The following is a 57,307-nucleotide window of genomic DNA, read 5'->3' as shown; positions in this document are numbered from 1 at the left end:
CCGACGGCGTCACCCTGCCGCGGGCCATGGAGCTGGCCGGGCAGGACCCCGACGCGATCGGTCCCGATCCCGAACGGCTCGCCCGCATCGGCGCGTTCGTCGAGCTCCACATCGAGCAGGGGCGCGCGCTGGCCGACCCGGCCGCGCTCAGACGGCTCGGTGCGACCGCCGGGCCCGACGGGTGCGCCGTCGGCGTCGCCTCCGCGATCTGGCCGCACGGCCGCTGGCGGTTCGACTTCCGCGGCGAGGCCAACCACGCGGGCACGACCCGGCTCGCGGACCGCCGCGACCCGATGCTCACCTACGCGGCGACCGTGCTCGCCGCCCGCGAGCAGGCCTCCCGCACCGGCGCCCTGGCCACGTTCGGCAAGGTGGCCGTCGAGCCGAACGGCGTCAACGCCATCCCCTCCCTCGTACGGGGCTGGCTCGACTCCCGCGCCGCGGACGAGGAGACCCTCGCCGCCGTCGTCGCCGGCATCGAGGACGAGGCCGCCCGGCGCGGGCGCGCCGACGGGGTCGACGTGCGCGTCACGCGCGAATCCCGTACGCCCGTCGTGGAGTTCGCGCACGACCTGCGCGACCGGATCGCGCGGCGGCTGGGCGGCGCACCCCTGCTGCCCACCGGTGCGGGACACGACGCGGGAATCCTCTCCGCGTCCGTCCCGACGGCGATGCTGTACGTGCGCAACCCCACCGGCGTCTCCCACTCGCCGGCCGAGTCCGCCGACGAGGACGACTGCGCGGCCGGGGTGAGAGCACTCGCCGACGTACTGGAAGGGCTGGCCTGCCGATGACGAACCCCTCCCACGAGGGCACCGGGGCGCCGCCCGCCGCTCCGCGACCGGAGCGCACGTACTGGTGCTCGCACGCCTGGCTCAACGGCACCGTCGAGGAGGACGTCCTCGTCGAGACCGGCGCCGACGGCCGGATCACCGCCGTACGCACGGAGACCGGTGCTCCGCCGCAGGGCGCCGAACCGCTGCGCGGGCTGACCCTGCCGGGCCTCGCGAACGCGCACTCGCACGCCTTCCACCGGGCGCTGCGCGGCACCGTCCAGGTCGGCTCGGGCACCTTCTGGACGTGGCGCGACGTGATGTACCGGGTGGCCGGGCGCCTCACGCCCGACTCGGCCTACGCGCTCGGCCGCGCCGCATACGCGGAGATGGCGCTGGCGGGCATCACCTGCGTCGGCGAGTTCCACTACGTGCACCACGCGCCCGGCGGCGAGCCGTACGACGACCCCAACACCATGGGCCACGCCCTCATCGCGGCCGCCGCGGACGCCGGTATCCGCATCACGCTGCTCGACACGGCCTACCTCGCCTCCGGCTTCGGGCCCGACGGCCGGGGCGAGCCGCCGGGACCGCAGCAGCTCCGCTTCTCGGACGGCACGGCCGCGGCGTGGGCCGAGCGGGCCTCGGCGCTGCGCGTCGAGGAGGGCGGCCACGCTCGTACGGGTGCCGCGATCCACTCCGTACGGGCCGTTCCCGCACGGGAGTTGGGCCCCGTCGTCGAGTGGGCGGAGGAGCGTTCGGCACCGCTGCACGTCCATCTGTCCGAGCAGAGGGCCGAGAACGACGCCTGCCAGGCGGCGCACGGCTGCACGCCCACGCGGCTCCTCGCCGACCACGGGGCCCTCGGGCGCCGTACGACCGCCGTGCACGCCACGCATCTGACCGACGAGGACATCAAGCTGCTCGGCGACGCCTCCGTCGGCGTGTGCATGTGCCCCACCACCGAGAGGGACCTCGCCGACGGCATCGGACCGGCGCCCCGCCTGGAACGCGCGGGCGCGACGCTGTCGCTGGGCAGCGACAGCCACGCCGTCGTCGACCTGCTTGAGGAGGCGCGGGCGCTGGAGCTCGACGAGCGCCTGCGCACCCGCACACGCGGCCACTGGACGGCGGCCCAGCTCCTGCGCGCGGCGACGGAGGACGGCCACGCGGCCCTCGGCTGGCCCGAGTCGGGACGCCTGGAGGCGGGCATGCTCGCCGACTTCACGACGGTGTCGCTGGACTCGGTACGCACGGTGGGCCCAGCACCGCGCATGGCCGCGGAGGCCGCGGTCTTCGCGGCGACGGCGGCCGACATCCGCCACACGGTCGTCGCCGGCCGCCACGTGGTGCGCGACGGCCACCACACGAACGTCCCCGACGTCCCGGCGTCCCTCTCCAAGGCGATCGATGCCCTCCACTGACCGCCTCCGGCGGGCTCGCTGTGGAGGGCGCGCGCGGGGGTTTCTGTTGCGCGCCGTGCCCTGTCAGCGGCCGACCGGCGGGGCACGGTTCGGATCGGCCCGAACGGGGCCGGAGCGCACCGGAGTCGGGCACACACGCCGTCAAGAACACAGCGTCAGCGATCACGTGAGGTAGCGACACATGACCAGCACCGTCGTCACGAACATCCGCACCCTGGTGACCAACGACCCCGCCTGCGGTGAGGGCGGCCCGCTCGGTCTCGTCGAGGACGCCGCCGTCGTCCTCGACGGCGACCGCGTCGCCTGGGTGGGCCCGGCGGCGGATGCGCCCGCGGCCGACTCCGCCTACGACGCGGACGGCCGCGCCGTCCTGCCCGGCTTCGTCGACTCCCACTCCCATCTGCTCTTCGGCGGCGACCGCACGGCCGAGTTCAACGCCCGCATGTCCGGCCGTCCTTACACCGCTGGCGGCATCCGTACGACCGTCGCCGCGACGCGCGAGGCGAGCGACGAGGAACTGGGCCGCAACCTGGCACGGTTCCTCGACGAGGCCCGCCGGCAGGGCACCACCACCATGGAGACCAAGTCCGGCTACGGCCTCACCCCGGAACAGGAGTCCCGCGCCCTGCGTGTGGCAGCTGAACACACCGACGAGGTCACGTACATGGGCGCCCACATCGTCGCCCCCGAGTACGCCGACGACCCCGCCGCATACGTCGACCTCGTCACCGGGCCGATGCTGGACGCCTGTGCGCCGCACGCCCGTTGGGTCGACGTGTTCTGCGAGAAGGGCGCCTTCGACGGGGACCAGGCCCGTGCCGTCCTCGCGGCCGGGCAGGCGAAGGGCCTCACGCCCCGCATCCACGCCAACCAGCTCTCCCACGGTCCCGGTGTGCAGCTCGCCGTCGAACTGGGCGCCGCCTCCGCGGACCACTGCACGCACCTCAGTGACACCGACGTGGACGCCCTGGCCCACGCCGACGCCACGGTCGCCACGCTGCTGCCCGGCTGCGAGTTCTCGACGAGGGCCGTCTATCCGGACGCGCGCCGCCTGCTCGACGCGGGCGCCACGGTCGCGCTGTCCACGGACTGCAACCCGGGTTCGTCGTTCACGTCGTCGATGCCGTTCTGCGTCGCGATCGCCGTACGGGAGATGGGGATGACGCCCGACGAGGCCGTCTGGTCCGCCACCGCCGGCGGGGCCCGCGCCCTGCGCCGCGACGACGTCGGCCGCCTGAGCCCCGGCGCCCGCGCCGACCTGACCCTGCTGGACGCCCCGTCCCACGTCCACCTCGCATACCGGCCGGGCGTTCCCCTGGCCGCCCGGGTCTGGCACCGCGGCGTCCCGGTGCACGGCTGAGCCTCCCGCGCGCCCGCCGCACGCCCGCCCGTACTGCCGCCCGGCCGCGCCCTGCCCACACGGCGAAGCGGGCCGTCCCGGTCTCCACCGGGGCGGCCCGCTTCGTTCGTTCCAAGGCAGGGCACGCGCAGGCGCGCGCCCGCCGCGTCACTCGTCGACCATCAGGCCCTTGCGCAGTCTGTTCAGCGTGCGGGAGAGCAGACGCGAGACGTGCATCTGGGAGATGCCGAGCTCCTCGCCGATCTCGCTCTGGGTCATGTTGGCGACGAACCGCAGCGAGAGGATCGTGCGGTCGCGCGCGGGGAGTTCGGCGATCAGCGGCTTGAGGGACTCCACGTACTCGATGCCTTCGAGGCCGTTGTCCTCGTAGCCGATGCGGTCCGCGAGGGCGCCCTCGGTGTCGTCCTCCTCGGGCTGCGCGTCCAGGGAGCTGGCGGTGTAGGCGTTGCTCGCCGCCATGCCCTCGACGACCTCCTCGACGGAGATGTCCAGCCGCTCGGCCAGCTCCTCCATCGTCGGCGCGCGGTCGAGGTTCTGGGCGAGTTCGTCGCCGGCCTTGGCCAGGTCCAGGCGGAGCTCCTGGAGGCGCCGCGGGACGCGTACGGACCACGAGGTGTCACGGAAGAAGCGCTTGATCTCTCCGACGATCGTCGGCATGGCGAACGTCGGGAACTCGACACCACGTTCCAGGTCGAACCGGTCGATCGCCTTGATCAGGCCGATCGTGCCGACCTGGACGATGTCCTCCATGGGCTCGCTGCGGGAGCGGAACCGCGAGGCGGCGAACTTGACCAGGGCCAGGTTGAGTTCGACGAGCGTGTTGCGTACGTACGCGAACTCGTGCGTGCCCTCGTCCAGCTTCTCGAGGCGCTTGAAGAGAGTCTTCGACATGGCCCGCGCGTCGACCGGGCCCACCTCGTCGTACGGTGGGATCTCCGGGAGCTGGAGCTGGTCGAAGATCTCCTCGACCGCTTCCGGGCTCGTGGGGTCGGGCACCTCGACCGCGCTGAACTGCTCGGCGCCGAGCTGTTCCGGGAGGTCCGGGCCGGTGACGGTGGCCGGTATCCCTTGATCGAGCCTGGGTGACATTGTCGTGTCCTCCATGATTCTCGGCATATGGCTGCCGAAGCCGTGACGTGCACTACGAGGGTGCGGCGCCTCCAATGCCGACGTGTTTCTGTATCCCTATACGCCTACCCGCTCGTGTACGCGCATGGCAAGTGCTAGATGTCCGAATTTGCCCCAATGTGTGGGTTGTTCGTCTACCGGTACCGCCAGTGAGGGCGTAGGGTTCGAGTCGGTTCACGGGGGCAGAAGAGAAGGCGCTTTGGCGATCAAGAGGGGTGTGCATGGACCGCGGGATGCCCGGCAGCACGAGCCGGGGTCGGCTGACGGTCGGCGTACGGCACCAGGGGGCGAGTGCCGTAGTGACCCCCGAGGGTGAACTCGATCACCACACCGCGGATCTGCTCACCGAGGCGCTGGAGCAGGCGATCGCGGACGGCCGCAGCCGCCTGGTGGTGGACTGCGCGGGCCTGGAGTTCTGCGACTCCACCGGGCTGAACGTGCTTCTCGGGGCCCGCCTGAAGGCCGAGGCCGCCGGGGGAGGCGTCCACCTCGCGGGGATGCTGCCGGTCGTCGCCCGGGTCTTCGAGATCACGGGCGCGGGCGCGGTGTTCACCGTCCACGACGACCTGGACGCGGCCCTCGCCAATGTGGCGGAGGCGTGATGCATCGCCCTGCACATGTGTACCGCGCGCAACGCGGACGTTACACGCGTCACATCAGTCGGTCTGCATCAGTGGGTGTTCTCGCGGTTCCGTAGGGCAGGAGATCCTCTGAGCCAGCCAGATGGACAGTCATCAGAGACTCGCGAGCTGCTCCGGTCCGGCACGCGGCGACGAGAGGCACTATCGGTGATCGGTGAGGTGAACCGCTGATGAGCACCACCCGGCCGTCTCCGGCGGGCGACTGCGGTCCGGAGCCCGAGGGCGCCGCGACGGCTGCGGCCGCCTCCGGTGCCGGGAGCGCCGGGGCCGGAGCCGTTGCCGGTAGGGCCGGTGCGGCCTCGTCGGGGCCGCCGGGACTGGGCGCCGCCGGCGCGGGCGCGGGGGTTTCGAGCGCATCAAGTTCCGCCGGTTCCGCTGGTTCAACGGGCGCCGCCGGCGGGCCGGAACAGTCCGGTGCGCGCGGCAACACCGCGCACGCCGAGGAGGCCGCCGACCCGAACGCCCCTCCAGCCGCGCCTGGTTCGCACTCCGCGGCGGACGGACAGGGAACGGGAGGGAGCGCGGCGTCGCAGCAGGCCGGGACGTCCGTACAGGGAGAGACCGGGAAGGGTCATTCGATGCGCCAGGTGCGCAGGCTGCGCCTGGTCGGCGTCAGCGGTGCCGTGCCCCGTGCCCGTGACTTCGTCCGCCAGGCGCTCCAGGACTGGGGCTGGCTGCCCGCTGCCACCGGTGACCAGCGCGCCGCCGCCGAGGATGTCCTGCTGGTCGTCTCGGAGTTGGTGACGAACGCGTGCCTCCACGCGGACGGGCCCGAGGAGTTGCGCGTCGGCAGCGGCGCCGAGGTGCTGCGCCTGGAGATCGTCGACCAGGGGAGCGGGTCGCCGGCACCGCGTACGCCGCACCGGGCCGGACGCCCGGGCGGGCACGGCATGTTCATCGTCCAGCGGCTCTGCCTGGACTGGGGCGTGGTCCGCAACCCGGAGGGCCTGGGCAAGACGGTCTGGGCGGAGCTGGCCGCGCCGGGCTGAGCGCGCGCCTCTTCCCGCTCTTAACGTGAGTAAGCACTGCCCCGCCCCGCCCCGCACCGCGCCGCCCGCGCCGTCGCCGCGCACACCGCCGCGGCCCGTGCCTCAGCCGTCCTCGCCGTCCAGCGCGCCGATCGTCGCGATCGACGGCCCGCGCCGCTCCCGCAGTTCACGCGAGACCGCCTCCGCGTCGCCCAGCACGCGCACCGCGTTACGCCACGTCAGCTTCGCCAGATCCTCCTCCGACCAGCGCCGCCGCAGCAGTTCGGCCACGAGGTTCGGATAGCCGGAGACGTCCTCCAGCTGCGCCGGCAGGAGCGTCGTGCCGTCGAAGTCGCCGCCGATGCCGAGGTGGTCGATGCCGGCGGCCTCCCGCATATGGTCCAGGTGGTCCGCGACGGTCGAGGCGTCGGCGTACGGGCGCGGACGCTCCTGCTCGAAGGCGGCGTTGAGGCGCTCGGCCTCCTCGCCGCCGGCCAGCGGGTGGAGGCCGTGCGCGCGCAGGTTGTCCTCGGCGGCCCGCGCCCACTCGACGGCCTCCGGCAGGACGAACTTCGTCACGAAAGTCGCCATCGCCACACCGCCGTTGGCGGGCAGCGACTCCAGCACGTCGTCGGGGATGTTGCGCGGATGGCCGCACAGGGCGCGCGACGAGGAGTGCGAGAAGATCACCGGCGCCTCGCTCACCCGCAGGGCGTCCCGCATGGTCGACGCGGCGACGTGCGAGAGGTCGACGAGCATCCCCAGCCGGTTCATCTCCCGTACGACCTCCTCGCCGAAGCGCGTGAGGCCGCCGTGGCGCGGCTCGTCCGTCGCCGAGTCCGCCCAGTCGACGTTGTCGTTGTGCGTCAGCGTCATGTAGCGCACGCCCAGCCGGTGCAGCGCGCGCAGCGTCGCGAGGGAGTTGTTGATGGAGTGGCCGCCCTCGGCGCCCATCAGTGACGCGATGCGGCCCTCCGAGCGCGCCGCCTCCATGTCCTCGGCGGTGCGCGCCAGCCGCAGTTCGCCGGGGTGGCGCTCCACGAACCGCAGTACGACGTCGATCTGTTCGAGGCACGCGCTGACCGCGTCGTCACCGGCGAAGTCGGACCGTACGAACACCGACCAGAACTGCGCCCCGACCCCGCCCGCTCGCAGCCGGGGGATGTCGGTGTGCAGCCGCCCGGACTGGTCCTGCGCGATGTCGCACCGGTCGAGGTCGTACGCGACGAGCTCGCGCAGCGCCCACGGCAGGTCGTTGTGCCCGTCGACCACCGGGTGTGCGGCGAGCAGTTCGCGTGCGCGGGTCAGCAGGGCCGGCTCCGCCCCCGCCGTCATCAGCCGCCCCCGAAGCCGAAGCCGGTCCTGCCGGCGGCGACCTTGCTGCGCAGCCGCCGGCCCTTCTCGGCGGCCTCCTCGTTCAGCTCGTCCTGGAACCGCCGCATGCGCTCCTGGAGTTCGGAGTCGTGCGCGGCGAGCATCCGTACGGCCAGCAGGCCGGCGTTGCGCGCGCCGCCGACCGAGACCGTCGCGACGGGCACGCCCGAGGGCATCTGCACGATGGAGAGCAGGGAGTCCATGCCGTCCAGGTACTTCAGCGGCACCGGCACGCCGATCACCGGCAGCGGCGTCACCGAGGCGAGCATGCCCGGCAGATGGGCCGCGCCGCCGGCGCCCGCGATGATGGCCCGCAGGCCACGGGCGGCCGCCTCCTCGCCGTACGTCACCATCTCGCGCGGCATGCGGTGCGCGGAGAGGACGTCGGCCTCGTAGGGCACCTCGAACTCGTCGAGGGCCTTGGCGGCTTCCTCCATGACGGGCCAGTCGGAGTCGGAGCCCATGACGAGGCCGACCAGCGGGGTTCCGTTCGTCATTCGGTGATCGTTCCTCGCAGATATCCGGCGGCGTGTGCGGCGCGTTCGCGTACGTCGGCCAGGTCGTCGCCGTAGGTGTTGACGTGGCCGACCTTGCGGCCGGGCTTCACGTCCTTGCCGTACATGTGGATCTTCAACTGCGGGTCGCGCGCCATGCAATGGCGGTACGCCGAGTACATGTCCGGGTAGTCGCCGCCCAGCACGTTCGCCATCACGGTCCAGCGGGCGCGGGCTCGGGGGTCGCCGAGCGGCAGATCGAGGACCGCGCGCAGGTGGTTGGCGAACTGCGAGGTGACCGCGCCGTCCTGGGTCCAGTGACCCGAGTTGTGCGGGCGCATCGCCAGCTCGTTGACCAGCACGCGCCCGTCGCGCGTCTCGAAGAGCTCCACCGCCATGTGCCCCACGACGCCGAGCTCCTGCGCGATCCGCAGCGCCATCTCCTGCGCCGCCACGGCCTCGTGGTCCGGAAGGCCCGGCGCGGGCGCGATCACCGTGTCGCAGACGCCGCCGACCTGGACCGACTCGACGACCGGATAGGCGACGGCCTGCCCGTGCGGCGAGCGCACCACGCAGGCGGCCAGTTCGCGCGCGAAGTCGACCTTTTCCTCCGCCAGTACGGGCACACCGGCGTTGAACGGGACGGCCGCCTCGCCGGGGGTGCGCGCGACCCAGACGCCCTTGCCGTCGTAGCCGCCGCGCACCGTCTTCAGCACGACGGGCACGGGGAAGCCGCCGTCCGCGGCCGTCCCGTCGCGCGTTCCGTCCGCGTCCGTACCCTCTGCGCCCGTACCGACTGCGCCCGTACCGCCCGCGTCCGTACCGGCGTCCGTTCCTGTGTCCGCCGCGAGCTCGCCCGCGAACGCCGCGACGTCCGCCGGGTCGCGCACGATCCGATGCCGCGGGCAGGGCACGCCCATGGCGTCCAGCCGGGCCCGCATGACGCCCTTGTCCTGGGCGTGCACGAGCGCGTCGGGGCCGGGGTGCACGGCGACGCCGTCCGCCTCCAGCGCGCGCAGATGCTCGGTCGGCACGTGCTCGTGGTCGAAGGTGACGACGTCGCAGCCGCGCGCGAACTCGCGCAGGGTGCCCAGGTCGCGGTGGTCTCCCACCACGACGTCGCGCACGACCAGCGCCGCGGAGTCCTGCGGGGTGTCCGAGAGAAGCCTGAATCTGATGCCGAGCGGAATGCCTGCCTCATGGGTCATGCGGGCGAGCTGGCCGCCACCGACCATGCCGACTACGGGGAACGTCACAACCTCAGCGTATCCGTACGGCGTCTACAGGGGTGCGCGGTGGGTGAACGGTACGAGAGGCCCGCGGGGCGCGGCACGGCACTCCGTACGACTCACCGGAGGTGCCGCCCGCGCCGACGCGCCGCCCGGCGGCCCGTCCTTCGGGGGCCCCGCTCGGGCGCGCTGCGCGGGCGGATGCCCGCTGGTTAGCATGTGCGGCGGGGGACGGACGACGGCGACCGAACGGGGAACGGCACAATGGGTGACTGGAGCGCAGCGCGTGCGCTGAGAGGACTCCGCGACCGGCTCGAACGCCTCTTCCGCGAGGCCGCCAAGTTCGGCGCGGTCGGCGCCGTGGGGTTCCTGGTCAACGTGGCCGTCTTCAACCTGTGCATCCACACTCTCCAGTTGGCGCCCATCCGCTCCGGCGTGATCTCCCAGGTCGTCGCGATCGGCACCAACTACCTGGGCAACCGCTACTGGACGTACCGGCACACCGACAAGCGCCGCATCCACCGCGAGACGATGCTGTTCTTCTTCTTCAGCGGCATCGCCCTCGTCATCGAGAACGCCGTGCTCGCCATCTCCCACTACGGCCTGGACTACACCTCGCCGCTCGCCGACAACATCGCGAAGAACGTCGTCGGCCTCGGCATCGGCACCGTCTTCCGCTTCTGGACGTACCGCACCTGGGTCTTCCGGTCCGGTTCAGGCCGCGTCCTCGCCGCCGCCTCGGCCTCCGCCGACGGTCTCCCGGCTGAGGAACAGCGCGAACACCGGCGGGTGGTGCTGAAGTAGCTCCAGCCGGCCGCCGTCCGCCTCGGCCAGATCGCGGGCGACGGCGAGGCCGAGGCCGGTGGAGTTGTGGCCGCTGACGGTCCGTTCGAAGACGCGCGAGCCCAGCTGCGGGTCGACCCCGGGACCCTCGTCCGTCACCTCCACGACGACCTGGTTGCCGGTGACGCGGGTGCGCAGGGCGACCCGTCCGGCTCCGTGCATCAGGGAGTTCTCGATCAGCGTCGCCAGCACCCCGGCGACCGCGCCGGGCGTGCCCACGACGCGCAGCTTCGGCTTCCCGGACCGTACGATCGCGCGCCCCGCGCCGCGGTAGGCGGGCTTCCACTCCTCGACCTGCTGCTTGAGCACCTCGTCGAGGTCGAAGCCGACGGCCGAAGCCGAGCGCGGGTCGCGGGAGTTGGTCAGCAGCCGCTGCACGACGTCGGTGAGCCGCTCGACCTGTGCGAGGGCGATCGTCGCCTCCTCCTTGACCGTCGCACGGTCCTCCGGGTCGTCGGTGTCGGCGGTGGCGATGATCTCCTCCAGCCGCATCGACAGCGCGGTCAGCGGCGTACGGAGCTGGTGCGACGCGTCCGCGGCGAGCCGGCGCTCGGCGGTCAGCATCCGCCCGATGCGGTCCGCGCTGCCGTCCAGCACGTCGGCGACGCGGTCCAGTTCGGGCACGCCGTAGCGGCGGTGCCGGGGGCGCGGGTCGCCGGAGCCGAGCCGCTCCGCGGTCTCGGCGAGGTCGGTGAGCGGAGCGGCGACGCGATGCGCCTGCCGTACGGCGAGGATGGCCGCCGCGGCGACGGCGAGCAACGCGACGGCGAGGATGATCAGCAGCGTTCGGCCCAGCTCGTCGTAGACCGAGCTGTATCCCTGCCGGACGGTGATGCGCTCGCCGTGCGCCCCGGTCTGCGACGCCTCGATGACCTTGCCCTCGGGGCTCTTTCCCAGGGTGATGGCCTTCTTGCCGGGCACGTCGATGCGTACGTGGCGGTTGTGGGGCACGGCGTTGTTCATGGTCGCCGGTGAGACCTGTTCGCCGGCGACGATGCGGCTCTCGACGACGGAGACGAGCTGCACGGCCTCCGACTTCACGCTGTCGCGGGCGCTGTTCTCGATGGAGCGGGACTCCACCAGGATCAGCGAGATGCCGAACACCGCGACGACGACGAGCACGACCGCGAGGGTGGAGAGGATCAGCCTGCGCCGCACGGCTCGCCCTCCGGGCGCGGGTGCCGGGGTCGCACGGCGCGGAGCCGGACGCCGAACCGGAGCCGAAGCCAGGGGCCGGACACGGCCCGGGCCAGGCGCTCACGCGCTCCGTGCGCCTGCTCACACGGCGGCTGCCCGTACGACTGCCCGCGCGCCCGCTCGTACGACTCGTACGGCGGCCCGCCCGGCGGACGCGGCGAGGGCACCGGCACGTTCACCCTCTCTCTCAGCTCTCTCAGCTCTTCTCGAACCGGAACCCGACGCCCCGCACGGTCGCGATGTAGCGCGGATTGGCGGCGTCGTCGCCGAGCTTCTTGCGGAGCCAGGAGATGTGCATGTCCAGCGTCTTGGTGGACGACCACCACGTGGTGTCCCAGACCTCGCGCATGAGCTGGTCGCGGGTGACGACCCGCCCGGCGTCCCGCACCAGCACCCGCAGCAGGTCGAACTCCTTGGCCGTCAGCTGGAGTTCCTCCTCGCCCATCCACACCCGGTGCGAGTCGACGTCGATGCGCACGCCGTGCGTGGCGGGCGGCGGGGCCGGCTCGGCGGCTGCCCCGCGCCGCAGCAGCGCACGCACGCGTGCGAGGAGCTCGGCGAGGCGGAAGGGCTTGGTGACGTAGTCGTCGGCGCCCGCGTCCAGCCCGACGACGGTGTCGACCTCGTCGGCGCGTGCGGTGAGGACGAGCACGGGGAAGGTGTGCCCCTCGTTGCGCAGCCGGCGGCAGACCTCCAGCCCGTCCATCCCGGGCAGACCGAGGTCGAGCACCACCAGGTCGATGCCGTCCTTGAGGCCTGCGTCGAGCGCTCCGGGACCGTCCTCGCGCACCTCGACCTCGTATCCCTCACGGCGCAGCGCACGGGCAAGGGGCTCCGAGATCGCGGAGTCGTCCTCGGCGAGCAGTACACGGGTCATGGCCCGATGGTAGTCCTCGTCGCCGAGCGTAAGGCCGGTCCCTGCCAACCAGCGCGGATCGTCGGAGATACCAACTCGTTACCTTCGAATTGGCAGGGAATTTACGCCTTGCGCCTGTGATCCTGCTCCCAATCCCTTCCGTTACGGGCACCCCCGTGACGTATGGTGAGCTGGCTTCCGGCGTGATCACCCAGGGGGCGGGGGCCCCGGCGGAGTCGGTCAGTGCGGCGGTGATCCTGTGTCGCCGGCCACGCGTGCCGTGTGCCCGTGGCCGGCCGGTCCGGCGGTTGACCTCCGCCGAGGGGGCGGGCTGGTACACGCACCGTCCGGTCCCGGAGACGTCGGCCCTCAGGACGCGCGCCCGCAAGGACCTCCCGCCGCCTTCCGGCTCCCGGGACGGTCCGGCGGAAGCGGCACCACAAGCCGAACCGATGTCCCCAGCGCCGGGCCCCGCGGTGTGAGAAGCACACGGGGCTGCAACGGACCCGGCGGCACCCCGCCTGCGTCCGTCACCGGCCCCCTTCTCACACAGCGAGGAACCCCCCACATGGCCTCCACAGCAGCGCCGAAGGACGCGCCGCAGCATCCGCCCGCGGCCGACGGCAAGACCTTCTTCGGTCACCCCCGCGGTCTCGCCACCCTCTTCATGACCGAGATGTGGGAGCGCTTCAGCTTCTACGGCATGCGCGCCCTTCTCGTCCTCTATCTGACGGCCGCCGTCGCCGAGGGCGGCATGGGCATGGCCTCGGCGACCGCCGTGGCGCTCTACTCCGTCTACAACGCCACCGTCTATCTGATGGCCATGCCGGGCGGCTGGCTCGGCGACCGCGTCTGGGGGCCGCGCAAGACGGTCGCGATATCCGCGTTCGTCATCATGATCGGCCACGCGCTGCTCGCGACGGGCGTCGATGCGCTCTTCTTCGCGGGCCTGGTCTTCATCGGCGTCGGCTCCGGCCTGCTGAAGGCCAACATCTCCACGATGGTCGGCCACCTCTACGCGGGCCCCAACGACCCCCGCAGGGACGGCGGATTCACCGTCTTCTACATGGGGATCAACATCGGCGCCTTCGCCGCGCCGCTGCTCATCGGCTGGGCCGGGCAGAAGGTCAGCTGGCACCTCGGCTTCGGCCTCGCCGCCGTCGGCATGGCCCTGGGCCTGATCCAGTTCCTGATCGGCACCCGCCACCTCGCGCCGCAGTCCAACGTCGTCCCGCAGCCGCTCGACGCGACCGACCGCAACAAGGCCATCCGCAACACCGTGATCGCCGCCGTCGTCGCCGCCGTCTTCTACGCCGCGGTGGTGCTCGCCGACGCCTTCACCATCGACTGGGTGCTGTGGCCGCTGAGCATCGCGGGCCTCGTGCTGCCCACGTACTACTTCGTACGGATGCGCCGCGACCGCGACGTCACCGAGGACGAGCGGAAGAAGCTCAGCGGCTACCTCTGGTTCTTCATCGCCGCGGCCATCTTCTGGATGATCTTCGATCAGTCCGGCTCGACGCTGAACCTCTTCGCCGAGAAGAGCACCGCGACCGACCTGTTCGGGATCGAGTTCCCCACGAGCTGGTTCCAGTCGGTCAACCCGCTGTGGGTGATGATCATCGCCCCGCTGCTGGCCGCGCTCTGGGTGAAGCTCGGCAGCCGCAACCCGGCCACCACGACCAAGTTCTCCTTCGGCCTGATCGGCATCGGCGTCTCCTTCGGCGTGATGATGCTGGCCATCGCCTCGGCCTCCGGGGGCGACAAGGTCACGCCGCTGTGGCTGATCACCGTCTATCTGCTCCAGACCGTCGCTGAGCTCTGCCTCTCGCCGGTCGGGCTGTCGGTGACGACGAAGCTCGCGCCCGCCAAGTACGCGAGCCAGCTGATGGGCGTGTGGTTCCTGGCGGTCACCGCGGGCGACTGCGTCTTCGCGATCGTCCAGCTCGTCCTCGGCGACGCGGCCAGCGGAAAGACGGGCTTCGCGGTGCAGGGCGTGCTCGCGGCGCTCGCGGGCTTCGTCTTCCTCGCGGCACGCAAGCGGATCAACCCGCTGCTGGGCTCCGTGAAGTAGCGAGTACGGCCACGAGTACGGCCCGTTCGTACGGCCGTGACGACGGCCATGGGCGCCGTCCCCGGCCCCGGCCCGGTTCCGCGAGAGCGGGCCCGGGTCCGGGGCCGGCGTGCGTCCGATCCGTGCCTCGGAGTCCGGGCCACGGAGAGTGCTGTTGCGGCCCGCGGTGGCCGCCCTGACGCTGGTGACGTGCACAGACTCGTCCTCGTACTCGTCACGTGTCTGGCGCTTGTCTTCTGTACGTCGCCGGTCGTGCGGGGCGGTCAGGAGCGCGGCGCGGCGCGGGAGGCAGGGGGCGGGCCCGGCGCAGAGCGGGACGTGCGGCCGGAGCATCGCACCTACTCCGGGGCGCCGTCCCGCACGTACTCCTACGGGCCGCTCGCGAAGCAGAGGCTGACCGCGTACGGCGACCGGAACCCGGCGCGGCCCGGCCCGCTCCGCACCGGCGTCGTCATCGTGCACGGAGGCTTCTGGTACCAGGACCGGTCCGCCGGATGGAACAAGTGGGCCCGGCGGATCGCCCACGCCGGCCCCGCTGTCTTCACCCTCGACTACCGCCCCAACACCGAGGCCCCCTGGCCCGCGCAGCGCGACGACGTGCTGCGCGCACTGCGCTGGATCCGGAGCCACTCCGAGCGCTTCGGCGTGGACCCGCACCGGATCGTGCTCCTCGGCTCCTCGGCGGGCGGGCAGGTCGCCACGAGCGCGGGGGCGTACGGGGCCGGACGGCTGCACCTCGCGGGCGTGGTCGCCCTCTCGCCCGTGGTCGACCCGTACCGCTCCTGGACGGCGTCCGACGCACCCGACGGCGACAAGGCGGGCATGCAGGTGCTGCGCGCCAACGCCGCACGGCTGGCGGGCTGCGAGCCGGGGCCGCCGCCCGGGAGCCGGCACCGGCCCGGTCCCGGTGCGGGGCAGTGGACGCCGCGGGAGGCCGGGCCGCCGGACGGCCGGACGCGCGACCCCGGGACGTGCCGTCGCGTCTGGCGGGACATGTCCGCGACCGAACACGCCTCCGGCGGCGACGATCCGCCGATGCTGCTCATCCACTCCCGGCACGACTTCGTGCCCGTCGAGCACTCCGAGGCGCTGCGCGAGACCGAGTTGCGGCACGGCATGGCGCCCGGCGACATCACCGTGGCGACGGTGCCGGGCGCGGAGCACGGCGGCGGGGTGCTCGGCAGTCCCGGCATGGAGCGGATGGTGCTGAGCTGGATCGCGGCCCGTACGCCAGGGGGCACCTTCCGGTGAAGCCAGGGCCGGTCAAGGACATACGAGGGCGCCTCGCGCGTCCGCGTGCGGGGCGCCCTCCTGCGTACGCCGCCTTCAGGCTCCGGGCTACGGCAGGTTGCGGGCCATCACGATCCGCTGCACCTGGTTGGTGCCCTCGTAGATCTGCGTGATCTTGGCGTCGCGCATCATCCGCTCGACCGGGTAGTCACGCGTGTAGCCGTAGCCGCCCAGCAGCTGGACCGCGTCCGTCGTGATCTCCATGGCCGCGTCCGACGCGTAGCACTTCGCGGCCGCACCGAAGAAGGTCAGGTCCTCGCCGGATCCACCGAGGGCGATGCGCTCGGACCTGGCGGCCGCCGCGTAGGTCAGCTGGCGGGCCGCTTCCAGCTTCATCGCCATGTCGGCCAGCATGAACTGCACGCCCTGGAAGTCGCCGACGGGCTTCCCGAACTGCTTGCGCTCGGCGACATAGCCCTTGGCGTAGTCGAGGGCGCCCTGCGCGATGCCGAGCGCCTGGGCGGCGATGGTGATCCGCGTGTGGTCCAGCGTCAGCATGGCGGTGGTGAAGCCGGTGCCCTCCTCGCCGAGCATGCGGTCGGCAGGAATGCGGACGTTGTCGAGGTACACCTCGCGCGTCGGGGAGCCCTTGATGCCCAGCTTCTTCTCCGGGGCGCCGAAGGAGACCCCTTCGTCGTCCTTCTCGACGACGAAGGCGGAGATGCCCTTCGTCCGCTTGTCCGGATCGGTCACGGCCATCACGGTGTAGTAGTCCGAGACCCCGGCGTTGGTGATCCAGCGCTTCACGCCGTTGAGCACGTAGTGGTCGCCGTCCCGCACGGCCTTGGTCTTCATGCCGCCCGCGTCCGAACCGGCGTCCGGCTCGCTCAGGCAGTACGAGAACATCGCCTCGCCCGCGGCGAGCGGCGCGAGATACCGCTTCTTCAGCTCCTCCGAGCCGGAGAGGATGACGGGCAGCGACCCGAGCTTGTTCACGGCGGGGATCAGCGAGGACGACGCGCACACACGGGCGACCTCCTCGATGACGATGACGGTCGCGAGGGCGTCGGCGCCCGCGCCGCCGTAGGCCTCGGGCACGTGCACCGCGTGCAGGTCGTTGGCCTCCAGCGCGTCCCGGGCCTCCTGCGGGAAGCGGGCCTCCTCGTCCACCTCGGTGGCGAAGGGTGCGATCTTCGCCTCGGAGAGGGCGCGCACCGAGTCCCTGAGCATGTCGTGCTCTTCTGACGGCCTGTAGAGGCCGAAGTCAGCGGCTGCGCTTTTTCCCGATGGCGCCAAGGTGTCTCACTCCTCATCAGCTCTGCGGTGCCGGCACGGCGAGCGTCAAGCATCTGCTAATTACCGTTAAGTAACCGAATTCTAGGGCCCGATGCCCGGCCCGGGATACGTGAGGTTCGCGACAGGCGGACCCCGATATGCTGCGCGGGCAGCGTTCCCGGAGCGTTCCAAGCGCCCTCCGCGTCGTCATACAGGAGCAACCCAACCATGGCCAACAGGGCCCCGCTCAAGATCACAGTGATCGGCACCGGTTACCTCGGCGCCACGCACGCAGCCGCCATGGCCGAACTCGGCTTCGAGGTGCTGGGCCTTGACATCTCGCCGGAGAAGATCGCGATGCTGGAGCGCGGCGAGACCCCGATGTACGAGCCGGGCCTCGAGGAGCTGCTGCGCAAGCACGTCGCGGATCTCCCGGATTCGAGCGGGAGGCTCCGCTTCACCACGTCCTACGAGGAGGTGGCGGAGTTCGGCGACATCCACTTCGTCTGCGTCAACACCCCGCAGAAGCACGGCGAGTACGCGTGCGACATGAGCTACGTCGACAGCGCGATCGAGGCGCTCGCTCCCCATCTGAGGCGTCCGGCCCTCGTCGTCGGCAAGTCGACGGTGCCGGTGGGCAGCGCCGCGCGGCTCGCGGACCGGCTCGCGCAGCTCGCGCCCGCGGGCGAGGAGGCGGAGCTGGCCTGGAACCCGGAGTTCCTCCGGGAGGGCCTGGCCGTCAAGGACACGCTGCACCCGGACCGCGTCGTCGTCGGCGTGCGCAGCGAGCGCGCGGAGCAGCAGCTGCGCGAGGTGTACGCGGCGCCGCTCGCCGAGGGCTCGCCCTTCATCGTCACCGACTTCCCGACCGCGGAGCTGGTGAAGACCTCGGCCAACTCCTTCCTCGCGACGAAGATCTCCTTCATCAACGCGATGGCCGAGGTGTGCGAGGCCGCGGACGGCGACGTGGTGAAGCTCGCCGAGGCCATAGGGCACGACGACCGCATCGGGCGGAAGTTCCTGCGCGCCGGCATCGGCTTCGGCGGCGGCTGCCTCCCGAAGGACATCCGCGCGTTCATGGCCCGCGCGGGCGAGCTGGGCGCGTCCGAGGCGCTGACCTTCCTGCGCGAGGTCGACTCCATCAACATGCGGCGCCGGGCGCAGATGGTCGAGCTGGCGCGGGAAGCGGTGGGCGGCACCCTGCTGGGCACGCGCATCGGCGTCCTGGGCGCCACGTTCAAGCCGGACTCCGACGACGTACGGGACTCGCCCGCGCTGAACGTCGCCGGGCAGCTGCATCTCCAGGGCGCACAGGTGACGGTCTACGACCCCAAGGGCATGGAGAACGCCCGCGCGCTCTTCCCGACCCTGCGCTACGCGCCCAGCGCGCTGGAGGCGGTGCGCGGCTCGGACGTCGTACTGCATCTGACGGAGTGGCGCGAGTTCCAGCAGCTCGACCCGGCGGCCCTCGGCGAGGTCGTCGCGGTGCGGCGCGTGCTGGACGGGCGCAACACCCTCGATCCGGCGGTGTGGCGCAAGGAGAACTGGAAGTTCCGCGCGCTGGGCCGGCCCACGGCGTAAGACCCGGCCCACCCGGCCCCATGTAGCCGCGCGGCGGCTAACTCGTGCGCTTCGCGCGGTAGGTCCGCATCTTGGCGCGGCTCCCGCACACCGCCATCGAGCACCAGCGGCCCCGGCCCGCCGGGCTGCGGTCGTAGAAGACCCACAGGCAGTCGTGCGCCTCGCACGCCTTGAGGCGCTGCCACGTCCCGTCCGCCTCCGCCGTGGCGATGCCCACGGCGATGCGGGCCGTCAGCAGCGGAAGACCCGTCAGCCCCTCCGCGGGGCGCAGGGCCGCACGCCCCGCCTCGTCCACGGCGACGACGAGCGGGGCGTCCTCGAGACGGCGGCGCAGCGCCTCGGACGCGCCGTGCGGCATGTCCGTGCCCGTGTGCGCGAGGCACGCGGAGCGCAGCGCCTCGCGCAGCTCGCACAGCACGGCGAGCTCGTGCGCCGCGGCGTCGTCGCCGCCCAGTCCCTCGATCCCGTGACGGCGTGCGAACTCGGCGACGCCGCCCGGCGCGGAGAGTGCGTCCTCACCCGTCTCGACGTCGAGTGTGTTCGTGAGCTCCTGCACCAGGACGAGGGCTTCCGGGGGCGATCGGTCGGTCACCCTTGCAACGTTACCGATGAAACGGCATCATCTGGTAACCAAGAGCGTTACCGGTAAACCACTTCAAGGGGTAACAATGGCCATCGCCTCCATGCAGACCGTGGTTCTGGACTGTCCGGACACCAAGCGCCTCGCCGAGTTCTACGCACAGGTCCTCGACTGGACCGTCGACCCGGACGGGACGGAGAAGTGGGTGGACGTCACCGGCCCCGGCGGGCAGCGGCTCTCCTTCCAGGAGTCACCCGGATTCATCCCGCCGCAGTGGCCCAGCGTGGAGCACGCCCAGCAGCTCCACCTCGATCTGGACGTGCCGAGGGAGCGCCTGGACGAGGCGGAGAAAGAGGTCATCGAACTGGGTGCCCGGCTGATCCAGGACGACGACGGCGGGAAGCGTGGCTTCCGCGTCTATCTGGACCCTGCCGGGCACCCGTTCTGTCTGTGCGCCTGCGACTGAGCCGCCGGCGTCACCGCACCGAGGTGACGGTGACGGGCTCGTCGTTCTTCAGCTGCTGAGTCAGCTGCTTGACCTTGGCCTTGTCCCAGAGCAGCGAGCCCGCGGGGCCCTGCTGGGTCGTGGAGGTCGGCATGTTCATGCGCTTGCCCTCGCCGCTGTTGACGTCCTTCATCGCGAAGAACATCGACCCCAGGTTCCACAGGCTCATGTCCTTGTCGACCACCAGGGTGTCCAGGCCCGCGCCCAGCGTGGGGTAGAGCCGGAAGGGGTTGAGGATCGTCGAGGGGGTCGCCGTCTGGTTCGCCAGGGCGGCCAGGAACTTCTGCTGGTTCTTCGTACGGCCGAGGTCGCTGTCCCCGGTCCCCGCGTGCCGGTTGCGGACGAAGGAGAGGGCCTGCTTGCCGTCGAGCGTCTGCTTGCCCTTCTTGAAGTCCGCGCCGGAGTTCTTGTCCTTGATGTCCTGCGGGATGTTCATCTCGACGCCGCCGACCGAGTCCACGATCTTGGCGAAGCCGCCGAAACCGATCTCCGCGTAGTGGTCGATCTTCAGGCCGGTGTTGTGCTCGACCGTACGCACCAGAAGCGGGGCGCCGTCCTGCGAGTAGGCGGCGTTCAGCTTGGTCTGCTGGGTGCGGTCGAAGTGCTTGCCCGACTCGGAGCCGGTGAACGGCGGGATCGTGATCCACGAGTCACGCGGCAGCGAGATCAGCGTCGGGGCGCCGTCGCCGACGTGCAGGATCATCATCGAGTCGGTGCGCTTGCCCGCGGCCGAGCCCGTGTGCAGGTCCTTCTTCTCCTGCGCGGACAGGCCCTCGCGGCTGTCGGACCCGACGATCAGGTAATTGGTGCCCGTGCCGGTCTCCGGCCGGTCCTCGACGATGCTGAGGTCGACCTCGCGGCGAAGCTTGGAGTCGGCCCAGAAGTAGGTGCCGATCGACCACGCCAGCAGGATCACGACGAGCGATATCAGCACCGTCTTGAAGCGCGGGCCGCGCCGCCTCCGCGGCACGTCGTCGTACTGGGAGTAGCCGTCGTAGTCGTCGTAACCGCGGCTGCCGCCGCCGTAGACGCGCCCGTCGCTGTAACCCGAGTCATAGCCGGGGGCCGGGTCCTCGTAGTACCCCGGCTGCCCGCCGTAGCCCGCGTCATAGCCGCCTCTCGACTGCGGCGGCGCGCCTCTGTGGGCTCGCGGGCTGCCGTACCTGTCGTGCGAGTCGTTCCATGCACCGGGCCAATCACTCATGGAGGGCAGTCTGCCTTGACCCGCCCGGAGGAACACAGCCCGGGGGCGAGATCGGACAGATGCTGTAGCTGTTCTGATGCAAAGGCACCGTTCGTCCCCTATCCGGCCACCGACCGGTCACTTCGAGGCGGGTTCTAGGGTGGAGCCCATGACCGACCAGGCATCCGCCGCGGAGGGCGGCCCGCAGGGCAAGCCCACATCCGCGTCCCGGACCACGCTCTCGCACATCATGTCGGGCAACGAGACCAACCTCCTCGGCACCGTGCACGGCGGCGTGATCATGAAGCTCGTGGACGACGCCGCGGGAGCGGTCGCGGGCCGCCACTCCGGGGGCCCCGCGGTCACGGCCTCCATGGACGAGATGGTCTTCCTGGAGCCGGTGCGCGTCGGCGACCTCGTCCACGTCAAGGCGCAGGTCAACTGGACGGGCCGCTCCTCGATGGAGGTCGGCGTGCGCGTGCTGGCCGAGCGGTGGAACGAGGCGGCTCCCGCCACCCACGTCGGCTCGGCATACCTCGTCTTCGCCGCCGTCGACGCCGACGGCAGGCCCCGCCCCGTGCCTCCGGTCCTGCCGGAGACCGAGGAGGACAAGCGCCGCCACCAGGAGGCGCAGATCCGCCGCACCCACCGGCTGGCCAGCCGCCGCGCGATCAAGGAGCTGCGGGCGCGCAAGCAGCGCGAACAGCGCGAGCAGCCCGCTCGGGAGCCCGGAGTCTGAGCTTCTTCCGTACGGCGTGGCCGCGACGGCGGCCGGCGGCCGGCGACCCGGTTCGCAGGACGCGCTCCCCGGCCCCGCCCGTCAGGCGCAGGAGGCCCGCTCGCCGCCCTTGACGGCGCCGTGGCCCGGAGCGCCGGAGTCCGACGACGGCGCCTCGGCCGAGGGCGAACCGACGCGCACCTTCCGCACGTTGTGGTGCTTCGCGCCCACGGTCACCCGCATCACGGGCCCCCGGTCGGGCTCCGCCTCCAGCCTGGCGCCCGGCAGGGCCTTGGCGAGCGTTCGCGCCGAGCGGTCCCAGCGCGGGTCGTACGCGATGGTCGTACGGGAGACGTCGTCGCGCTCCGCCGCCCCCGCCTCGCCCGTCGTGGCGAAGCCGGTGCCGCGCAGCTTCTTCTCCACGCCGCGCGCGAGCCCTTCGCGCCGCGTGCCGTTGTCCACCTGCACCTGGATGCCGGCCGGCGGAATGCCGACGACCACCGCGGGCGCCGCGTCCCCCGCGGACTTCTTCCCACCTGAGCCCCCGGCCCGCTCGGTGTCCCGGGGCTTCTGCGGCGTCAGCGGCTTGTCGTCCCGCAGGGCGGCGAAGAGCCTGTCGGCCTTCCGCTTGTCCCACTTCACGGTCGAGCCGAGCTTCGGGGCCCGGTAGTCGGCGTCCTCGACGGGGACGGAGACGAACTCCGAGGAGCCCGAGTCGAAGCGCCGCAGCGCGCGCCCGAGTTCGAGCATCTGCGCGCTGCCGAGCCCGTCGTCGGCGCGTACGGAGTCGAGCACGGTGGAGGCGACTTCCCTCAGCTTCGAGGGGTTCATCAGGACGCCGCTGTCGGTCGCCTTCTGGATGACCGCGGCGAGGAAGTGCTGCTGCCGCTGCATCCTTCCCAGGTCGGAGCCGTCGCCGAGGTGCCGTGCCCGTACGTACTGAAGCGCGCGGCCGCCGTCGAGGTTGGTGGTGCCCGCGGGCAGTTCCAGGCCCGAGTAGCGATCGCTGAGCGACTTCTCCGTGCAGACCGGCACCCCGCCCAGCACGTCGACGGTGCGCATGAAGCTGGTGAAGTCGACCTCCAGATAGTGGTCGATATGGATGCCCGTCATGCCCTCGACGGCGCTGACGGTCAGATGCGCACCGCCGCGCGCGTAGGCCGAGTTGAGCTTCGCCGGCTGTGGCGGATGGCGTCTGCCCTCCGAGTCGGTGTGCGCGGGAAGCCTCGTGTACGAGTCGCGGGGGAGGCTGACGACGCTGGCGCGGTCGTGCCCGGCCGAGAGGTGCACGAGCATCAGGGTGTCGGTGCAGTCGCACGCGGAGCCGCCGAGGCGGTACTTCTGCCGCGCCTCGTGCGAGAGTTTGTCGCGCCGGTCGGTGCCTACGACAAGGAAGTTGACACCGCCGGTGTCCCGCGGCCGGTCGGTGAGCCCCTGGAAGGGATCGACCCGGCTCACGTCCGAGTCGAGCCCGCTCACCATCAGATGACCCACGCCGCTCGCCCCCAGCACCAGCACGGAGAGCGCCGTTGCCAGGCGTACCCCCCACCGGGGCTTGCGGCCGTTTTTGTGTGCTTCCGCGCGCATTGCCATACCGTAGGGCGATACGATCGGCGGCACTTGAACCCACGCCGTCCCACGATCCCAGGGCACCCGGCTGGCGTGCGGGGGCCTCTTCCCGTCGAGGTAACGTGAACAGGTGACTGATTGGACTTCCTCGAGCGCGGAGCTGCCCGCGGTCTCGGTGATCATGCCCGTCCTCAACGAGGAACGGCACCTGCGCAGCTCCGTCAAGCACATCCTCCAGCAGGAATACGACGGTGAGCTGGAGGTCGTCATCGCTCTCGGTCCCTCCGAGGACCGTACGGACGAGATCGCGGCGGAACTGGTCGCCGAGGATCCCCGCGTGCACACGGTGCCCAATCCCAGCGGCCGCACGCCTGCGGCGCTGAACGCCGCCATCAAGGCCTCCCGGCATCCGGTGGTGGTGCGCGTGGACGGGCACGGGATGCTCTCGCCCGGGTACATCGCCACGGCCGTGCGGCTGCTGTCGGAGACCGGTGCCGCCAACGTCGGCGGCGTCATGCACGCCGAGGGGGAGAACGACTGGGAGCGGGCCGTCGCCGCCGCGATGACGTCGAAGATCGGCGTCGGCAACGCCGCGTTCCACACGGGCGGCAGCGCCGGCGAGGCCGAGACCGTGTACCTCGGGGTCTTCCGCCGTGACGTACTGGAGCAACAGGGCGGCTACAACGAGGAGTTCATCCGCGCACAGGACTGGGAGCTGAACTTCCGGATCCGCGCGGCGGGAGGTCTGGTCTGGTTCTCGCCGGAGCTGAAGGTCGAGTACCGGCCGCGGCCCGGCGTCCGCGCGCTGGCCAAGCAGTACCGGAACTACGGGCGTTGGCGCCATGTCGTCGCGCGCTACCACCCCGGGTCGATCAATCTGCGCTATCTCGCGCCGCCCGTGGCGCTGTGCGCGATCGCGCTGGGCACGGGCGCCGGGCTGGCGGGGATACCTCTGGGGTTCGTGGTGCCGGGCGGATATCTGGCGGCCGTCGTCCTCGGGTCGCTGCCCGCGGGCAAGGGGCTGGGGTTGAGGAGCCGCGCGTGGATTCCCGTCGCGCTGGCCACGATGCACATGTCGTGGGGATGGGGGTTCCTGACGAGCCCGCGGAAGCTGGCGCGCAAGGTGATCGCCTCCCGCAGGGAGCCGGTGCCCGCGACGCAGTGACCTCACCTCGCGATAGTCGCGAGAATCGCAAGACGAGAGAGAGGGAGGGGGCGGCCGCTTCGGTGGCCGCCCCCTCCCTCTCTCTCGTCACGTCCGCCGGATCACCACACGTAGGAGGGGTTGACCTCCATGCAGGCCTTGTCGTTGTCACCGCGCAGCGCGTCGGCGCTGTCCGGGGCCTTGTTCTCCTTCTTCTTGCCGGAGCCTCCTCCGGCGGCGCCCTTCGGATAGACCGTGCCCTCGCGCCAGTCGCCGCCGATCACAAGCGTCACGCCCTGCACGCCGCTGGAGTGCTTGACGGCGCTCTCCGGCAGCCCGATCGCCTTGGCGACCGCGAGCGCGTCGCCGCGCTCGCCCTCACGCTGGTAGCTGATCGTCGTGTCCGCCTGGGACTTGGGCGTCTGGTCGGCCGTGGCCTGCGCGAAGCCCCTGCGTCCGAGCTGTTCGGAGATGACGCCCGCGCGCCCGCTCACCGGCGGCTGGAGCGCGCTTCCGGTGCCGTTCATCACGCGTACGGGGATCTCGGACTTGGGTGCCGACGGCTCGCTCGGCTCGGGCTTGTCGGCCGAGGCCTTCTTCTTGTCCCTGCCGTCCAGGGCGATGTCGTTCCGGATCAGCGAGAAGGTGTCGTCGGCGTCGCCCTTCTTCGGCACGACGTAGCCGCCGGGCGCGTACTGCCAGGGCATCGTCGCCATGGTGATGCGCTTGGTCGGGACGCGCTTGAGGTCGTTTCCGAGGTCGTAGAGCTTCTTCACGCTGCCGAGGCCTTCGTCGACGGTGAGCGCCTTCGTGGCCGCCTCGGCGAGGTCGCGCATCTGTCCCGGGTCGGAGAGCTTCGTGCCGGACTTCAGCTGCCGGACCATCGAGTTCATGTACATGTGCTGGGCGCGGGCCCTGCCGATGTCGGTGCCGTCACCGAAGCCGTGGCGGGTGCGCAGCCAGTGCAGGGCCTGCTCGCCCCGTACGACGGAGTTGCCCTTCTTCAGCCGGAGCTTGGACTGCGGGTCGTACACGTTGTTGTTCACGCACACGGGCACGCCGCCGACCGCGTCCGCCATCGAGACCACGCCGGCGAAGTCGATCATCATGAAGTGGTCGATCGGGATGCCGGTCAGCTCTTCCCAGGTGGCGACCGTGCAGCCGGGACCGCCGTGCTGGAGGCTCGTGTTGATCTTGTCGGTGGTCTCCTCGTAGACCTTCTGGTCGTCGGGGTCCGTGCACTTGGGGATCGTCGCCTTGGTGTCGCGCGGGACGGAGATCACCGACATGTTGCTGCGGTCGGCCGAGACGTGCAGCAGCATCTGTACGTCGGCCAGGGGTGGCCGCTCGCGGTCGCCGCTGGCCCCGCCGAGTTGGACGTTCTTCTTGGACTGCCGGGAGTCGGAGCCCAGCAGCAGGATGTTCATGGGCGTCTGCCCGGCGGCGTTCGGATTGCTCTTGTCGAGCTTGCTGTCGCCGAGGTTGAGGACGTCTTTGCCGAGGTTGCCGTTCAGATGCTCGATGTAGAAGTAGCCCGCTCCCGCGGTGGCGAGTATCAGCAGGGACAGGCAGACGGTGAACCACCGCAGGACGCGTCTCTTCTTACGCGGAGGAGGGCTGCCTCCGCCCTCGTCTCCTCCGCCGCCGTAGTCGCCCGGATCCATACCGCCGCCGCCTGTCTGTGAGTACCGCTGTCGCTGTCGCGGCACGCGGCCCGCTTCGTACTCCGAGTCCCACCGGCGGTCGCGCACGCGCGCGCCGCCCTGCATGCCCCGGTCACCGTTGGTGCCGTTGTGATGCCGCACGGGACCTCCCCCGTTTCGTCCTCACGCGGTGTGTGCGTCGCGCCGGGGCGCCCGGTCACGGCGCCCGGAGGGCACGTACGTCACTTCGCGCACACCTTTTTGTCGTTCGCCTTGACGTTCTGGACGCCGTCCGGCGCCTTCTCGGGCGCGGAGACCGGCTCTCCCGCCTTGGTGAAGTCCTTGGCCAGCGTGAGCTTCATCGCCTTGCCGACGCTCGAACTCTGCTTCATGGCCGACTTCGGCAGCCCCATCATCTCGGCGAGCGTGGCCGCCTGCCCGGCCTGGCTGGAGGAGAACTCCAGCGTGGTCTTGGACAGTTGGGACGGCGCGTTGCCCGCGTTCGTCGACAGCCCGACACCCTTGTCGTTCTGAAGCCAGTCCACCGTCTCCTGGGCCGCGCCCACCGGGCCGCCGCCGTTGCTCACATCCACGCGCACCTGCGACGCCGGTACCTTCTCCGCCTTCGCCGGCTCCTTCCCCTTCGAGCCCTTCTTCGTCTTGGTGAGCGACTTGTCCGCCTGCACCATCTTGAAGAGGGGCTCTGCCTTCGCCTCGTCCAGTACGACGGTTGCCGGGTCGTCAGGGTTGTCCACGACCGGGACGGTGGCGAAGGTGATGTTCTTGATGTCGACCCGCTGAAGGTCCTTGGCGAGGTCGGTCAGCTTCCCGACGGTGCCGATGCCGGTGTCGACCGTCAGCGCCTTGGTCATGGCGTTGGCGAGGTCGAACAGCTTGGACGGGTCGCTGAGCGTGTCACCGGACTTCATCTTCCGGATCATCGAACTCAGGAACTGCTGCTGGAGTTTGATGCGGTCCAGGTCGCTTCCGAAGCCGATCGAGTGCCGCGTGCGTACGAACGCCAGGGCCTGCTCGCCCTTCACGACGTGCTTCCCGGCCGCGAGGTTCAGATGCGACTTGGGGTCCTTGATGGGCTTCGCGGTGCACACCTGCACGCCGCCGACGGCGCTGGAGAGCTCCTTGACGGCGTTGAAGTCGGCCATCATGAAGTGGTTGATCTTGACACCGGTCATCTTCTCGACGGTGCGCCAGGTGCAGCCGGGGTCGCGGCCGGACTGGCCGAGGCTGGTGTTGAACCGCGCCTGCTGCTGGCCCGGGATGCTCTTCGTCGAGCCGTCCTTCTGCTTCGTGGGGCAGTTCGGGATGTCGGTGATCATGTCGCGCGGGATGGACAGCGCGGTCGCGTTGGTGCGGTCCTTGGAGACGTGGAAGAGGAACGTCGTGTCGGCGTGGCCGACGCTGGCGTTGTCGCCGTAGCCGGCGTTGCCCTTGCCCTTACGGGAGTCGGTGCCGAGGACGAGTATGTTCACCGGACCGTCGGTCACCGCCGCGTTGCTCTTGCCGACGTCGACCTTGTCGATGTTCCCGTTGAAGTGGTCGTACAGGAAATAGCCCGCGACGCCCCCGGCGACCACTATCAGCCCCAGAGTCCCGGCGCCCCAGCGCAGAACCTTCTGCTTCCTCGACGGGCCCGGCCTGCGCTTGCGGCGCCCGTGGCCCGCCGGCGGCGGCGGAGGCTGCGCCCGGCTCCCGCGGCGGCGCTGCGAAGGAAGCCGGGGCTCCACTCCCTCGGCGGCCGACGCTCTGCTCTGGCGCGGCGCGTCGGGACGGCTGCTGGCCGAACGACTCCGGGAGTCTCCGGCAACAGGGTTCAGTCGCAGCTTGTAGCTGCCGGTGCTCGGATCGAACACCCACTGATCCGCGGGATCGACATCTCCCGCGTGCCCACGGCCTTGCGCGTTCACGATTGCGTAAGTCCTCCATTTGCCGCCTGGCGTCGCCCTGTCAGGGCGGACCGAAGCGGCCACACTATCCGCCAGGTTCGGCGGCGAGCGACGGCGGTGACAATTTCCACGGGCTCAGAAGTGGTCAATTCGCCCCAATCCCAGCGCGGTCACCGGTGTAGATGTCATGTACGGCAGACATCACGGGCCGCGGTCGTTCCGCGGTAGACCGGCGCCGGTTCCCCGGGCCGGCCGGTGCCTTCCGGTGCGGGGCTTTGCGGCCCCTGGCGCACCGAGGATCTGACGGCGGCTCCGCCGCCTTGGTTCCTGCCTCCCTGATCTGCGTCTCCGGAAGTCTCCTGCCCGGTCCCGGCCTTGGCGTCCTCGCTGCCTGCGGCGTCGTCGCCGCTCCGTCCGCCGACCTGTACGGGCCGGTCCTGGCGCAGTTGTGAGAAGAGCCTGTCGGCGTCCGGCTGCACCAGTTCGTCGCGATTCTTGTCGAGTCTGTACGACTTCCGCGGGACGGTGAGAAAGCGCACCTGATCCTCCGGGACATTCCGTACGCCGCGCGCGAGTTCGTACAGCTCGCTCAGGGAATCCAGCCCTTCGTCAGCGGTCACCGCGGAGGTCGCGGAGTGCAGTACGGGATAGAGCTTCGCCGGATTCAGCAGGACACCATTACTCCGTACTTTCTTCACCAGTGATCCGAGGAACTGCTGCTGCCGGCTCATGCGATCTGTGTCGCTGCCGTTTCCGAGCCCGTGCCGCGCGCGTACGTAGCCGAGGGCGTCCTCTCCGCCCAGAACCTGCCGCCCCGCGGGGAGTTCGAGCTTGGCGTCCCGGTCGCGGACCGCGCCGGGGAGGCAGACCTCGACGCCGCCGACGGTGTCGACCAGGGACTTGAAGCCGGTGAAGTCGACCACGAGGTGGTGGTCGACGCGCAGGTCCGCGAGCGTCTCGACGGTACGGATCGCGCACGCGGCGCCCCCGGTCTGGAACGCGGTGTTGAACTGCGCGAAGCGCGCGTGCGTACGCCTGCCGTCCCGGCCCGTGCACGCGGGGATCTCGGCCATCAGGTCCCGGGGGAGCGAGACGCCGGTCGCGCTGCGGCGGTCCGCGGAGATGTGCAGCAGGATCGCGGTGTCCGACCGCTGCCCGCCGCCGTCGCGCCCGTATGCGCTGTTGCCGCCGCTGCGGCTGTCGGAGCCGATGAGCAGGATGTTCTCGGCCTCGCCGGTGGAGGGCTGGGGGCGCTGAGCTTCGTAGTGCTTGAGCTCCCTCGCGGTGCCGACGTCCGTACGGATGTTGCCGTCGAGCTTGTTGTAGAGGGTCCAGCCGACGCCGGCCGCGGCGAGGACCAGCACCGAGGCGGCCAGCGAGGCCAGCCGCAGCAGGCGGCGTCGGTGGCGGCGCGGAGACGCCGGGGCAGCGGTGTGCGTACTGCCGTGCTCGGTCGCTCTGTCGTCGTCGCTCCCGGAATCGGTCACGTCTGCGTCATCCCTCGTGGTCTCGGCGGCGCATGCGGGACGCGTACAGGCGTGTGGGCGCCGGTCACGTAGGCAGACGCCCGAAACCCGTACAAGGTTGTACGCAGCGCTGATCGCTGCTGATCATCGCTGAATACTGCCGATCATCGCTGACCGTGCCGGGACGCACGGGGAGGAGGGGGCGGGTCGGAAGCCCCGCTCAGTCGATGGTGTGGGTGACGCGCTCGTCCTCGCCGCGTTTGCCGAGAGCAGCGGCGTCCAGGCCCGCGGAGTTGCGGCACAGTACGACCGATCCGCCGACGGCCAGCGGTGCCAGCAGCCCGGCGCTGAGCCCGTCCCAGCTGTCGTACGGACGGAGTGAGAGAACCCGCGAGCCGGCCGACAGGCCGAGCGACTCCGCGTCCGCCAGCGCGCGCTCTACGGCCTCGCCTCCGGTGAGCGGCGTCTGCGCGCCGGGCGGAAGGAGAAAAGGGTCGTCGGCGCCGACGGGTGCGTACGGCATGAACTGGTCGCCCTGGCCCGGCACTTCGGCCGCGTAGTCGACGAACCCGGCGGGCCGCTCCGGGAAGCGCGCCCCGAGCGGAAGCAGGCTCAGCGCGACGCGCTCGCCGCCGCACGCGCGTGCCGCCTCCAGGGAGTCCGGGCCGCTGACGACGAGCGCGGCGGCCGCCGGATCGCCCTGCACATCGGCGACGACGCCCGCCGAGGAGCAGGCCAGCAGCCACACGGCCGTCTGCCAGTGCGCGGGCAGCAGCAGGGCGAGCCTGTCGCCCGGCTCGGTGGCCAGCTCGTCCTGGAGCAGATTGGCGGTCTTCGCCGTCCAGTTGGCGAAGGTGGCGACGGAGAGCTCGACGCGTTCCCCGGTGGCGTCGTCGTAGAACGTCACAAGCGGACGCCCGGGGTCCTGGCCGAGCGCGGAACCCAGCAGGTCGGCGGGGGTGCGTGGTGGAGTGCTCACCCGGTAAGCCTACGCGGGCGGGATTCCGCGCGGCCGCCGGAGTAGCCGTGCGCGAACCGGTGCCCAGCGGTCCCCTCGCGCGCTGACGGAGCGTGACACCAGGTATCGGACGGAGCATCAGCTGTGCCATTTTGTCCGAATAGACAGATAACTGTGCCTATGTGCACGATCGCGTCATGCGAGCACTACTAGTCACCACGATCGGTGCCGCGTGTGCAGGAGCTCTGCTGTTGCCGCTCGCGCCCACCGAGTCCGCCCAATCCATGCTGTCCGGCAAGCGCTCGACATCCGCCGAGGACGCCGCACCCCCGGCAGCCCCCCGCGGGCCCGGCGGCGCGCAGAGAGGCGACCGTGCCGCCGCGGAGGACGGCGGTTCCGTCCCCGGCAGCACCCAGTCGCTCTCGCTCCGGCCCCGCGGTGAGGGAACCCGCTCGGGCGACAAGCTGCTCTCCAAGTGGGAGGACGACCCGTCGGGCGGGAGACGCGTGACCTCCCGGAAGGTGAAGCCCTTCTCGCTCGTGGGCGTGGTCTGGGACGACCCGGGCGCCGTACCGCCGGGGCGGCTCCAGGTGCAGTCGCGGGCCGGGGGCACCGGCAAGTGGTCCGCGTGGCGGACGCTGGACACTCACGGCGACGGCAGCCCGGAGCCCGGCGAGCGCGACCGCTCCGGCGCGAAGGCGCTCGGGGCCACCGCCCCCTTGTGGGTCGGCGACTCGACGGCCGTGCGCGTACGGATCATGCCCGGCTCGGACCGGACGAGCGCGAGCGGTACGGAGGCCGACGGGGCGGAGGCGAGAGGGACGTCGCGCGGGAAGCAGGCCGCGGAGGCCGGACTGCCCGCGGGCGCGCGCCTCGAACTCGTCGACCCCGGCAAGTCGCCCGGCGCCTCCTCGCGCGCCGGCGGCACCCGGCACGCCCGGGACGGCGACGACCCCGAGAAGCGCCCCGGCGGAGTGCTGCCCGAACTCAACAGGGCGGACACGCGCTCCACGTACGGCGACGAGGCCGCGGACGCGACCCCCTCGAAGCAGGACCGCGCGGAGGACAGCCGCATCGGACCGCGCCCGCAGATCGTCACCCGCAAGGGCTGGGGCGCCGACGAGACGCTGCGCGAGCGGGAGTTCACGTACAGCAGGACCGTGAAGGCGGCCTTCGTACACCACTCGGCCGAGACGAACGACTACAGCTGCGGGGACGTGCCGGCGATCATCCGCGGCATCTACCGCTACCACGTGGAGAGCAGTCACTGGCGCGACATCGGATACAACTTCCTCGTCGACAAGTGCGGCAAGATCTACGAGGGCCGCGCCGGCGGCGTGGCCAAACCGGTGATGGGCGCCCACACGCTGGGCTTCAACGCGGACACCACCGGGATCGCGGTCCTCGGCACGTACTCCACGACGGTGCCCTCGAAGGCCGTAAGGCGCGCGCTCTCCGAGCTGACGGCCTGGAAGCTCGGCGTGCACGGCGTCGACGCGAGCGGCAAGGTGACGCTGACGTCGGACGGCGGCACCAAGTACAAGAAGGGCAGCAGGGCGACGCTCAACGCCGTCTCGGGCCACCGCGACGGGTTCACCACGGAGTGCCCCGGCGAGAAGCTCTACCGCGAACTCCCCGGCGTACGGACGGAGGCGGGACGGCTCCAGGGCCGCCGCTGACGCGGACTCGGACGGGCCTCGGACGGGGCCTCGGACGTCGGCCCGGCCTCGGGCACGCACGCGGCAACGGACGCGCGCGGGCACGGCGCCGGGCCGGGGCACGGCCCGGCGCCGCTGCATAAACTGATCGCCGACCACCCGGCTCAGGCCTCCTCCGTCAGTCAGGAAGCGAAGACAAACCGGTGACAGAAGCGATCCTCCTGGTCGGGGGCAAGGGCACCCGGCTGCGTCCGCTGACCGTGCACACGCCGAAGCCGATGGTGCCGGCGGCGGGCGTGCCCTTCCTCACCCACCAGCTCGCGAGAGCGCGCGCCGCCGGTGTCGACCACGTGGTGATGGCGACCTCCTATCTGGCGGAGGTCTTCGAGCCGTACTTCGGCGACGGCTCGCAGCTGGGGCTGCACCTGGAGTACGTCACGGAGGAGGAGCCGCTCGGCACGGGCGGAGCGATCCGCAACGTCGCGCAGCGGCTGCACTCCTCGCCGTCCGACCCGGTGCTCATCTTCAACGGCGACATCCTCACCGGGCTCGACATCGGCGAGCTCGTCGCCACACACACGCGGACCGGAGCCGACGTCTCCCTCCACCTCACCCGCGTCGACGATCCGCGTGCGTACGGTCTGGTCCCCACGGACGGGGACGGGCGCGTCACCGCCTTCCTGGAGAAGCCGCAGACGCCCGAGGAGATCGTCACCGACCAGATCAACGCGGGCGCGTACGTCTTCGACCGCGCGGTCATCGACGCCATCCCCGCGGGCCGTCCGGTCTCGGTCGAGCGCGAGACCTTTCCCGGCCTGCTCACCGCCGGCGCGCATCTTCAGGGCATGGTCGACTCCACCTACTGGCTCGACCTGGGCACGCCGCAGGCGTTCGTACGCGGCTCCGCCGACCTCGTGCTCGGCAGGGCGCCCTCGCCCGCCGTGCCGGGCCGCTGCGGCGACCGGCTCGTGCTGGACTCCGCGCGCGTGGCCCCCGACGCCAAGCTCACGGGCGGGACGGTCGTGGGCGCCGGCGCGTCGGTCGGCGCCGGTGCGCGGGTCGACGGATCGGCCGTGCTCGACGGCGCCGTCATCGAACCCGGCGCCGACGTACGGGACTCGCTGATCGGCGCGGGCGCCCGCATCGGTTCGGCCGCCGTGCTCGACGGTGCCGTGGTGGGCGACGGAGCCGTGGTCGGCGAGGGCAACGAGCTGCGCGACGGCATCCGCGTGTGGTGCGGCGCGCACATTCCGCCGGGCGCGGTGCGCTTCTCGTCCGACCAGTGACCGCCCGTCCGTCCGGCCCCCGATGCCGTTGATCCTCCGCCCCCGTGAGATGTCCGCTTGCGGCCCTCCCGGGGTGCGGTGAGCGCCGCACGCATACCCTGTCGGGCGTGCCCGACACCGCCACCCGTACCTGGACCGCGCCCGCGTCGTACGACCTGCGGAGCAACCTGCGCGTGCTGCGGCGCGGGCCGTACGACCCCTGCTACCGCACCGAGGGCGGCGCCGTCTGGCGGGCGACCCGCACTCCGGCCGGTCCGGCGGCGCTGTGCATCACGGCTGACGCGGCGACAGCGGCCGTACGCGCACAGGCCTGGGGACCGGGCGGCGAGTGGTGCCTCGACCGGCTGCCCGCCCTGCTGGGCGCGGACGACGACCCGTCAGCCTTCGTGCCGCACCACCGGCTGACGAGGGAGGCCCACCGGCGCCACCCGGGGCTGCGGCTGCCGCGCACCGGGCTCGTCATGGAGGCGCTGATCCCGTCGGTGCTGGAGCAGAAGGTGACCACCCATGAGGCGTACCGCGCATGGCGGCTCCTGGTGCGCCGGTACGGGGAGCGCGCGCCCGGTCCGCACGAGAACCTGTACGTCATGCCGGACGTCCGCACCTGGTGCCGCATCCCGTCCTGGGAGTGGCACCGGGCGGGCGTCGACAGCAAGCGTTCCGCCGCCGTCATACGGGCCGCGCAGCGTGCGCCGCGCCTGGAGGAGGCCGCGTCGATGGAGCTGGCGGAGGCGATGCGGAGGTTGCAGCTCATCCCCGGCGTGGGCCCGTGGACGGCAGCCGAGACCCTCCAGCGCAGCAACGGCGACCCCGACGCGCTGACCGTCGGAGATCTCCATCTGCCGCGCATCGTCGGCTACTCGCTGACCGGTGCGCGGGACACCGACGACGCCGGAATGCTGGAGCTGCTCGCCCCGTACGAGGGACAGCGGCACCGCGCCGCGCGGCTGATCCTGCTCGCGGGGCGGGCACCGGCACGGCGTCAACCGCGGTTCCCCGTCGGCGACATCGCGCGCCTCTGACGCACCTCTGACGCACCTTTGACCCGGCGCCCAGCGCCCTCAGCGCACCTCGGTGAAGTCGCTGCCCGAGCGCGGCGGCCGGCGCCGCGGCGGTGCCGCCGGGTGCCCGACGGCCACGGCGCCCATCGGGTCCCAGTCGCCGGGCAGCCCGAGCACGCCGCGCACCACGTCCCGGCAGAACATCGTCGACGAGACCCACGCCGAGCCCAGCTGCTCGCCCGCCAGCGCCACCAGGAAGTTCTGGATGCCCGCACCGCACGCGACGACGAACATCTCGCGCTCCGCCGCGGACCGCCGTGCGTCCGGGTAGTCGTGCGAGCCGTCCGCCACGAGGCACGGGACCACGAGATAGGGAGCGTTCCGCAGTACGTCCCCGCGCCGGACCCGCTTGGCGATGCTCTCCTCGCTCTTGCCGTCCGCGCGCAGGTCCGCGATCCACTGCTCGCGCATCGCGTCGAGCAGCCGCAGCCGCGACTCCGGGGACTCCAGCAGCACGAAGCGCCACGGGGTCGTGTGGTGCGGGGCCGGCGCCGTCACCGCGGCGTCGACGGCCCGGCGCACGGAACCGCCGTCCACCGGCTCGGACGTGAACTCCCGGACGGTACGGCGCAGCGCGAGCGCTTCCCGTACGGCCTCGGAGGTGCCCAGCCGGAACATGTCCTGCGCGGCGTCCCGTACGAGCGCCCGCGCCGAGTCGGCGACGGGCTCTTCCGCGTGCGGCGGCTCCTCCGCGCCCGGCGCGGACCGCCGCTCCAGCACGTGCTGCGGCAGCCCGCGTACGACGGCGACGGGCAGGCCGGACGCCTTGCCCTTGACGAGCTCGCCCGCCGCGGCCAGTTCGTCCCCGACGGCCGTGACGGTCACCCCGAGCGGATTGCCGAACGTGTCGAGACCGCCGCGCAGATCCTCCAGGACGCGCACGCCCGAGGCGCCGATCGCCACATCCGTCTGCCCCTCGCGCCACGGCCGCCCGAACGTGTCGGTGACGACCACGCCGACGTCGACACCCAGCGCGTCCCGCACGCCCTCGCGGATCCGCACGGCAGACGCGTCGGGGTCCTCGGGCAGCAACAGCACTGTTCCCTTGGGGGTGTTGGAGGCGTCGACCCCCGCCGCCGCCATGACGAATCCGTGCCGGCTCTCCACGATCCGCGCGGGCCCGCGGCGCGCGACGATCCGCACGGTCTCCGCGTCGATGGCCGCCTCCCGGTCGTCGGCCTGGACGATGCGCCCCTCTGCCTTGCTCACGATCTTCGACGTGACGATCAGCACGTCGCCGTCGGCCAGGCCGTGGGCGTGCTCGGCGGCCGGGTCCGCCGGCGCCGTGACGGCGTCGACGATGAGCTTCACCACGTCGTCCCCGGGGCGCACTTCGGGAATGCCGGGCAGTGCCCACACCCGGAAGGCGGGTGCCCCCGCGCCGCCACCCGTCGTCACGCGCCCACCTCTTCCGCCAGCGCGAGCGCTTCCCGCGCCATGGCGGCCGTCGCCTCCGTGTCGGTCATCATCAACGGGACGGCGCGGCACCGGATTCCGGCGTCCTCGACGGCCTGCGTCGAACCGGCGTCCACCGTGTCGACGAGCCAGCCGTCCAGCAGCCCGCTGCCGTAGTGCTGTGCGACGGCCGCCGCCGTGGACTCCACGCCCACAGCCGAGAGCACCTTGTCCGCCATGCCGTGCACCGGGGCGTCGCCGACGATCGGCGACAGCCCGACCACCGGCACACCGGCGTCGGCGATGGCCTCCCTGATCCCCGGCACGGCGAGGATCGTGCCCACGCTGACCACGGGGTTCGACGGCGGGAAGAGGATGACGTCCGCATTCGCGATGGCGTCCAGCACGCCGGGCGCGGGCTTCGCGCTCTCGGCGCCCACCGGCACCACCGCGTGCGCGTCGACGGAGGCCCGCAGCCGCACCCAGTACTCCTGGAAGTGCACGGCCTTGCGGCTCTCGCCGTCGCTGCGCGGCGATTCCCCCAAGTCGGCGGTGTCGATGAGCACATGGGTCTCGACGCGGTCGTCCGTCATGGGCAGCAGCGTCACGCCGGGCTGCCAGCGCGCGCACAGCGCCTCGGTGACGGCGCTGAGCGGATATCCGGCGCCCATCATCTGCGTACGGACGATGTGGGTCGCGAAGTCGCGGTCGCCGAGTCCGAACCACTCGGGGCCCACGCCGTACGCCGTCAGCTCCTCCTTCACCGCGAAGGACTCCCCGGCACGGCCCCAGCCCTGCTCCTCGTGGATGCCTCCGCCGAGCGTGTACATCACGGTGTCGAGGTCGGGACAGACCTTCAGCCCGAACAGATGGATGTCGTCACCGGTGTTGCCGATGACGGTGACGTCCGCGTCGGGCACGGCGGACTTCAGTCCGCGCAGAAAGCGGGCACCACCGATGCCCCCGGCCAGAACCACAATCCGCTCCATGCGGACCAGTGTGTCAGCAGACGGCCCTCGCACAGCAGGGCGGTCACCCGCCTGCGGACGGGCGCCGCGGGGGAGTTCAGACGTCGAGCGACGCGGGTTCCGCGGCGCACGCCGCGACGGCGGTGGTCCCGCCCGCGTGAAGCGCCGCGCGGGGACGCATCGGCATCTCGGTCAGCCCCGGGAAATAGATGTGCAGACTGACGACGGGACGCAGACCGTCGTTGACGACCTCGTGCACGTAGCCGGGCGCGAACGAGCGCAGCGCCCCGGGCCGGAGCCCGCGGCTCAACCCCCGTGCGTGCTCGGTCAGTTCGCCCTCCAGGACGGTGAACACCCCGGAGGACGGCCCGTGGTCGTGGCGCCCGCTGCCCTGCCCCGGCAGCCAGCTCAGCAGCCAGACCTCGTGGCCGGGACCGGTACGCAGCCGGTGGTACCAGCGGGTGGTCGCGTCGTACCGCACCAGCGGCTCCCAGCCGGGCCGGTCGGCGGCGATCGTGCGGGCCAGGCCCGCGAAGTCCGCGACGGTGGCGGGGTGGCCGGGGGCCGGGGGCATGAGGTGGGGGAGGGAGAGCGGATCGCCCGCGATCTCGATGTCGCTGTTCACGTCGTCGGTGGTCTTTCGCGCTGAGGTGCGCCCGTACGGAGCCGGGCGGGGAACGGGAAACGGGGGAGCGCCGGAGAATTCAGGAAACCGGCACGAGAAGGCCTGACCAGGCGGTGAGGCCGGAGAAGACCGGAGATGCCGAAGCGGCGGTGAGGCCGGTCAGGCGCCGAAGCAGGGGAAGCCGGAGCCGGCCGCGACCCGGCCGGAGAACCGCCTCAACAGCAGCGACAGTGACAGCGACAGCGGCAGTGACCCGTGGCGACGCGAGCAGCGCGAAGAGGCCGCGCGGCGGCGGCCGTGAAGAACTCGGGCCCGGGAGTCACTGGCATGCGGTCAAGGAGACCGAGCGACCCGTGGTGCTGTCAACTCGGATGTCGTGTTCGCGGTGAATGGTTCATCACATCCGGTTGCGGTGCGCGGAGAAAGGTTTGTGCTCCACCGGTCCCGGACACCTGCCGCAACACCCGCGCACGTGAACGTCGTTGTGCATCTGTGACCGAGCCGTGATCACGGCTGTCCGGCCCGCTTCCGGCGGGCGACTCCCGGATCAGGTGCGGGCTCCGTTCGCCGAGGGTCTTGGTCGGTGATCCACGAGTCGATATGGGACGGTTCAGGGTGATATCAACACTTTCTGGGTCTGCTTGGTTCCGCAGAGTGAATAACGGACCCAATAGCAGATCTCGGCTTGACTGGCGCGGATCGGCACACTTGTAATTTCACACGTGTCGTTCAGCCGCGATCGATAACGACGGCATCACGGGGACGCAAAGACGGACGAGGGGCGCACATGACCGAGCTGTTCCAGGAAGTGCTGGTCGAAGAGGTTGACGAGGAGCTCGGCTGGCAGGAACGCGCATTGTGCGCCCAGACCGATCCCGAGTCGTTCTTCCCCGAGAAGGGCGGCTCCACCAGGGAGGCGAAGAAGGTCTGCCTCGCCTGCGAGGTCCGCTCCGAATGCCTCGAATACGCCCTGGCGAACGACGAACGCTTCGGTATCTGGGGCGGATTGTCCGAGCGTGAACGGCGGCGCCTGAAGAAGGCCGCAGTCTGAACTGCCCGCGGCCGGCGAATGCCCGGCCTGCGCGGCGGCTTTCACGGGACTGATTTCACGGACGAGAAGTCCCCCTGGTTGTGCGACAGCGCGCAGGACCGGATGGGCAGTGCTCACTGAGCCGTTAGTGTGTGGCCCGTCCTTGGTGCGCGACCCTCCGCGGGGTGGTGCGCCTATGAGTCCGTCGCAGCGTGTTGGGGGGACCAGCCCCCGCACCCCCGGGAGGGGCCCGCACCTCGATGTCCGTGCAGAGCCAAACGGCAGCCCAGTACGAGGCGGCCACACCTGAGTTCCCCCGGCACGTCGTCACCGCCGTGCTGGTGTCTCACGACGGCGCGAGGTGGTTGCCCGAGGCGCTCTCGGGCCTGCTCTCCCAGGAACGTCCCGTCCAGGACGTCATCGCCGCCGACACCGGCAGCGCCGACGAGTCGGCCCAGCTGCTCACGGAGTCGCTCGGCCCCGACCGCGTACTGCACATGGCGCGCCGCACCGGGTTCGGCGCCGCCGTCGAGGAGGCCGAACGCACGGCGCGCGTGCCGACGCCGGACGACCTTCCGTATCTGAAGCGCCCCAGCGGCTGGGACCCGGTCACGCGCACCTGGCGCGACGACGCGTACGACATGCCGGAGCTGCCGCACGGCGAACCCGTCCACTGGCTGTGGCTGCTGCACGACGACTGCGCGCCCGAACCGGACGCGCTGTCACGGCTGTTGAGGATCGTCGACGCCGACCCGTCCGCGACTGTCGTCGGGCCCAAACTGCGCAGCTGGTACGACCGGAGGCAGCTGCTGGAGGCCGGGGTCACGATCGCGAACAGCGGCCGCCGCTGGACCGGGGTCGAGCGGCGCGAGCAGGACCAGGGGCAGCACGACCAGGTGCAGACGGTGCTGTCGGTCTCGACCGCCGGGATGCTCATCCGGCGCGACGTCTTCGAGCAACTCGGCGGCTTCGACCGGCGGTTGCCGCTGATGCGGGACGATGTGGACCTGTGCTGGCGTGCGCACTCCGCCGGGCACAACGTGCTGATCGTCCCCGACGCGGTGGTGCGGCACGCCGAGGCCGCCTCCCGCGAGCGGCGGCCCGTCGACTGCGTCGGCCGGGGAGCGCGCGGCGGCGCCAGCCCGCACCGCGTCGACAAGGCCGGGGCGGTCTACACGCTGCTGGCCAACGTGCCCGCGTCGAAGCTCGTCTGGGTGATGCTGCGTCTCGTACTCGGGACACTGCTGCGCACCCTCGCCTATCTCGTGGGGAAGGTGCCGGGGCGCGCGGTCGACGAGGTGCGCGGCCTGACGGGGACGCTGCTGCGGCCCGGACGGATTCTCGGCGCGCGCCGCAGGCGCGGCAAACCCGCCGTGCCCTACAGCGAGTTGAGGCCGCTCTTCCCGCCGCCCGGTGCGACCGTACGCGCCACCGCCGAGCAGGTCGCGAGCAACTTCGGCGGGCGCGCGGAGCCGGACATGTCCTCGGGGGGCCGGCACGGCGCCGTGGAGTCCGGGCCCGGCGAGGAGGACGCGGACTTTCTGGAGGTCGAGCAGTTCGCGCGGCTGAAACAGATCGCCCGCAGGCCCGGCCCGGTGCTCTTCGTGGTGCTGCTCCTGGTCTCCCTGATCGCCTGCCGTGAGCTGGTGGGCAGCGGGGCACTGGCCGGCGGTGCGCTGCTGCCGGCGCCCGCGGACGTGTCGGACCTGTGGGGCCGTTACGTCGACGGCTGGCACCCCGTCGGCATCGGCGGCACGCAGACGGCGCCGCCCTATCTCGCGATCGTCGCCATGGTCGCGACCGTCCTCTTCGGCAGCACCGGCTTCGCGATCACGCTGCTGCTGGTCTGCTCGGTGCCGCTGGCGGGCTTCACCGCGTACTTCACCTCGCGGCCGCTCGTGGAGTCCCGGCTGCTGCGCGCCTGGGGGAGCGTCGCGTACGCCTTCCTGCCCGCGGCGACGGGCGCCCTCGCGGGCGGACGCATCGGCACGGCAGTGCTGGCGATCACGCTTCCGCTGCTGGCGCGGGCGGCGATCGCCGTGAGCGGGCTGCGCGGCAGGCCGGGGTGGCGTGCCGTGTGGGGTTACGCGCTGCTGCTGACCCTCACGACCGCGTTCACGCCGCTGGTGTGGCTGATCGCGCTGACGCTGGCCGCCGTGCTGCTCGTACTGCGCAGGCTGGACCTGGCGGGCGGCCCCGGCGTCGACCTCGACGAGCCGCTGCGCGGGACGGCCGTGCGCAACGGCATCGCCCTCGTGACGCCGATGGTGCTGCTCGCCCCGTGGTCGCTGTCGCTGCTGATGAGCCCCTCGGGCCTGTTCCGCGAGGCGGGACTGCCGTACGGGGCGGGGTCCGGCGACGCGCTCGGACTGCTGACCCTGACCCCGGGCGGGCCCGGCGCCGCCGGCGGTCTGCTGCTCGTCGGCGTCGTGCTCGCGGCGCTGGCCGCGCTGCTGCGCGGCGAACGGCAGTCGGCGATCCGCGCCGCATGGGTCGTGGCGCTCGTGGGGCTGCTGTACGCGGGGCTGGCCAACAGCGTCGCCTGGGCCGGTCCGGCCACTCTCGTCTACGGGCTCGCTCTGCTGTGTGCCGCCGTCATGGGAGCCGAGGGAGCCAAGGAGCGGGTCGCGGAGCAGAGCTTCGGCTGGAAGCAGCCGGCGGCCGCGATCGTGGCCGCGGCGGCGGTCGCGGCTCCGCTGGTCGCCGCCGTCGGCTGGATGGTCGGCGGCGCCGACGGGCCGCTCTCGCGGCGCGACCCCGTACAGGTGCCGGCGTTCGTCGCGGAGGAGGGCACCACCAGCGACCAGGCGCGCACCCTGGTGCTCTCGGGCCAGGCGGACGACGCCTCACGGGCGCCGGCGAACGTCTCGTACTCGATCGTGCGCGGCTCCGGGGCCAGGCTCGGCGACGGCGATCTGTCGGCCGCGGGCGGCGACGACGCCCGGCTGGGGAAGGTCGTCGCCAACCTCGTCGCAGGATCCGGCGCCGACCAGACGAAGCAGCTCGGCGGCTACGCGGTGCGCTACGTGCTCGTACGGGACGGCGCTCCCCGCCAGATGAGCCGCGTGCTGGACGCGACGCCCGGGCTGACACGGCTCAGTCAGGAGGACGGCAGCGCGCTGTGGCGCGTGGACCGTCAGGTCTCCCGGGTCAGCGTGGTGCCCGGCGGCGCGGGCGGCTCCGGCGGCGCGGCGGGGAACGAGGCCGACCCCGTCCCCGTACCGGCCGGCCCGCTGGAGGTTCACACGGATCTGCGTCCGGGCGAGGCGGGGCGCACCCTGCGCATCGCGGACGCGGCCGATCCCGGCTGGCAGGCGACGCTCGACGGCAAGCCGCTGGAGCCGGCCACCGTCGACGGCTGGGCACAGGGCTTCAAGCTTCCGGCGGGCGGCGGCCGGCTCGACGTCACGCACGAGACGAGCCCGGCGCACACCGGCTGGCTGTGGTTGCAGGGCTTCCTGGCCCTCGTGGTGGTCGTGCTGGCGCTTCCCGGCCGGAACCGTCACGTGGACGACGACCTTCCGGAGGCTGCCTCCGCGGCCGTGCCCGCCCAGGGCGTGCAGGGCGGCGGTCGCCGTGCGCGCAGGCTGGCCGCGGCGGAGGCCGCGCGGGCCGCGGAGCGCGGCGAGTCCGAGGGCGCCGGTGCGGGCGTGCACGTGCCCGAGCCGCCGGTGCGGGCTCCCGACGTCCCGGAGGCCCCCGGCGTGCCCGCGCAGGAGCCGTACGGAGCGGGCTTCGACGCGGCGGCGCCGTACGGCGGGCAGGGCCAGGCGTACGAACAGCCCTACGGTGAGCGGCAGTTCGAGCCCTCGTCGTACGACTCGCGGTACGGAGCCCCCGGATACGACACGTCGTACGAGCCGTCGTCCTACGACACGTCGTCGTTCGAGCCCCGGCAGCGGTCCTACGGCGACCAGCAGCCCTACGACGAGGGATACGGGCAGCAGTACGACGACCGCTACCAGGGACAGCAGTACGACGCATACGAAGGCCAGGCCGACCCGTACGGCTACGACCCGCGGTACGGCAACAGGAGCGATCAGCAGTGAACCGCACGAGCATGACCCTCATCGGCGCGGTCACGGCACTCGCGGCCGTGACCGGAGTCGCGGCGCTCGCGGCACCGGGCGCCGAGGAGTCCGGCGCCGCGGCGGGGCGCAAGCCCGTCGAGCGCTCGACGCTTGTCTGCCCGCAGCCCAGCGTCTCCGACGTGGCCGAGACCCGGTACACGGCCTTCGCTCCCAAGGGCGGCCAGGGCAAGGGCGGCGCCGAGCTGTACCCGGCGGAGAAGGCGGACACCGGCGGCTCGGAGACCGGCGGCGGCAAGGGCGGCGACAAGGGCAAGGGCGGCAAGGGCAAAGGCAAGGGCGACGAGAAGGGCAAGGGCGGCAAGGGCAAAGGCAAGGGCGACGAGAAGGACAAGGACAAGAGCAAGGACAAGGACAAGGGCGGAAGCAAGGAGAAGGCCGGGAACAAGGAGAAGCCCCGGCCCAAGCCGTTCGCCCCGCTGCGTACGCCCGGCAAGCCCGTGACGGCCAAGTCGGGTGCCACCGAGTCCTCCGCCCTCTTCGGCTCCGCGGACGGCATGCTCGCCCCCGGCTGGACGGTCCAGCAGACGACGAACGTCGCGGTCGGCGCCGGGCGCGGAATGCAGGGGACGGCGTGCGGCGTGCCCGACACCGACTTCTGGTTCCCGGGCGCGAGCACGGCCAAGGAGCGCCAGGACTACGTCCACCTCACCAACCCCGACGACTCCAGCGCGGTCGTCGACGTGAACATGTACGGCAAGGACGGCCGGGTCGACTCCGAGGCGGGCGAGGGCATCACCGTCCCGCCCCGCTCGACCGTGCCGGTGCTCCTCTCCACGCTCACACAGGAGCCGGTGACCAACGTCGGCGTCCATGTCGTGGCCCGCGCCGGGCGCGTGGGCGCGCAGGTGCAGGCGATCGACGAGAAGCTCGGCGGCGACTGGGTTTCCTCGGTGGCGGACCCGTCGCCGAGCGCGGTTCTTCCCGGAATTCCGGGCGACGCCTCGGCCGTACGGCTGGTCGTGCTCGCGGTGGGGGAGAACGACGCGGATCTGAAGGTCCGCCTGGCGAGCCCGTCGGGCCAGATCGCGCCGGCCGGTCACGAGACGATGCACGTGCGCGGCGGCATGACCTCCGCCGTCGATCTGAAGGACCTCACCAAGGGGCAGGCGGGGTCGCTCGTCCTCACGCCGTCCGAGGGCGGCGGCGACGCGACACCCGTCGTGGCGGCGCTGCGCGTGACACGGGGCAAGGGCTCGAACCAGGAGACGGCCTTCATCCCCGCGACCGCGCCGATCACCGACCGCGCCACCGCCGCGGACAACCGCGAGAAGGGTTCCGCCCTCTCGCTCACCGCGACCGGCAAGTCCGTGAAGGTGCGCGTGACGGCGTCGGCGGGCAGCGAGGGCGGCGAGCCGGTCAGCCGGACGTACTCGGTCAAGGGCAAGACGACCAAGTCCCTTGTCCCGCCTGTGCCGAAGGGCGTGAAGGGCAGCTACGCGGTGACGGTCGAACGCCTCTCGGGCGGTCAGGTGTACGCCTCGCGGATGCTGGAGGAGAAGAAGGGCAAGCTGCCCGCCTTCACCGTGCAGACGATGCCGGACGACCGGGGCAAGGTGCTGGTGCCCCGCTCGGGGCAGGACCTGTCGGTGCTGACGGGCGGGGGATGATCGGCCGCCCGGCTCAGATCTCGTCGTCGGGCACTCCCGGGACCGGGGCCCCCTTCGGCATCCCGGCGGCGACGTACTCGTCGTAGAGGGGACGCCAGGCGTCGGCCGACTCGCTGTGCGGGCCCTCGGCGGACGCACCGGAGACGTGCTTGCCCAGCTCCGCCAGGCACACCGTCCAGCCGGCGGCGTTGCGCGCGGCGGTGTTCCGCGCTTCCAGCACGTTGATCAGCGTGAGGGTGCAGCTGCCGTCGTCGACCGGGTCGATCTCGAAGCGGAGTTCGTCGCCGCCCCAGGCGAACGCGAGGCGCCGCGGGGGCTCGTATACGAGGACGGTGCCCGTCGACTCCTCCAGATTCGGGTCGCCGGCGAACTCGATCTTGCCGCCCGCGTGGGAGTCCATGCGTACGGTGCTGGGGAACCAGTGCGCCAGTTCGCCGGGTTCGGTGACGGCGGTCCAGAGCCTCTCGGCGGGGTGCGGGTAGGTGCGCTGGAATCGCACCGCCGGGCGGCCTTCGTACTCGAAGTAGGTTCCACGGTCCATGAGTTGCTCTCCTGCTCTGGTTCGGTTCTCTGGTGCTCCGGCTAGGGATCGCCGCTCCCGGCTTCGCTCCGGTCCAGGTGGCGGCCGAGCGCGTCGAGGCGCTCGTTCCACAGCTGCCGGAACGGGGCCAGCCACTCGTCGAGTTCGGCCATCTGCTCAAGGTTGATCGAATAGATGCGCCGCTGAGCGTGCGTACGGACCTTCACCAGGCCCGCCTCGCGCAGGACGCGCAGATGCTTGGACGTCGTCGGCTGCGTGAACCCGAGTTCGTCGACGAGTTCGCCCACCGCGCACGCACGCAGCCGCAGCACGTCGAGCATCGCCCGCCGATGGGGATCCGCCAGCGCCGTCCACGTGGTATCCGACACGGAACCCAATATGCCTCCTCACGTATATACGTGTCAAGGAATACAAGCGGGGCTGATTCGAGCCCGTGAAAGAAGCAGAGAGTGATCGAGTGCTGACAGTGCGCGGGCGGGCGTACGGGCCGCGTCCGCCCGCAACCGGGAGCTCGGTCCCAATCGGCCGCACGCCCCGAGTGACCGCACGCGCCCGACTGATCGCACGCGCCCGACTGTCCGTACATCCCCAACTGGCCGTGCCCCGCCCGGAGTCTGGGCCGCCCGCCTAATCCTGCCCGTACCGCGGATCCACCGACTCCGGTGACAGGCCGAGCAGTTCGGCCACCTGCTCCACGACGACCTCGTGCACGAGCAGCGCCCGTTCGTCGCGGTTGCGCGTGCGGATCTCGACGGGGCGGCGGTAGACGACGATCCGGTCGGGCCGCCCGCCCTTCGACTCCGCGACGCGTCCCAGCGGTACGGCCTCGGCCTGCTCGTCGGACTCGCCCTCGTCGCTGCGCGGTACCTCCTGCACCGCGAACTCCACCGCGGTCAGCTGCGGCCAGCGCCGCTCCAGCCTGGTGACCGAATCGCGCACCAGATCGTCGAAGGCTTCCGAACGGCTGACGGCGAGGGGCACTTGGGGCGGCGCGACCGGTCCGCGCATGCCGCGCCCGTGACGGTCGCGGCGGCGCGGCCCGTCGTCTGAGTGGCCGGAGTGGCCGGAGCCGGACCCGTCGTCCGGGTCCGGTTCACGAGGCGGTACGGGGCTGTTCATCGTGACGAGCCTAGCGGCCGGACGTGCCCTAACCGTGGTCACCGGGACATTCACAGCCGTGTCACAGGGTGACCGGTCTCGTGGCCTTTCGGGTCGCTTCCTGTGTCTATTGCGACCGTTGATCTCACGACGATCGGCCACCTTCGGAACGACTCCCGACCGGTTGACGTGTGATCCCCGACTCTCCCTGCCCGCAAGGGCGTCGGCGTCTCGGCTTTCCCGCAGATCAGGTGTTTCCGGCCAACCAGGACGACACGACGGAGTGACGTCAAGGAGAGTCGTCGCAGGCCGCTCAAGAGTGCGGTACGGTCCATCGTCGTGAGCCCTGTACGTCGCTGTTCGCGAACCGCCTGCGGCCGTCCCGCCGTCGCGACGCTGACGTACGTCTACGCGGACTCCACCGCGGTCCTCGGGCCACTCGCCACATACGCCGAACCGCACTGCTACGACCTGTGTTCGGAGCATTCCGAGCGCCTGACGGCCCCCCGCGGCTGGGAGGTCGTGCGCCTCGCCGTCGACGCCGGTCCGGCCCGCCCGAGCGGCGACGACCTCGAAGCACTCGCCAACGCCGTGCGGGAGGCGGCCCGTACGCCGCGACGCGACCCTTCCGCGGCGGCACCCTCCGACGCCGTCGGCGGCCCGGACGGGCGCGACTCCGATCCGATGGAGGTCGCGCGCCGCGGTCATCTGCGGGTGCTGAGGTCGCCGGAGCCGTAACCGGCGTGCGGTCGCCGCGTTTTCCGGCGCCGGATCCCGGCCGGATCCCCAAACCCGCGCCGTGCTCCCGGCTTTGGGCAGCTCCTCCGTCTCCTCCTTCGTGCGTCCTCCCTCCTGCTTCCCTGCTTCGACAGGACGAATCGGACGGGTCCTGCCGACGCGGAAACCGCCTTCTCGGCGGGTAGATTTGGGCACTCAGTGAGCCGTTGAGAACCGAGTAACCCGAGGACCCAGGAGAGGGCTGGCCCGTGGCTGATCTGTCGGAGATCGTGAAGGCGTACGACGTGCGGGGCGTCGTGCCGGACCAGTTGGACGAGTCGCTGGCCGAGTTGTTCGGGGCCGCCTTCGTACGAGTCACGGACGCGTCCGCGATCGTCGTCGGGCACGACATGCGGCCCTCGTCGCCGGGCCTCTCGCGGGCCTTCGGGCGCGGCGCCGCCGGACAGGGCGCGGACGTCACCGGGATCGGCCTGTGCTCGACCGACCAGCTCTACTTCGCCAGCGGCCAACTCGACGTGCCGGGCGCGATGTTCACCGCGAGCCACAACCCCGCGCGCTACAACGGGATCAAGATGTGCCGCGCCGGCGCACTGCCGGTCGGGCAGGACACCGGGCTGGCCGAGATCCGCGAACTCGTCGAGGACTGGGCCGAGTCGGGCCCGCCGCGCCAAGAGGGCGCCCGCGAGGGGACGATCGGCGAGCGCGACGTCCTCTCCGACTACGCGATGCACCTGCGCACGCTCGTCGACCTCACCGCGATCCGTCCGCTCTCGGTCGTCGTGGACGCGGGCAACGGCATGGGCGGGCACACCGTTCCGACCGTCTTCGAGGGCCTGCCGCTCCAACTGGACGCCATGTACTTCGAACTGGACGGCACCTTCCCCAACCACGAGGCCAACCCGCTGGATCCGAAGAACATCGTGGACCTCCAGCGGCGCGTGCGCGAGACGGGCGCGGACATCGGCCTGGCCTTCGACGGCGACGCCGACCGCTGCTTCGTCGTCGACGAACGGGGCGCGCCCGTCCCGCCGTCCGCGATCACCGCGCTCGTCGCGTCGCGCGAACTCGCCAAGTCGCCCGGCTCGACGGTCATCCACAACCTGATCACGTCGTGGTCGGTGCCCGAGGTCGTACGGGAGAAGGGCGGCACGCCGGTACGCACGCGGGTCGGGCACTCCTTCATCAAGGCCGAAATGGCCCGCACCGGCGCGATCTTCGGCGGTGAGCACTCCGCGCACTACTACTTCCGCGACTTCTGGAACGCCGACACCGGCATGCTCGCCGCCCTCCACGTACTCGCCGCCCTCGGCGGCCAGCAGGGCCCGCTGTCCGAACTCGTCGCGGAGTACGACCGCTACGCCGCCTCCGGTGAGATCAACAGCAGGGTCGACGACCAGACCGGCCGCGCGGCCGCGGTCAAGGCCGCCTACGCGGACCGCAAGGACGTCGAGATCGACGAGCTGGACGGGCTGACGGTCACGGCCGCCGACTGGTGGTTCAACCTGCGGGCCTCCAACACCGAACCGCTGCTGCGGCTGAACGTCGAGGCGCGGGACGAGGCGACGGCGGACGCGGTACGGGACGAGGTCCTCGCGATCGTCCGGGGATAGCACGCGGGGGAGTACCAGGTGCACGCCCCGAACGCCCGGACCGGCCACGGGCCGCCAGCCTCGGTGGCGGGGCCCCCGGCCAGGGCCCGACGGCCGGGGGCGTCCTCCGCGCCCCCGGCGGTACGCTGGCCCGCAGCCGCGCCCGCCTTCCGAAAGGGACGACCCATGCCGCTCGAAGCCGGTCTTCTGGAGATCCTCGCCTGCCCGGCGTGCCATTCGCCGCTCCGCGAGGAGGCCCGGAAGGCCGAGAAGGCCGAGGAGGCCGAGAAGGCCGAAGAGCTGGTCTGCACGGGAGGCACGGAGTGCGGTCTCGTCTACCCGGTGCGTGACGGGATTCCGGTTCTCCTCGTGGACGAGGCGCGGCGTCCCGGCTGACCGGCGGCGCGCCGGCCGCCCGTCCCCGTGATCCAGCCCTTCTCTCACACCACGCAGCCGCGGGCACCTCGTCGTACAGCAGCCGATCGGAGGCTCCGGAAGATGCTCGACGAGTCACTCCTCGACTCTCCAGAGGCCCTTGCCCGCGCGGACACCGACGCTCTGCTGCGCGGCACCGCCGAGGCGGGCGCCCACGTGCGTACGGCGGTGCGGCAGGCCGGTGAGACGGGGCTGGCCGGGCTGCGTCCCGACGGCAGGCCCCGCGCGGTGTTCGTCGCCGGACCCGGACCCGTGCCGGGATGTGTGGCGGACCTGATCCAGGCGCTCGGCAACGACACGATCCCCGTCACGCTGCTGCGGCCCTCGGGCCCGCTGGCGGCGCCCGGAGCCCTGCGCTGGGCACTGCCCGGCTGGGCCGGTTCGCTCGATCTGCTGCTGGTGACCACACCGGACGGGACCGAGGCCGGGCTCACCATGCTGATCGAGCAGGCGTACCGCCGCGGCTGCACCGTCGTGACTCTCTGCCCGGCCGACGTGCCCGTGGCGGAGCTGACGGGGGAGACGCACGGACTGGCGGTGCCGCTGGTCACGTCGGCGCTCGGGGCGTGGGGAGGCGCGGGTCCACCGGGCGGAACCGCAACCGGAATCCCGGGCCGGACCGGGAACGGGACCGGGATCGGCACGGGCAACGGCAACGGGGCCGGGACGGGAAACGGCAGCGGGAACGGCAACGGGGCCGGGACCGGAATGGACAACGGCACGGACCACGCCCGGGCACCCGAGGGCCCGCCCCCCGTACCGCATCCGCAACCCGTCGAGCCGCGCATGGCGACGGCCGCACCCGGCCTGCTCTGGCCGCTCCTGACGCCGCTCCTCGTGCTCTGCGACCGCCTCGGCCTGTTCCCCGCCGGGGAGCCGGCACTGGCGTCGCTGGCCGACCGCCTCGACAGCGTCGCGGAGCGCTGCGGCCCGGCGGTCGCCACATACAGCAGCCCGGCCAAGTCGCTCGCGACCGAACTCGCGGGCACCGTCCCGCTGTTGTGGAGCGAGGGCGCCCTCGCGCGCGCCGTCGCCCGGCACAGCGCGGCCGTGCTCGCCTCGCTCCCGGGCCTGCCCGCGCTGGCCGCCGGGCTTCCGGAGGCGATGGCGTCGCACGGCGCGCTGCTGTCCGGGACGCTCGCGGCGGCCTCCGATCCGGACGACTTCTTCCGCGACCGCGTCGACGAGCCGGAGCCGCTGCACGCACGGATCGTCCTGCTGCGGGACCAGCCGCCGGGCGCGCAGTCCGCCGTCGTCGCCGCACGCGGTCTGGCGTACGCGCACGACGTGCCCCTCAGCGAACTCGAACCCGCCGAGGGCAGCAGCCCCCTCGAAGCCGCCGCCGAACTGATCGCCACCGTGGACTTCGCCGCCGTCTACCTCGCGCTGGCCGACGGCGGCGCATCATCCCGGTGACCGCCGCAGTCCCCGCAAGCCCGCAGCCCCACAAGCCAGCAGTCCCCGCAAGCCCGCAAGAAGGAAGCGAAGCGCCACCGCATGGACCGCCTCACCAACACCGTCAGGCCCTACGCATGGGGCTCCACCTCCGCGATCCCGGAGTTCCTGGGTACGCCGCCCACGGGCGAGCCCCAGGCAGAGCTGTGGATGGGCGCGCACCCGGGGGCTCCCTCGACCGTCGCCCGTGGCGCGGACGGCGGCGAGCGGCCGCTGACGGACGTCATCGCGGCCGATCCGGAAGGGGAGTTGGGACCGGAGACCGTACGAGCCTTCGGGCCGCGCCTCCCGTTCCTGCTCAAGCTGCTCGCGGCGGCGTCGCCGCTGTCGCTCCAGGTGCACCCGGACCTCGGGCAGGCGCGCGAGGGCTTCGCGGACGAGGAGGCGCGCGGCGTCCCCTCCAACGCACCCGAGCGCAACTACAAGGACGCCAACCACAAGCCCGAACTGATCTGCGCGCTCACGGAGTTCGACGGCCTGTGCGGGTTCCGGCGGGCCAGGGACGCGGCCGATCTGCTGGCCGGGCTTGAGGTCGACGCCCTCAAGCCGTACGTCGACATCCTGCGGGCCAGCCCCGAGAGCGAGGCGCTGCGCGAGGTGCTGACCGCGGTGCTCACCGCCGACCGCGAGGAGATCGCGGGCACGGTCGCGGAGGCGGCACGGGCGGCGGCCCGGCTGTCGGGCGGCCGCGCCGGCTCAGCCGGGGATGCCGGTGCGGATACCGCCTCCGGTTCCGACGCCCGCGCGAGCGCGTACGCCGTCTGCGCCTCGCTCGCCGAGCACTACCCCGGCGACCCGGGCGTCATCGCCGCCATGCTGCTCAACCACGTACGCCTGCACCCCGGCGAGGCCCTCTACCTCGGCGCGGGCGTCCCCCACGCGTATCTCAACGGCCTCGGCGTGGAGATCATGGCCAACTCCGACAACGTGCTGCGCTGCGGGCTGACTCCGAAGCACGTCGACGTGCCGGAGCTGCTGCGCATCGTCCGCTTCGAGCCCGGAGAACCGGCCGTACTGCGCCCGGAGCCCGGCCCGGGCGGCGAGGAGCGCTACGACGTTCCCATCGACGAGTTCCGCCTCTCCCGCCATGTGATCGGCCCCGGCTCGGCGGCGGGCCCCCTCGGCGCCCGTACGCCGCAGATCCTGCTGTGCACCGCCGGTCACGTGGTGCTGCGGAGCGTAGCCGACGGGGGCGAGTCCGAACTCACCCTGGAACGCGGGCAGTCCGCGTATGCGAGGGCGGGCGAGCGGGTCGACGTGACCGGTGAAGGTACGCTCTTCCGGGCGACAGTGGCCGTCTGAGGCGGGCCCCGCCCGCGCGAGACCGGTCGCGCGAAGCACCACCGACCCGACCACCGACGACAGCGCGGGATCACGCGTATCACCGAGAGAGGGACGACCGACTCGTATGAGTGCATCAGGCGGTTCGAAGGCGATCATCGCCGCGCTGGGCGCGAACTTGGCCATCGCAGCGGGCAAGTTCGTGGCCTTCGTCTTCAGCGGCTCGTCCTCCATGCTCGCGGAGAGCGTGCACTCGGTCGCGGACTCGGGGAACCAGGCGCTCCTGCTGGTCGGCGCCAAGAAGGCCAAGAAGGACGCGAGCGACGAGCACCCCTTCGGGTACGGCCGTGAGCGCTACATCTACGGATTCCTCGTCTCCATCGTCCTGTTCACCATCGGCGGCGTCTTCGCCCTCTACGAGGGCTACGAGAAGATCAAGCACCCGCACGAGATCAAGGACTGGTACTGGCCGGTGGGCGTGCTGCTCTTCGCCATCGTCGCCGAGAGCTTCTCCTTCCGTACGGCGATAAAGGAGTCGAACGAGGTCCGCGGCTCGCTGAGTTGGGGACAGTTCGTGCGCCGCGCCAAGGCGCCCGAGCTGCCCATCGTCCTCCTTGAGGACCTCGGCGCCCTGGTCGGCCTCATCCTCGCGCTCTTCGGCGTGGGCGCCGCCCTCGCGACGGGCGACGGCGTCTGGGACGGCATCGGCACGCTGTGCATCGGGGCGCTGCTGGTGGTGATCGCGATAGTGCTGGCAGCGGAGACCAAGTCGCTGCTGCTGGGCGAGTCCGCCGACCCGGTCGAGCGGGAGAAGATCCGTACGGCTCTCGTCGACGGCGAGACCGTGACGGGAATCATCCACATGCGGACGCTGCATCTCGGCCCCGACGAGCTGCTGGTCGCCGCGAAGGTGGCCGTGCAGCACGACGACACCGCGGGGGAGGTCGCGCGCGCGATCGACGCGGCGGAGGGCCGCATCCGGGAGTCGGTGCCGAGCGCCCGCGTGATCTACCTCGAGCCCGACATCTTCCGGCCCGCGGAGTCGGCGCCGTCGGGGCCCGCCGAGTCGGCCCCGTCGAGCTGAACGCCCGGATCGCCCCGGTTCGCCCCGGACCCGCGCCGTTGAACTCCCGTATGACCAAGGGGAATGCATCGTTTCGCGCCCTTTGTCAAATTATGCGGTGAGGTGTGAGAGGGCCCAGTGTTGGGCATCGGCACAACTGCGCGCACTGTGCGGCCGAAAACCGATCAGGTCCGCCCTTGCTCGCACCGTGGGCAATCCGTTCGACTGGACGAGCGGTGTAAATTCGTAGTGCACAGACGTCGCTGCTGATGGCAGATCGGCCGGCCCGCCCCGCGGGCCACCGAGGGAGAGAGGGCCTCCGACGGACTGGGCTGCGAGCAAGGGATCAGTGTGCCCTGTGTGCTGTGGTACGTACGCAGTGCAGGCACCGCACACGGAGCCCCGCGCCGCAGCACGGACCTGTCAGCCATGACCTCGACATCGAGGAGAGCAGCTCGTATGACGACGACCTCCACCGACCGGGACTTCAAGGTCGCGGACCTTTCCCTTGCGTCCTTCGGTCGCAAGGAGATCAGCCTGGCCGAGCACGAGATGCCCGGCCTGATGGCGATCCGCAGGGAGTACGCCGCTGACAAACCTCTCTCCGGGGCCCGCGTCACCGGGTCCCTCCACATGACCGTGCAGACGGCCGTCCTGATTGAGACCCTGACCGCCTTGGGCGCAGAGGTCCGCTGGGCGTCCTGCAACATCTTCTCCACCCAGGACCACGCCGCCGCGGCCGTCGCGGTGGGCCCTGACGGCACCCCCGAAGACCCGCGGGGAATCCCGGTGTTCGCCTGGAAGGGCGAGACGCTGGAGGAGTACTGGTGGTGCACGGAGCAGGCCCTCACCTGGCCGGGCGCCGACACCGGCGGCCCGAACATGATCCTCGACGACGGCGGTGACGCCACGCTCCTCGTGCACAAGGGCGTCGAGTACGAGAAGGCCGGCGCCGCCCCGTCCGTCGACACCGCGGAGAACGACGAACACCGCGTGATCCTGGAGCTGCTGAACCGCACGCTGCGGGAGAGCCCGCAGAAGTGGACCCGGCTCGCGTCCGAGATCCGCGGCGTGACGGAAGAGACCACCACAGGTGTGCACCGCCTGTACGAGATGCAGCAGGACGGCTCGCTCCTCTTCCCCGCGATCAACGTCAACGACTCCGTCACGAAGTCGAAGTTCGACAACAAGTACGGCTGCCGGCACTCGCTGATCGACGGCATCAACCGCGCCACGGACGTCCTGATCGGCGGCAAGACCGCCGTGGTCTTCGGCTACGGCGACGTCGGCAAGGGCTGCGCGGACTCGCTGCGCGGTCAGGGCGCCCGCGTCCTGATCACCGAGATCGACCCGATCTGCGCGCTCCAGGCCGCGATGGACGGCTACCAGGTGGTGACCCTCGAAGACGTCGTCGAGACGGCGGACATCTTCATCACCACCACGGGCAACAAGGACATCATCATGGCGTCCGACATGGCCCGGATGAAGCACCAGGCGATCGTCGGCAACATCGGCCACTTCGACAACGAGATCGACATGGCCGGCCTCGCCGAGATCGAGGGCATCGTCAGGGACGAGCTCAAGCCGCAGGTGCACACCTGGACCTTCGCCGACGGCAAGGTGATCATCGTCCTGTCCGAGGGCCGTCTGCTCAACCTGGGCAACGCGACCGGACACCCGTCGTTCGTGATGTCCAACAGCTTCGCCAACCAGACGATCGCCCAGATCGAGCTGTTCACGAAGACCGACGAGTACCCGACCGGCGTCTACGTGCTGCCCAAGCACCTCGACGAGAAGGTCGCTCGGCTGCACCTGGACGCGCTCGGAGCGAAGCTCACCGTGCTCCGCAAGGACCAGGCCGACTACATCGGTGTCCCCGTCGAGGGCCCGTACAAGCCGGACCACTACCGCTACTGACAGGCGGCCGCCCGCCGCGACTCCCGCCGGGAGCCCGTGGGCACCCCTGAGCGAGACCGAGGCCCCTGCCCCCGCGGCGGGGGCTTTCGGTCTGCCCGGTCACCCCGCACGTAGAGTCCACGCATGCCACGCGGCCGGTATTCGCTTCACGATCCGCACGATCACACCCCCCTCGGAGACGAACACTTCCACTGCGCCGAAGGCCCCTCCGGCTGGCGCTACTTCTCGCAGATCACCACTCCTTCCGGGGACCATGCCGGCTCCGTCGACCTGGCCATCGACGAACTCGGCCGCCCCGTCCGGCTCGAACTCCACGCCGGCGGCTGGCAGGTGCGCGGCGCCGCCCTGGACGGAGTCACCTGGGTCCGTACCGACCCGGCAGGCGAACACGCTCAGGAGGGCAACGCCGCCGCCCATTCCTTCACCGGCGGATCCCCCGCGTTCCTCATCGCGACGGCCCGGCTGCTGCGGCCGGCTCCCGGCGAGCCGCCCACCCGCGTCCGCCTCGTCGCCCTGACACCCCCCGTGCTCGCTCCCCGTACGCTCGACCAGTCCTGGACGCTGACGGGTACTGAAACACACGCCACTGACAACGGCTCCCTGCTCGTCGGGAACTACCAGGTCGGCGAGGTCGACACCGGTGAACAGCACACCGTCCACATCGCCGGCGACGTCGTGCTCGCGGCGCCCGGCATCGAGCTGGAGGAGCTGGAGTCGCCGCCGTCCGGCTTCGGTTGAGCCGCCGCCGCATGCCGCGCGGGCACGGTCACGTCGGCGGTACGAACCCGGTGCTGCGAGGGGCCTCGCCCGCGTTCTCCGTGGCGGCCGCGCCCGCGGACGGGCCCGCGTTCTGCCCTGCGTACGGTCCCACGTGCCGCTGCCCCGCGTGCGCGCCGGAGACAGGCGCCCACGGGTGCCCGTCGGACTCCGGGGCCGCCCCCACCGCCGGAGCCGCCGCGGTCACCGGGGCCGTCGGCGGGCCGTCGAGCCCAGCCGCAAGCGGCCACGTCCCGGGAGCGGACATCGTCGGCTGAGCCCCGAAGGTCCGCTGCGCCTCCCTGGCCTGCCGTTCCACGACCACTCCCGCCAGATACGCCGCCGCGGGCACGCCGTACGGCGCCGGAACGCCCGTGCACGACACGAGATCCGCGGCGAGCTGCTCCGCCAGCGACCGGCTCACGGCCTCGTCCAGCTGCCCTGCGCGCATCAGATACTGGCGTACGGCCAGCCACAGACCCCCCGGCACCCGCGACAGATCCAGCTCCCCGAAGCTCCCGGCCAGCCACGCCGGAGGAGGAGGCGCGGGAGCCCCGCTCGCATCGGGCACGCGCTCCCGTACGACCAGAGTCCCGGCGAACACATCGCCAAGCCGTCGCCCGCGTGCCGAGACAAGCGAGGCGGCGCAGGCCACGACCCCGAAGAAGACCTGGATCTCGATGACCCCGATCGCCCCGCGCACCAGTGCGTGCCGGAACCGGATCGGCCCCCCGTCCTCCCTCAGCACCCGCAGACCGCACATCAGCTTGCCCACGGACTTGCCCCGGCTCAGCGTCTCCACCGCGACCGGAACGCCCACCAGCACAAGCAGAAACAGGGCCACCTGCACCGCCGCCAGCGCCGCGTCGTCCAGCGAGGCGACGGCGGTCAGCAGCGCCAGCGAGACCGCCAGATAGACGACCCAGGAGAGCACCAGGTCGATGAAGACCGCCAGCGCCCGGGTCGGCAGCCGCGCGGGCCGGAGACCGAGTACGACGGCATCTCCCGTTACGAGCTCGCTCACCGTGCCTCCGCTCACAGCCGTCCGTCCCCTCCTTCGCACAGTCTGCCGTCCAGACCGAGCCGTCTGCCAAGCTCTCACCATGGATCTGGATGTCTTCGTCTCCGCACACAGGGCGGAGTGGGACCGGCTGGACGAACTGCTGCGCCGCCGGCGCCGCCTCTCCGGCCACGAGGCCGACGAACTCGTCACGCTCTACCAGCGTGCGTCCACACACCTCTCCCAGGTTCAGTCGAGCGCCCCCGACCCGGCGCTCGCAGGCAGCCTGACCTCCCTCGTGGCACGTGCGCGCAGCGCGGTGACCGGCCCCAGGAAGGCTTCATGGCGCGACGCCGCGCACTTCTTCGCCGCCGGATTTCCGGCCGCCGTGTACCGCAGCCGCCACTGGTGGGTACCGGCCGCCCTGCTGTCCGTCGTGGTCGCCGCCGTCATCGGCTGGTGGATCGGCACACACCCCGAGGTGCGCTCGGCGATCGCCGCACCGGATGAACTGCGCGCCATGACGAAGCCGGGCGGCCAGTACGAGTCGTACTACTCCAGCCACCCGGCCACGTCCTTCGCGGCCCAGGTGTGGACGAACAACGCCCAAGCCGCCGCCGTCTGCCTCGCGTTCGGGGCGCTGCTCGGCATCCCCGTTCTGTGGGTCCTCTTCCAGAACATGCTCAACCTCGGCATCGGGATCGGCCTGATGGAGTCCGCGGGCCGGCTCGACACCTTCCTCGGGCTGATCCTTCCGCACGGCATCCTCGAACTCACCGCGGTCTTCGTGGCCGCGGGTACAGGGCTCCGCCTGGGCTGGACGGTCGTCGATCCCGGGCCCCGAAGCCGCCGGGTCGCGCTCGCCGCCGAGGGACGCGCGGCGATCGGCATGGCCATAGGACTGGCCGCCGTCCTGTTCGTCTCGGGCGTCATCGAGGGCTTCGTGACGCCCTCCGGACTCCCCACATGGACACGCGTCACCATCGGCGTCGTGAGCGAACTCCTGTTCCTGGCCTACGTGTACGTTCTGGGAGGCCGCGCCGCACGAGCCGGAGAGACGGGCGACGTCGCGGCCGAGGACAGGCCGACGACAGTGCCGACAGCCGCCTGATGTGCATCGGAGCCCCGCGACCTGTTACTGTTCCCGTCGCCGCGCAGCCAGTTGGACGGCTGTCGCGGTGAAGGAGCCGACAAGCCACCGGAGTTCACTGAGCCCGGTGGAGTAGTAGCAGTCGGTATCCGTTACGCTTTCTTACGCGGCTTCCGAATTCGGAATTGCGCTGAGAAGCACCCTCGATTCACTGCCGGATCGCTTCTGGTAGGGTCGGGGTTTACCGAGAGGGATGTGCCCGGAGTGGCCCTGGGATATGGGTTGTGATGGAAGCGTTCGTTCTTTGAGAACTCAACAGTGTGCCAAAAGTCAACGCCAGATATGTTGATACCCCGTGCCTCCGGGATGTTGTTTGTCTTGGGGGTGGGGATTTCTTTGATTTGCTTGGATTCGGTGCGTGCGGGGTGATTCCTCTCGTGTGTGCCGGCTCTTGGTGATGTTTTTTGGAGCATTCACGGAGAGTTTGATCCTGGCTCAGGACGAAC

Annotated in this window: 47 protein-coding genes and 1 pseudogene (1 of these 48 cut by a window edge); 27 read left to right on the top strand and 21 right to left on the bottom strand. The window is 71.6% G+C overall.

The window, feature by feature from the left end; translation table 11 throughout:
• From QQM67_RS16020 to hutI, 3 genes are all read left to right on the top strand, one after another.
• Positions 1 to 794 carry the 3' portion of an allantoate amidohydrolase gene (locus tag QQM67_RS16020; protein ID WP_314175108.1) on the top strand. The gene continues 448 nt to the left of window position 1, outside the view, so 794 of the gene's 1,242 nt are visible here — the last part of the coding sequence; the start codon falls outside the window, past its left edge; the stop codon is at positions 792 to 794.
• Positions 791 to 2,197, top strand: a complete 1,407-nt coding sequence (locus QQM67_RS16015) for a formimidoylglutamate deiminase (RefSeq protein WP_314174556.1) — start codon at positions 791 to 793, stop codon at positions 2,195 to 2,197. Before QQM67_RS16020 ends, QQM67_RS16015 begins: the two co-directional genes overlap by 4 nt.
• Positions 2,198 to 2,378: 181 nt before the next feature.
• Positions 2,379 to 3,557: an imidazolonepropionase gene (gene hutI / locus QQM67_RS16010; protein ID WP_314174555.1), complete on the top strand. Its 1,179-nt coding sequence runs from the start codon at positions 2,379 to 2,381 to the stop codon at positions 3,555 to 3,557.
• 147 nt (positions 3,558 to 3,704) lie between these two features.
• On the opposite strand, the gene QQM67_RS16005 is transcribed toward hutI, so the two are convergent.
• The gene (locus QQM67_RS16005) at positions 3,705 to 4,646 is read right to left on the bottom strand and encodes an RNA polymerase sigma factor SigF (RefSeq protein WP_399067091.1); all 942 of its coding nucleotides are present in this window, start codon (positions 4,644 to 4,646) and stop codon (positions 3,705 to 3,707) included.
• Positions 4,647 to 4,906: 260 nt separating this feature from the next.
• Here QQM67_RS16005 and QQM67_RS16000 point away from each other — a divergent pair, with 260 nt between their 5' ends.
• The gene (locus tag QQM67_RS16000) at positions 4,907 to 5,287 is read left to right on the top strand and encodes an STAS domain-containing protein (protein WP_314174553.1); all 381 of its coding nucleotides are present in this window, start codon (positions 4,907 to 4,909) and stop codon (positions 5,285 to 5,287) included.
• A gap of 620 nt (positions 5,288 to 5,907) precedes the next feature.
• Positions 5,908 to 6,315, top strand: a pseudogene (locus QQM67_RS15995) (ATP-binding protein); the annotation flags it as partial.
• Positions 6,316 to 6,417: 102 nt separating this feature from the next.
• Here the strand turns inward: QQM67_RS15995 and QQM67_RS15990 are convergent.
• Genes QQM67_RS15990 through QQM67_RS15980 form a run of 3 tightly spaced genes read right to left on the bottom strand, consistent with a single transcriptional unit; the run spans position 6,418 to position 9,397 of the window.
• Complete coding sequence (locus tag QQM67_RS15990) at positions 6,418 to 7,629, bottom strand: dipeptidase (protein WP_314174552.1); 1,212 nt, start codon at positions 7,627 to 7,629, stop codon at positions 6,418 to 6,420.
• Positions 7,629 to 8,165, bottom strand: coding sequence for a 5-(carboxyamino)imidazole ribonucleotide mutase (purE, locus tag QQM67_RS15985; protein ID WP_314174551.1), 537 nt, complete (start codon positions 8,163 to 8,165; stop codon positions 7,629 to 7,631). The genes QQM67_RS15990 and purE overlap by 1 nt, the downstream gene beginning before the upstream one ends.
• Positions 8,162 to 9,397, bottom strand: a complete 1,236-nt coding sequence (locus QQM67_RS15980) for a 5-(carboxyamino)imidazole ribonucleotide synthase (RefSeq protein ID WP_399067089.1) — start codon at positions 9,395 to 9,397, stop codon at positions 8,162 to 8,164. Before QQM67_RS15980 ends, purE begins: the two co-directional genes overlap by 4 nt.
• Positions 9,398 to 9,655: 258 nt before the next feature.
• On the opposite strand from QQM67_RS15980, the gene QQM67_RS15975 reads away from it, so the two are divergent.
• Positions 9,656 to 10,195: a GtrA family protein gene (locus QQM67_RS15975; protein ID WP_314174549.1), complete on the top strand. Its 540-nt coding sequence runs from the start codon at positions 9,656 to 9,658 to the stop codon at positions 10,193 to 10,195.
• On the opposite strand, the gene QQM67_RS15970 is transcribed toward QQM67_RS15975, so the two are convergent.
• Entirely contained in the window at positions 10,106 to 11,392 is a 1,287-nt protein-coding gene (locus tag QQM67_RS15970) for an ATP-binding protein (protein WP_314174548.1), read from the bottom strand. The two genes, QQM67_RS15975 and QQM67_RS15970, sit on opposite strands and share 90 nt — an antisense overlap.
• Positions 11,393 to 11,627: 235 nt before the next feature.
• A complete protein-coding gene (locus tag QQM67_RS15965; protein WP_314174547.1) occupies positions 11,628 to 12,308 on the bottom strand; it encodes a response regulator transcription factor in 681 nt (226 codons plus the stop codon).
• A 547-nt stretch (positions 12,309 to 12,855) separates the two neighbouring features.
• Here QQM67_RS15965 and QQM67_RS15960 point away from each other — a divergent pair.
• Positions 12,856 to 14,361, top strand: coding sequence for a peptide MFS transporter (locus QQM67_RS15960; RefSeq protein ID WP_314174546.1), 1,506 nt, complete (start codon positions 12,856 to 12,858; stop codon positions 14,359 to 14,361).
• 189 nt (positions 14,362 to 14,550) lie between these two features.
• Positions 14,551 to 15,612 carry an alpha/beta hydrolase gene (locus QQM67_RS15955; protein WP_314174545.1) on the top strand — a complete coding sequence of 354 codons (1,062 nt, stop codon included), beginning with the start codon at positions 14,551 to 14,553 and terminating at the stop codon, positions 15,610 to 15,612.
• A gap of 87 nt (positions 15,613 to 15,699) precedes the next feature.
• Here the strand turns inward: QQM67_RS15955 and QQM67_RS15950 are convergent, their stop codons facing one another.
• On the bottom strand, positions 15,700 to 16,887 hold the full coding sequence (locus QQM67_RS15950) for an acyl-CoA dehydrogenase (protein WP_314174544.1): 1,188 nt from the start codon (positions 16,885 to 16,887) through the stop codon (positions 15,700 to 15,702).
• Between the two features lie 207 nt (positions 16,888 to 17,094).
• Here QQM67_RS15950 and QQM67_RS15945 point away from each other — a divergent pair, with 207 nt between their 5' ends.
• The gene (locus tag QQM67_RS15945; RefSeq protein WP_314174543.1) at positions 17,095 to 18,447 is read left to right on the top strand and encodes a UDP-glucose dehydrogenase family protein; all 1,353 of its coding nucleotides are present in this window, start codon (positions 17,095 to 17,097) and stop codon (positions 18,445 to 18,447) included.
• Between the two features lie 37 nt (positions 18,448 to 18,484).
• Here QQM67_RS15945 and QQM67_RS15940 read toward each other — a convergent pair whose 3' ends face one another.
• Positions 18,485 to 19,039, bottom strand: a complete 555-nt coding sequence (locus QQM67_RS15940; protein ID WP_314174542.1) for a CGNR zinc finger domain-containing protein — start codon at positions 19,037 to 19,039, stop codon at positions 18,485 to 18,487.
• Between the two features lie 76 nt (positions 19,040 to 19,115).
• Between QQM67_RS15940 and QQM67_RS15935 the strand changes: the two genes are divergently transcribed.
• Complete coding sequence (locus tag QQM67_RS15935) at positions 19,116 to 19,493, top strand: VOC family protein (protein WP_314174541.1); 378 nt, start codon at positions 19,116 to 19,118, stop codon at positions 19,491 to 19,493.
• A 10-nt stretch (positions 19,494 to 19,503) separates the two neighbouring features.
• Here the strand turns inward: QQM67_RS15935 and QQM67_RS15930 are convergent, their stop codons facing one another.
• A complete protein-coding gene (locus tag QQM67_RS15930) occupies positions 19,504 to 20,736 on the bottom strand; it encodes an LCP family protein (protein WP_314174540.1) in 1,233 nt (410 codons plus the stop codon).
• A gap of 148 nt (positions 20,737 to 20,884) precedes the next feature.
• Here QQM67_RS15930 and QQM67_RS15925 point away from each other — a divergent pair, with 148 nt between their 5' ends.
• The gene (locus QQM67_RS15925; RefSeq protein ID WP_314174539.1) at positions 20,885 to 21,454 is read left to right on the top strand and encodes an acyl-CoA thioesterase; all 570 of its coding nucleotides are present in this window, start codon (positions 20,885 to 20,887) and stop codon (positions 21,452 to 21,454) included.
• An 81-nt stretch (positions 21,455 to 21,535) separates the two neighbouring features.
• Here the strand turns inward: QQM67_RS15925 and QQM67_RS15920 are convergent, their stop codons facing one another.
• The gene (locus tag QQM67_RS15920) at positions 21,536 to 23,020 is read right to left on the bottom strand and encodes an LCP family protein (protein ID WP_314174538.1); all 1,485 of its coding nucleotides are present in this window, start codon (positions 23,018 to 23,020) and stop codon (positions 21,536 to 21,538) included.
• A 112-nt stretch (positions 23,021 to 23,132) separates the two neighbouring features.
• Between QQM67_RS15920 and QQM67_RS15915 the strand changes: the two genes are divergently transcribed.
• Positions 23,133 to 24,167 (top strand): glycosyltransferase family 2 protein, encoded by a 1,035-nt coding sequence (locus QQM67_RS15915; RefSeq protein WP_314174537.1) that lies wholly within the window; start codon positions 23,133 to 23,135, stop codon positions 24,165 to 24,167.
• A gap of 101 nt (positions 24,168 to 24,268) precedes the next feature.
• On the opposite strand, the gene QQM67_RS15910 is transcribed toward QQM67_RS15915, so the two are convergent.
• The 4 genes from QQM67_RS15910 to QQM67_RS15895 all read right to left on the bottom strand — a co-directional run bounded on the left by QQM67_RS15910 (position 24,269) and on the right by QQM67_RS15895 (position 30,138).
• Positions 24,269 to 25,915 carry an LCP family glycopolymer transferase gene (locus QQM67_RS15910; protein WP_399067087.1) on the bottom strand — a complete coding sequence of 549 codons (1,647 nt, stop codon included), beginning with the start codon at positions 25,913 to 25,915 and terminating at the stop codon, positions 24,269 to 24,271.
• A 116-nt stretch (positions 25,916 to 26,031) separates the two neighbouring features.
• Positions 26,032 to 27,714: an LCP family protein gene (locus QQM67_RS15905; protein WP_314174535.1), complete on the bottom strand. Its 1,683-nt coding sequence runs from the start codon at positions 27,712 to 27,714 to the stop codon at positions 26,032 to 26,034.
• A gap of 164 nt (positions 27,715 to 27,878) precedes the next feature.
• Positions 27,879 to 29,180, bottom strand: coding sequence for an LCP family protein (locus QQM67_RS15900; protein ID WP_314174534.1), 1,302 nt, complete (start codon positions 29,178 to 29,180; stop codon positions 27,879 to 27,881).
• Positions 29,181 to 29,379: 199 nt separating this feature from the next.
• Positions 29,380 to 30,138 (bottom strand): TIGR03089 family protein, encoded by a 759-nt coding sequence (locus QQM67_RS15895; RefSeq protein WP_314174533.1) that lies wholly within the window; start codon positions 30,136 to 30,138, stop codon positions 29,380 to 29,382.
• A 176-nt stretch (positions 30,139 to 30,314) separates the two neighbouring features.
• Between QQM67_RS15895 and QQM67_RS15890 the strand changes: the two genes are divergently transcribed.
• The 3 genes from QQM67_RS15890 (at position 30,315) to QQM67_RS15880 (ending at position 34,083) form a co-directional block, all read left to right on the top strand.
• Positions 30,315 to 31,796, top strand: a complete 1,482-nt coding sequence (locus QQM67_RS15890) for a peptidoglycan recognition protein family protein (RefSeq protein ID WP_314174532.1) — start codon at positions 30,315 to 30,317, stop codon at positions 31,794 to 31,796.
• A gap of 182 nt (positions 31,797 to 31,978) precedes the next feature.
• Positions 31,979 to 33,061 carry a mannose-1-phosphate guanylyltransferase gene (locus QQM67_RS15885; RefSeq protein WP_314174531.1) on the top strand — a complete coding sequence of 361 codons (1,083 nt, stop codon included), beginning with the start codon at positions 31,979 to 31,981 and terminating at the stop codon, positions 33,059 to 33,061.
• A 107-nt stretch (positions 33,062 to 33,168) separates the two neighbouring features.
• Entirely contained in the window at positions 33,169 to 34,083 is a 915-nt protein-coding gene (locus QQM67_RS15880) for a DNA-3-methyladenine glycosylase family protein (RefSeq protein WP_314174530.1), read from the top strand.
• Positions 34,084 to 34,122: 39 nt separating this feature from the next.
• Here the strand turns inward: QQM67_RS15880 and QQM67_RS15875 are convergent, their stop codons facing one another.
• From QQM67_RS15875 to QQM67_RS15865, 3 genes are all read right to left on the bottom strand, one after another.
• Positions 34,123 to 35,520 carry a coenzyme F420-0:L-glutamate ligase gene (locus tag QQM67_RS15875; protein ID WP_314174529.1) on the bottom strand — a complete coding sequence of 466 codons (1,398 nt, stop codon included), beginning with the start codon at positions 35,518 to 35,520 and terminating at the stop codon, positions 34,123 to 34,125.
• Complete coding sequence (gene cofD, locus QQM67_RS15870) at positions 35,517 to 36,506, bottom strand: 2-phospho-L-lactate transferase (protein ID WP_314174528.1); 990 nt, start codon at positions 36,504 to 36,506, stop codon at positions 35,517 to 35,519. Before cofD ends, QQM67_RS15875 begins: the two co-directional genes overlap by 4 nt.
• A 76-nt stretch (positions 36,507 to 36,582) precedes the next feature.
• Entirely contained in the window at positions 36,583 to 37,110 is a 528-nt protein-coding gene (locus QQM67_RS15865; protein WP_314174527.1) for a cysteine dioxygenase, read from the bottom strand.
• A gap of 787 nt (positions 37,111 to 37,897) precedes the next feature.
• Between QQM67_RS15865 and QQM67_RS15860 the strand changes: the two genes are divergently transcribed.
• The 3 genes from QQM67_RS15860 (at position 37,898) to QQM67_RS15850 (ending at position 43,838) form a co-directional block, all read left to right on the top strand.
• The gene (locus tag QQM67_RS15860) at positions 37,898 to 38,161 is read left to right on the top strand and encodes a WhiB family transcriptional regulator (protein ID WP_028436999.1); all 264 of its coding nucleotides are present in this window, start codon (positions 37,898 to 37,900) and stop codon (positions 38,159 to 38,161) included.
• A 239-nt stretch (positions 38,162 to 38,400) separates the two neighbouring features.
• On the top strand, positions 38,401 to 42,189 hold the full coding sequence (locus QQM67_RS15855) for a glycosyltransferase family 2 protein (protein ID WP_314174526.1): 3,789 nt from the start codon (positions 38,401 to 38,403) through the stop codon (positions 42,187 to 42,189).
• On the top strand, positions 42,186 to 43,838 hold the full coding sequence (locus tag QQM67_RS15850) for a DUF5719 family protein (protein WP_314174525.1): 1,653 nt from the start codon (positions 42,186 to 42,188) through the stop codon (positions 43,836 to 43,838). Before QQM67_RS15855 ends, QQM67_RS15850 begins: the two co-directional genes overlap by 4 nt.
• A gap of 13 nt (positions 43,839 to 43,851) precedes the next feature.
• On the opposite strand, the gene QQM67_RS15845 is transcribed toward QQM67_RS15850, so the two are convergent.
• The 3 genes from QQM67_RS15845 to QQM67_RS15835 all read right to left on the bottom strand — a co-directional run bounded on the left by QQM67_RS15845 (position 43,852) and on the right by QQM67_RS15835 (position 45,498).
• Entirely contained in the window at positions 43,852 to 44,379 is a 528-nt protein-coding gene (locus QQM67_RS15845) for an SRPBCC family protein (RefSeq protein WP_314174524.1), read from the bottom strand.
• 41 nt (positions 44,380 to 44,420) lie between these two features.
• Positions 44,421 to 44,747 (bottom strand): ArsR/SmtB family transcription factor, encoded by a 327-nt coding sequence (locus tag QQM67_RS15840; protein WP_314174523.1) that lies wholly within the window; start codon positions 44,745 to 44,747, stop codon positions 44,421 to 44,423.
• A 259-nt stretch (positions 44,748 to 45,006) separates the two neighbouring features.
• The gene (locus tag QQM67_RS15835) at positions 45,007 to 45,498 is read right to left on the bottom strand and encodes a metallopeptidase family protein (RefSeq protein ID WP_314174522.1); all 492 of its coding nucleotides are present in this window, start codon (positions 45,496 to 45,498) and stop codon (positions 45,007 to 45,009) included.
• Between the two features lie 318 nt (positions 45,499 to 45,816).
• Between QQM67_RS15835 and QQM67_RS15830 the strand changes: the two genes are divergently transcribed.
• The 8 genes from QQM67_RS15830 (at position 45,817) to QQM67_RS15795 (ending at position 54,693) form a co-directional block, all read left to right on the top strand.
• Positions 45,817 to 46,215: a DUF3499 domain-containing protein gene (locus QQM67_RS15830; RefSeq protein ID WP_314174521.1), complete on the top strand. Its 399-nt coding sequence runs from the start codon at positions 45,817 to 45,819 to the stop codon at positions 46,213 to 46,215.
• Between the two features lie 248 nt (positions 46,216 to 46,463).
• On the top strand, positions 46,464 to 47,825 hold the full coding sequence (locus QQM67_RS15825) for a phosphomannomutase/phosphoglucomutase (RefSeq protein ID WP_314174520.1): 1,362 nt from the start codon (positions 46,464 to 46,466) through the stop codon (positions 47,823 to 47,825).
• A gap of 165 nt (positions 47,826 to 47,990) precedes the next feature.
• Entirely contained in the window at positions 47,991 to 48,200 is a 210-nt protein-coding gene (locus tag QQM67_RS15820; protein WP_314174519.1) for a Trm112 family protein, read from the top strand.
• A 102-nt stretch (positions 48,201 to 48,302) separates the two neighbouring features.
• Positions 48,303 to 49,655: an SIS domain-containing protein gene (locus QQM67_RS15815; protein ID WP_314174518.1), complete on the top strand. Its 1,353-nt coding sequence runs from the start codon at positions 48,303 to 48,305 to the stop codon at positions 49,653 to 49,655.
• Between the two features lie 81 nt (positions 49,656 to 49,736).
• Positions 49,737 to 50,996: a mannose-6-phosphate isomerase, class I gene (manA, locus tag QQM67_RS15810; RefSeq protein WP_314174517.1), complete on the top strand. Its 1,260-nt coding sequence runs from the start codon at positions 49,737 to 49,739 to the stop codon at positions 50,994 to 50,996.
• Positions 50,997 to 51,102: 106 nt separating this feature from the next.
• Entirely contained in the window at positions 51,103 to 52,059 is a 957-nt protein-coding gene (locus QQM67_RS15805) for a cation diffusion facilitator family transporter (RefSeq protein ID WP_314174516.1), read from the top strand.
• Between the two features lie 438 nt (positions 52,060 to 52,497).
• Positions 52,498 to 53,955 carry an adenosylhomocysteinase gene (gene ahcY / locus QQM67_RS15800; protein WP_314174515.1) on the top strand — a complete coding sequence of 486 codons (1,458 nt, stop codon included), beginning with the start codon at positions 52,498 to 52,500 and terminating at the stop codon, positions 53,953 to 53,955.
• 123 nt (positions 53,956 to 54,078) lie between these two features.
• On the top strand, positions 54,079 to 54,693 hold the full coding sequence (locus tag QQM67_RS15795; protein ID WP_314174514.1) for a hypothetical protein: 615 nt from the start codon (positions 54,079 to 54,081) through the stop codon (positions 54,691 to 54,693).
• Positions 54,694 to 54,721: 28 nt separating this feature from the next.
• On the opposite strand, the gene QQM67_RS15790 is transcribed toward QQM67_RS15795, so the two are convergent.
• Positions 54,722 to 55,735, bottom strand: coding sequence for an RDD family protein (locus tag QQM67_RS15790; protein WP_314174513.1), 1,014 nt, complete (start codon positions 55,733 to 55,735; stop codon positions 54,722 to 54,724).
• Between the two features lie 79 nt (positions 55,736 to 55,814).
• Between QQM67_RS15790 and QQM67_RS15785 the strand changes: the two genes are divergently transcribed.
• Complete coding sequence (locus QQM67_RS15785) at positions 55,815 to 56,822, top strand: stage II sporulation protein M (RefSeq protein WP_314174512.1); 1,008 nt, start codon at positions 55,815 to 55,817, stop codon at positions 56,820 to 56,822.
• The last annotated feature ends 485 nt before the right edge of the window (positions 56,823 to 57,307 follow it).

Origin of the sequence: Streptomyces winkii (assembly GCF_032248595.1) — a bacterium.
Classification (GTDB): Bacteria; Actinomycetota; Actinomycetes; order Streptomycetales; family Streptomycetaceae; genus Streptomyces; species Streptomyces winkii.
The sequence above is the reverse complement of the archived record's forward strand: the minus strand, read 5'-3'. Positions and strand labels throughout refer to the sequence as shown.

What these genes read in the sequence shown, in the direction of transcription:
- QQM67_RS16015 (WP_314174556.1), top strand. Translation starts at nt 791, where the DNA reads ATGACGAACCCCTCCCACGAGGGCACCGGGGCGCCGCCCGCCGCTCCG.
- hutI (WP_314174555.1), top strand. Translation starts at nt 2,379, where the DNA reads ATGACCAGCACCGTCGTCACGAACATCCGCACCCTGGTGACCAACGAC.
- QQM67_RS16005 (WP_399067091.1), bottom strand. Translation starts at nt 4,646, where the DNA reads ATGTCACCCAGGCTCGATCAAGGGATACCGGCCACCGTCACCGGCCCG.
- QQM67_RS16000 (WP_314174553.1), top strand. Translation starts at nt 4,907, where the DNA reads ATGGACCGCGGGATGCCCGGCAGCACGAGCCGGGGTCGGCTGACGGTC.
- QQM67_RS15990 (WP_314174552.1), bottom strand. Translation starts at nt 7,629, where the DNA reads ATGACGGCGGGGGCGGAGCCGGCCCTGCTGACCCGCGCACGCGAACTG.
- purE (WP_314174551.1), bottom strand. Translation starts at nt 8,165, where the DNA reads ATGACGAACGGAACCCCGCTGGTCGGCCTCGTCATGGGCTCCGACTCC.
- QQM67_RS15980 (WP_399067089.1), bottom strand. Translation starts at nt 9,397, where the DNA reads ATGGTCGGTGGCGGCCAGCTCGCCCGCATGACCCATGAGGCAGGCATT.
- QQM67_RS15975 (WP_314174549.1), top strand. Translation starts at nt 9,656, where the DNA reads ATGGGTGACTGGAGCGCAGCGCGTGCGCTGAGAGGACTCCGCGACCGG.
- QQM67_RS15965 (WP_314174547.1), bottom strand. Translation starts at nt 12,308, where the DNA reads ATGACCCGTGTACTGCTCGCCGAGGACGACTCCGCGATCTCGGAGCCC.
- QQM67_RS15960 (WP_314174546.1), top strand. Translation starts at nt 12,856, where the DNA reads ATGGCCTCCACAGCAGCGCCGAAGGACGCGCCGCAGCATCCGCCCGCG.
- QQM67_RS15945 (WP_314174543.1), top strand. Translation starts at nt 17,095, where the DNA reads ATGGCCAACAGGGCCCCGCTCAAGATCACAGTGATCGGCACCGGTTAC.
- QQM67_RS15935 (WP_314174541.1), top strand. Translation starts at nt 19,116, where the DNA reads ATGGCCATCGCCTCCATGCAGACCGTGGTTCTGGACTGTCCGGACACC.
- QQM67_RS15930 (WP_314174540.1), bottom strand. Translation starts at nt 20,736, where the DNA reads ATGAGTGATTGGCCCGGTGCATGGAACGACTCGCACGACAGGTACGGC.
- QQM67_RS15925 (WP_314174539.1), top strand. Translation starts at nt 20,885, where the DNA reads ATGACCGACCAGGCATCCGCCGCGGAGGGCGGCCCGCAGGGCAAGCCC.
- QQM67_RS15920 (WP_314174538.1), bottom strand. Translation starts at nt 23,020, where the DNA reads ATGCGCGCGGAAGCACACAAAAACGGCCGCAAGCCCCGGTGGGGGGTA.
- QQM67_RS15910 (WP_399067087.1), bottom strand. Translation starts at nt 25,915, where the DNA reads ATGCAGGGCGGCGCGCGCGTGCGCGACCGCCGGTGGGACTCGGAGTAC.
- QQM67_RS15890 (WP_314174532.1), top strand. Translation starts at nt 30,315, where the DNA reads ATGCGAGCACTACTAGTCACCACGATCGGTGCCGCGTGTGCAGGAGCT.
- cofD (WP_314174528.1), bottom strand. Translation starts at nt 36,506, where the DNA reads ATGGAGCGGATTGTGGTTCTGGCCGGGGGCATCGGTGGTGCCCGCTTT.
- QQM67_RS15860 (WP_028436999.1), top strand. Translation starts at nt 37,898, where the DNA reads ATGACCGAGCTGTTCCAGGAAGTGCTGGTCGAAGAGGTTGACGAGGAG.
- QQM67_RS15855 (WP_314174526.1), top strand. Translation starts at nt 38,401, where the DNA reads ATGTCCGTGCAGAGCCAAACGGCAGCCCAGTACGAGGCGGCCACACCT.
- QQM67_RS15845 (WP_314174524.1), bottom strand. Translation starts at nt 44,379, where the DNA reads ATGGACCGTGGAACCTACTTCGAGTACGAAGGCCGCCCGGCGGTGCGA.
- QQM67_RS15835 (WP_314174522.1), bottom strand. Translation starts at nt 45,498, where the DNA reads ATGAACAGCCCCGTACCGCCTCGTGAACCGGACCCGGACGACGGGTCC.
- QQM67_RS15820 (WP_314174519.1), top strand. Translation starts at nt 47,991, where the DNA reads ATGCCGCTCGAAGCCGGTCTTCTGGAGATCCTCGCCTGCCCGGCGTGC.
- QQM67_RS15815 (WP_314174518.1), top strand. Translation starts at nt 48,303, where the DNA reads ATGCTCGACGAGTCACTCCTCGACTCTCCAGAGGCCCTTGCCCGCGCG.
- manA (WP_314174517.1), top strand. Translation starts at nt 49,737, where the DNA reads ATGGACCGCCTCACCAACACCGTCAGGCCCTACGCATGGGGCTCCACC.
- QQM67_RS15805 (WP_314174516.1), top strand. Translation starts at nt 51,103, where the DNA reads ATGAGTGCATCAGGCGGTTCGAAGGCGATCATCGCCGCGCTGGGCGCG.
- ahcY (WP_314174515.1), top strand. Translation starts at nt 52,498, where the DNA reads ATGACGACGACCTCCACCGACCGGGACTTCAAGGTCGCGGACCTTTCC.
- QQM67_RS15795 (WP_314174514.1), top strand. Translation starts at nt 54,079, where the DNA reads ATGCCACGCGGCCGGTATTCGCTTCACGATCCGCACGATCACACCCCC.
- QQM67_RS15785 (WP_314174512.1), top strand. Translation starts at nt 55,815, where the DNA reads ATGGATCTGGATGTCTTCGTCTCCGCACACAGGGCGGAGTGGGACCGG.